We start from the raw sequence: 43,424 nt of genomic DNA, 5'->3' as shown, positions 1-43,424 counted from the left end.
CCATGATTTTTGATTTCTGCATTTTGATTCTAACCCATTATACATGATGGCCCAAGACCATGTCAGCTTAACCCCCAATCCCGCGGATTTCAAGCATTTACGCCGAACCACATCTTCGTTCTACTTCGTGATGGAAAGCCGCAAAGGCTTTTCATCACCGAGAAGGTTGGATGAAGCTTGGATCGAGTAGCTGAGCGCAGCTGCCTGGGGGTAATAAGTTCGTCCTGGGGAGCGTACAAGTAATACTAACGTTCATTCTACGCAAAGGAGGGGCGACGCGTGAAAATCGCCTTCTGGCTGTACTTCTTTATGTTTCTGGCTTTCTTCGATCTGCACGCCCAGTACCCGATCCTAACTCCGTTTGCCTTGTCGCTGGGAGCCGCGCCGACGTTTATCGGCTGGATGATGGGGATTTATGCGCTGACGCATCTGCCGGGCAACCTGCTCGCCGGCCAGGGCGTCGACCGTCACGGCAGCAAGCCGTACATGATCTTCAGCCTGGTGACTGCCGGCGGGGTTCTGCTGCTTCAAGCCCATGTAACGGAGCCTTGGCAGCTGCTCGTGCTGCGCTCCATCAGCGGTTTTGTGCTCGCCTTCCTGTCCCCGGCCTGTCTGGCAATGCTCGCCTCGCTGTCCAAAAATCCGGTACAGCAAGGTAAGCTGATGGCCGGTCACGGGGTGATGCATACCGTTGCTTCCGTCGTGTCACCGGCCGCCGGTGCTTTCCTTGTCGCCCAATCCGGCTTTTCCATCGCCTTTCAAATGCTGGGCTGGCTGTTGATCTCGACGGGCATCATTGCCATTTTTACGATCAAGGAGCCTCCCCGTTTGGTTGCGGAAGGTCTGGCCAAATCGGGCTCTGTGAAGTCACGGGTACCGGTGAAGATCAATGTGATCCCTTTGCGCTATTATGTGCTGCCGCTCGCCGTCGCCTGCTCCCAGGGCATTTTGTTTTTTGAACTGCCGCTGCAAGCCGGCGGAGCCGAGGGGATCATGAATACAGGCTTCTATTTTTCCATTATCAGCTTAGGGGCGCTGGTCACGCTGTCGATGTTATTTTTGAGCCGTTATTCCCCTTATTTAAGAGCCAGCATCGGCGTTCTGGGGATCGCCTTATCTTTCTTTGCCCTGGCCGCATTTGAGTTCATTCCGCTTCCCGTCGTGCTTGTGGTCTTAGGGATGGCTAAAGGGGTCGTGTACCCGGCCATAGCTTCGTTGTTTATCGATTTAAGCGGCGGAAAACGGCTGGGTACCGTGTTTTCACTGCAATCGATCGCCATGTCGCTGGGTTCCTTTATCGGCCCGATTGTCGCGGGAGCGATGCACGGCAGCTATTCCCCTTACTTCTTAGCCTTTTTCGTGCTGATGCTTGCCATCATCATCGTCCCGCCCAGAAAGTTCACCGCAACCCTGCCGCCCCCAGTTGGCGCGGGCACCGGACACCACTGATCCATGTCCTTTTAAGCCTACGGGACAAGTGCAACGGATTTTTCATCCAAGGTTAGGCTGCCGCACAGGGCACATGATAGGGTCCTACATAAGATAATCGTGTAGTAACCGATCATGTTTGAAAGCGGGGTGAACATGAATGGGCGGCATTGACAATTGCGGACCGGGCCCGGTGGTTCCTGGCTATGGATTCTGGACAACGACGGGGACGATCCTCGTGTTGTACATCTTACTGGTAATCATCCTCCGTGCTCCTTTTTATTAATTCTTGCAATCGCTACTGACCCCTGCACACCGGTCTGCCCTCGGGCAGGCCGCTTTTGTTTATGGGGTTTCTAAAGTACTAAATTTCCATAATGTTCCGAAAAAGATGAACCCTTCCCTCCTTTGTTAACGTAACTAAAAATAGATAAAATTTTAGGGAGGGCTCTAGTTGAAGAAGAAACGAAACGCGATTTTTGCCATCATTCTTACGCTTACGCTATGGTTGCCTGGAGGTGCTATGGCAGCCGAGACTCCGCCGACCAACACCGCACCTCAGGGATTGGAGGAAATCGCCGCCGCAAAGGCCGCATTGCTCACCGATACTTACGGAACAACCAGCGTTCAGTACGCTCTGGTCGACCATGGCAAGCTCATCGTTTCGGGGCAAGCCGGCAAGAACGATCCTGAAGGAAAGATCCCGCTGACCTCTGAAACGATGTACGGCATCGGCTCCACCAGCAAAATGTTTACGACCGCTGCGGTCATGAAACTGGTCGATCAAGGCAAAATCAACCTCGATTCGCCGTTGGTGAATTATATCGCGGAGTTCAAGATGAAGGACGAGCGGTACAAGCAGATCACGCCGCGCATGCTGCTGAACCACTCCGCAGGACTACAGGGATCCAGTCTTGCCAACGCGTTTTTGTTCGAAGACAACGACCCTTATGCGCATGATACGCTGCTTGACCAACTGGCCAATCGATCTCTGAAGGCCGACCCAGGAGCGTATTCCGTGTACAGCAACGACGGGTTTACACTGGCGGAAATTTTAGTTGAACGCGTCAGCGGGATGGATTTTACTGACTTTATCCACCAGGAATTCACCGGACCGCTGGGCATGAAGCATACGCTGACGCCGCAGGATGGTCTGGACTTTGGCAAGCTTGCCGCAATCTATGCACCTGGAAGTCCAGAGCCATTGCCGAAGGAAACGGTGAATGTGATTGGGACGGGCGGCGTTTACTCCACCGCCGAAGACCTGGTGAAATTTGCCGATTTGTTTACGGGCGAAGCGGACAGCATTTTGTCCAAACAAGCCGCTAAAGTGACGGCACAGCCGGAATATAAAAGAGGAATCTGGCCTCAGGATACCGACAACAGCTTTGATTTTGGTTTAGGCTGGGACAGCGTAAAACTGTTTCCTTTTAATGAATACGGCATCCAAGCATTGGCCAAAGGCGGCGATACACTGATGTATCATGCTGAACTGGTCGTGTTGCCGGACCACCAAATGGCGGCGGCGGTTCTCTCCTCTGGGGGCTCCAGCTCGCTGAACCAATTGCTAGCGAACGAACTGCTGCTCCAAGCGTTGAAGGAGAAGGGCACAATCACGGAGTTTAAGCCGGCCAAGTCCTTTGGTTCGCCGGAACAAGCTGACATGCCTGAAGAGCTCAGGCAGTTTAGCGGGTTCTACGGGGCAACCAACCAGCTGTTCCGCATCGATGTTGCAGATGGTGAAATCCAAATCACATCCCCGTTTGCACCTGGCGAATCGTTAGGACTTCCCAAGCTTGTTTATACGAAAGACGGCACCTTTGTCAGCGAAGACGGCTCACTGAAGGTCAGCTTCGTGAAGGAGAAGAACGGGCGCACCTATCTATGGCAAAGACAATACGCCACCGTTCCTGAATTAGGTCAGCTCGCGCTTAATCTGTATTCCGCGGAGAAATTGGAGGAAAACGCCATTTCACCGGAAGTTGAGGTAGCCTGGAAGCAACGCGATGGGAAAAGTTATTACCTCGTATCGGAAAAATACAGCTCGATGGCTTACTTCATGATGTTGCCGGTCGTTCAAGTGAACCGTACGGACAGCTTGCCCGGTTACGTGATGGACAAACAAATTACGGGCCCTGATACGCTGATGGGCAAACATCAGGTTCCAACGACAGGCAGCCGGGATTCCGCAGAATACCGCTTCTTTACCCAAGGCGGAAGCGAATATTTGGAGGCCGCCGGCTCCTTGTACCTCAGCGGCGATCAAATCCAAGAGTTGTACCCCGGCAAGAAGTCCACGGTGACCTTGCAGCCGTCTGAGCAAGCCCGTTGGTTCACCATTCCGGCGAAAGCCGCTGGAAAGACGATCACCGTAGATCTGCCAGCCAAGGCATCCTTTGCGGTTTATGACGCCGCCGGGGCTTGCGTGAACTTCTCGGTGGCCAGCGGCAGTAACCAAGTGAAACTGCCCGAGAACGGAACCATCGTGTTTATTGGCGATCCAGGCATGCGTTTTGGCATTGAATTGAACTAATCGATAATACTTGTCCTTATTTTCTTATCTAATTTCTAGCAGTTTTGCATGAAGTCCCCTCCCGGGTATAAACTAGAAGCGTAACGCCCCCAGCTTGGAGGTTTACGCTTTAGCCCGGAGGGGATTTATTTTGCCAATTAGCATTATCGTGGAAGGGAAGAACGACCGCAGCAAGCTGCGGCGCTTATTAGACGAAGAAGTCCGCATTTATTGTACGTTTGGTACGTTAAACACTGAGAAGCTGGAGAGCTTGCGCAAGAAGGTCAAGGATGACGAGTTGTTTCTGTTCCTCGACAACGATCCTTCCGGCAAACGGATTCGCGGCGTACTTCGGGATGCTTTTCCCGATGCGGAGCAAATTTATACAAGACGGGGATATGCCGGAGTCGAAGGAACGCCCGATGAATACCTGATCGCCCAATTAGAAAAAGCCGGGCTGGAGGAATACATTGTCTATCCCCCAACACCGGCTTCCTATGACAAGTTTTGATCGCGAAGTGAGTTACTCCTTGGCGAGGCTGATCACACCCGCAGCGATTTCATCCGGCGTCGCCTCCGGCCGGTAAATTTCCCGCAGTTGGCCCTTACGGTCTACGAGACCGATGAGATCCATATGCACGAAATTCCCATCCGCATCCTTGTCGATCAGAATTTTAAAGGAGTCCATCGCCAGGTCGATCGTCTTCTGCTGATCCCCGCGCAGGAAATACCAGCCGGAATAATCCGCTTTGAATTTATCCCCAAACGCCTTGATGTTCTCCAGCGTATCACGTTCCGGATCAAACGTGATCGAGACGATCGAAGCATCTTTGCCGAACAAGCCTTTCTCTTTCAAAATATCCTGTACTTGGCTCAGCCGAAAGGTTGTGATCGGGCAAACGTCAGGGCAGTTGGCAAAGAAGAAATAAAACAGCCGGACTTTGCCATTCGTATCCTGCAGCGTCACCGTCTTGCCGTCTACGTTCTCCATGCTAAAATCCGCAACAGGACGGATCACCGGAAGCTTAGGCTTCGCATACGTATCCCAGAGCAGATAACCGGCTAGAATCACGCAGATGGCCAGCAGAATCCATGTCCATTTATATTTCTTCAAAACCGCCATTCCCCATCCCCCTAATTACAACCTTACCGTATCCAAGATCATCACGATTAAAGCAATCGTTAAATAGTTCACTGAGAAAATAAATACCCGTTTCGCCCAAGCGTCGTTATCCTTAGCCCGGAATCCCTGAAGTGCCATGAGCAGCCAAGCTACCGACAGCAGGCAGCCGATGATGAGGAACCAAACGCCCGTATAGCCGTAGGCATACATCAAAATCGGAATCGGAATCAGCAATGCAAGATAAGGGATCATCTGCAACTTCGTGCGCGGAATGCCCTTCACGACCGGCAACAGCGGGAAGCCAGCGGCCCGGTATTCCTCGGTACGGCGAATCCCCAGCGCCCAGAAATGGGGCGGTTGCCAGAGGAACAACAGGGCGAACAGCATCCAAGTTCCCAAATCGATCCGTCCCGATGCCGCAACATAGCCAATGACAGGCGGCATGGCGCCGGAGATGGCACCAACCGACGTACTCCAGGTCGAGCTCCGCTTAAGCCACAGCGTATACACCACCACGTAGACAAACATCCCTACCGCACCAAACAACCCGGCCAGCAGACCGGAGAAAATAAACAACACTGAAAGGCCCAGCACTCCCAAGATGACGGCATACCATAACACCGTCTTCGGAGCCAGCTTCCCCGTGGGGAGGACGCGATTCTTCGTCCGGGCCATCTTCGTATCCATCTCCCGGTCGAAGTAATTGTTAAAGACACAGGACGATGCCATCACCAGCGTCGTCCCCAGCAACATGACAATTAATTGAATATAATCAAGCTCCCAGCGGGAAGCCACCCAAAACCCGGCAAACGCCGCAATCAGATTCGAACGCAAAATGCCCGGTTTCGTTAAGGCGATAAAATCTCTCCAAGTCGCCGTCTCTCCCGGAGGAGTAGGTCTCACGGACAACGCAGCGGATTCCGAAGAAGCCTGAACACTTAATGGTTTGTCCACGCGCGATTCATTCCTCCTATATTTGAAATAAAGTTCAGTTTAGGTTTAGGTTTACCTCTATTGATCATTCATAAAACGTTCAACGTTTTTACCCTTACGCTATAAACTTTATCATATCAAAACCCTGAAATGTTTGACAATCGATGGAATATCGCGCATTAACTATGACAATTTAGTGACACAATTAGCCGCCGGGCGCAGCCGGCGGCTTTCTTTCAAAATATCGTTTATTTTCCGACAAACCCCATCAGGCGCTGAACATCCTGCAGCGTTTTCTCAGCCATTTCGGAAGCGCGCTCCGCCCCTTGGCGCAAGATGCTGCGCAGCTCGCCCGACTCGCGAATTTCACGGTACCGCTGTTGGAGCGGCTCCAGCACACTGACGACCACTTCGGCCAAGTCTTTTTTGAACGGACCATACATTTGCCCTTCATACCGCTGCTCCACTTCTGCGATAGTCAGTCCCGAGCATTGGCTATAGATTGTAATCAGGTTGCTGATCTCCGGTTTCGTCGCCGGATCGAATCTCACTTCGCGTCCGGAATCGGTCGTTGCCCGGCTGATCTTCTTACGGATTTCGTCCGGCGTGTCCAGCAAAGCGATATAGCTGCCTGGGTTCGGATTGCTTTTGCTCATTTTCTTGGAGGCATCATCCAGCGACATGATGCGTGCCCCAACCTCAGGAATGTACGGCTCCGGCAGCGTAAAGTATTCGCCAAACCGATGGTTAAACCGTCCTGCTAAATCACGGGTTAATTCCAAATGCTGCTTCTGGTCATCCCCAACCGGTACCAGGTCAGCGTTATAAATCAAGATGTCCGCCGCCATCAAAGCAGGATAGACGAACAGCCCAACCCCAACGGATTCCTTCCCGGCCGATTTGTCTTTAAATTGGGTCATTCGTTCAAGTTCGCCCATCGAGGTGAGCGTCGTCAGCAGCCATCCGAGCTGGGCATGCTGCATCACATGGGATTGCAGATAAACATTTGCTTTATTCGGATCGATACCGGCCGCGAGATAAAGCGCCGCAACCGCTTCGGATTGCTCCGTCAATGCTGCCGGTTCCTGCGGAACGGTGATCGCGTGCAAATCCACGATCATAAAGTTGCAGGCATGATCATGCTGCAGCTCCACGAAGTTCTTAATAGCCCCGATGTAATTGCCTAGTGTCAGTTTGCCGCTGGGCTGGATGCCAGATAATACTCTCTTCATGACGAAAATTCCTCCCTTTGATTCAAATGCTGCATGAGTAAGACCCCGGTTTTGGTAAAATGCAAAAAGGCCCCACGCCCGCAAGGGACGTGAGACCGTGGTGCCACCCTTATTTGCTGATGGTTGGAGCATTGGGGTTCGCGGTCAGCTTAGACGCGATGCCTCAACAAGATCAGCCTTTCCAATCCGTAACGTGGATGACCCGGCCGGCCTACTGACAACAGGCTCGCCGCCTCTTGCGTTCAACCTGGCGCTCCGAGGCCCATTCGGCACAAGCTCCTTCACCGGTTCGCATCAACCACCGGCTTTCTGCAGAACGGAAACTTCGCTTACTTCCCCTCATCAACGCTTTCTCGTTATGCCTATCATCATAAATAACACCAGCGGTGGTGTCAAATCTATTTTTCGTCTTACGCAAAAAGTGTTATGATTAGTCTAGCTTAAGGAACTGATTATGTGGGAAAAGGAGCAACGATATGAAAAAGGTGACCAAAGGGCAATGGAACGGTTACGATACGTACATCTTACATAGCCGCGAGCTTGAAGTCACGCTGCTACCTCGCCTAGGAAATAACGTCATTCGTATATGGGACAATGTCCAGCAGCGCGATGTGCTGCGTCATCCAGAAGAGAACGAACTTGATTTCTACCTGCAGAAGCCATATCATTTCGGCATCCCGCTCTTAACTCCCCCCGGACGCATTCGCAGAGGGAAATTCACGTATGCCGGGCAAGAATATCAATTTGATCGCAATACGGCAAATGACAACCACATCCACGGTCTGCACCGTACGCAAAGCTGGTGCGTGAGCGATATCGAAGAAGACGACGAAGGCTGCACCATCACAACGGAATTCAAAACCTCTGACGATCCAAATTGGATCCGTCAATATCCTGAGCCCTTGAAGCTGGAAATGACGCTCAGACTGCAAGGGGCAAGATTAACGCAAACCTTCAAAATTACGCACCTGGGTCAAAACCCGGCCCCCTTCGGTTTGGGGCTGCATACCTGGTTTCGAATTGACGGCGAGCCTGGGCGCTGGAAAGTGAAGTTGCCGGTGACGGAGCTTTACGAATTGGACGAGGAGAACATTCCTACCGGAAAGACCGCTCCGCTAGGGATATGGGATGCGTTAAACTCGGGCATGAATCTGCAAGGCGTGAATTGCGATACGATGCTGCGAATCGGAGATAAGCCGGTCGAAGCGTTGATGCTGCGCGACGACGGCTATGGCCTGCGCTACGCAGCGGATCCTGAGTATTTTAAATTTTGGGTGATCTACTCCAAGGGGGAAGCGGATCAATTCTTCTGCATTGAACCATACACTTGGTTGCCGGACGCTCCAAATTTGAACCTTCCCGCCAGTGAGACCGGGCTGATCGAATTGACGCCGCAACAAACGTTGGAATTAAATCTTTCCCTAGAAATGATCTATCCGAATACCGGTGATGATAACGAAGCTTAACCTTTTTCAAAATTTCCGCCTTCCTTTGGAAGGCGTTTTTTTCGTGATAACAAATCTTCTCGGCGAGAAGAAATAATTACCACTGCCATAGCTTTGAAGCTCCCCGCATATTTTGCACCCTACGAACCATACTAACATCACAAACGCCAAAGGAGGTGACAAACATGGCAGGTCAAAGCCGCGGAAGCCGTAATAACCTTATTGTTCCTCAAGCAACTGCTGCGCTGCAACAACTGAAATTTGAAGCAGCTCAGGAATTGGGCGTACAAATTCCGCAAGACGGTTACTATGGGAACTATACTTCCCGTGAAACCGGTTCTCTTGGGGGCTATATCACGAAACGTTTGGTTCAAATGGCGGAGCAGCAATTGTCGGGTCGTTCGAACCTGTAACTTGCATCCTCCCATTACCCTCTATAGAAACAGGCGGTCTGCTTAGCAGATCGCCTGTTTCCCTTAAATGTTGAACCCTTTAGGAAGACAGCTTTCGGTATGTACTAGCGCCTTTCTCCTTCTGCGGATACCGTTGGATCAGCAAATTGGCCATGTTATAATTCGATTCCATGATTGCATCCACGACTACGGCCCCTTGGCGCAGGGCAAATTCGTAGCTGATCTCGCCATGCGTCCAGTACCGCTTGTACTTCAGCGCTTCAATCGCCATTTTTCGAAAAGAGTGGATCTGTTCTGCATTTAGTCCGTAGGGTTCTTCACTAAGCTGCCCGTTTCGACCCGCAATCGGATTGTGGCGGATGCCAAACTTCCCGATGGTATTATTCCGGATCTGCAGAAATACGGTACCCGAAGTTAACCCCGACAGCTCCTCCTCCAGTTCCTTAAAAACCATGTCGATCTGCCTAACCAGCGATAGTTGCTCGGCTTTCAGCATATTCTCCCACCTTTCCCCCAAAGAATGCAACCTATGGTATAGGTCTTATGTCACATTATAGGTTAAATTTCCCTTTATATCAACATTATGCTATATATTTACTAATTATGTCTTGTTAGTCCAATATTTTCTTCTATCTTCCGACAAAATTCTGCAACAAAAAAGGCCCTCTTTCGAGGACCTAAACCTGTGAAGCAGATACAGTTGGTTATTGGGTTAATTCCAAGAAAGCGTCAACGTCGGCCACACATACCGCCATCGCATCGCGCCAAAAATCCGGCTTCGTTAAATCCACGCCCAGATGCTTGGCAGCCAGCTCTTCCACTGTCATCCGGCCGGTGTCTTGCAGCAGCGCATCATATTTCGCCGCAAAGCTTGGGCCTTCACGCAGCGCTTGCGCATAAATTCCGGTGCTGAACATGTACCCAAAGGTGTAAGGGAAATTATAGAAAGGCACATCTGTGATATAGAAATGCAGCTTGGATGCCCAGAAATGCGGGTGATAGCTGCCCAGCGCCCCCTGGAAGGCTTCGCGCTGTGCTTCTTCCATCAATTCACACAACTCGGCGGCATCCAAAAATCCCTGCCGGCGTTTCTCATAGAACCGGGTTTCAAACAAGAAGCGGGCATGAATATTCATGAAGAAGCTGATCGAATTTTGCACCTTATCGGCGAGCAGAACAATTTTCTGCTGATCATCTGCCGCATTTTTGACGAAGGCGTCAGCCAGGATCATTTCCGCGAAGGTCGAAGCGGTCTCCGCGACGTTCATCGCGTAATCCTGACTAAATCTCGGCAGCTCCTCCATCACGTACTGGTGATAGGCGTGCCCCAGCTCATGCGCCAACGTATATACGTTGGATACGTTCCCGCCAAACGTCATGAAGATCCGCGTCTGCTTGCTCAGCGGCAGAGAGGTACAGAATCCCCCCGGCCGTTTACCAGGACGGTCCTCGGCCTCGATCCAGCGCTTGTTAAACGCCATGGCGGCGAACTCCGCTAGCTTCGGGCTAAATTTGCCAAACTGCTGGACGATGTCTTCGGCCGCCTGTTCGTACGTAATTTTGCCGGCGGCTTGGCCCAGCGGGGAATCCACGTCGGTCCAGCTTAATTTCTCCACCCCAAGCAGCTTGGCTTTGCGCTCCAGATAAGCGACGAATTTCGGCTTGTTCTCGACGATCACTTGCCACATCGCATCCAGCGTGGCTTTGGACATCCGGTTAAGGGCCAGCGGTTCCTTCAGGATATCGTCCCATCCGCGTTTCTCGTACAATTTGATCCGGAACCCTGCCAAGCGGTTCAGCGCATCAGCACAATAGTCCTCCGCTTTGGTCCAGGCCTCCTCCCATTTTGGAAACACGCGCTCGCGCACGTTCCGGTCCGGATCATCCAGCTTGTTGGCCGCTTGGCCGACGGATAGCATTTTGACCTCACCATTGTCCTCTTCAAAGGGGACTCCCACTTTGGCAACGATCGTATCATAATGCTGACCCCAGCCGTGGTAACCGTCTACTGCCAGATCGGAAACCAGATTTTCCAGCTCCGGCGCAAGCTTCTCCCGCGCTTGCTCCCGTTTCTCGCGAAGCAAGAAGGAGATCGGCGCGATTTCCTCCCGCTGCATCCAAGCTTCCCACACCTCATCGTTCGTCAATCGGAGCAGGTTCCAGAATAAAGTCATCACGTTATTGAATGCAGCGTTTAACGAAGTGACTTTGGCGTCAAGCTGGAGAGCTTTCTTGTCGTGCTGGTCTTGCGCCGTCAAACAGCCGATAAAGCTGCCGGCTTCGGACAGACGGCTGTCTGCTGCTTGCAGATCCACAATCAGGCTGTCCAACGCCTTGGTCTCTTCTACAGTAGACGGGGCCTGCAGCTCTTGCAGTTTCGCCTGGTATGCGGCAATGTCCCGTTCCAGAGCATCCAGATGATCTCGCAGCGCTTTTGAGGCAGAGCCTCCCGGGAAAATCGTTTCCAGGTCCCAAGTGGGTTGAAGGGTTCCTACGAATCTTGACATAAGTTCGCTTCCTTTCCGTATCGTTTATAATTGATGCCTTATGGGATAACAGTGTATGCTAGTAGAGGATGCTCTATTATAACGCTTGTCTGAATACAGGGGGGATTTCCATGAGACCGTTGCAAATATCGGCGGATACCGCCGTGAAATTAGCCGCAAAACTCAAGGTGCCGGTCGAGCACCTTATGCATATGCCGCAGCACATTTTAATGCAAAAAATCGCAGAACTGGCGAAAGAAGAAGCAGGCCAGCCTTCCGCAGAAGCGGAAGCCGGAGATGCCAGCCAAGCCGGTCACGAACCGGAGCATTCATGATCCCCTTTAACCAAACGTGGCCTTATGATGTTGTCATGGGGGACGTGTATGTCCATGAGTGCCCATTTTGCTCCAGCCGTAACGTGCTGCTGCCTCTGAAGCCCCGCGAGTTGAAATCGATCCACGAGGGGAAGAAGAAGCTGCTCGTCTTCCCCTGCTGCGGGAACAAGCTACATGTCCTTGACTGTGACAACGATTACCTGTTAACCGATAAGGTTGTCCGGTAGAAATAACGTAATGTGACCAGGTCGCCTTTAGCGATCTAAAGGGCCGTTTCCTCTGGATACGGCCCTTCGTCATGTCTACGCTTGGATGTCTGCTTGTCCGTTCCGTCAACCGCGCATTTCCTCAGGCAGCTCATGTCCGCCATTCATCATTTCTTCGCGCAGCAGCGCCCATTGCTCGCGGGATGCCCGAATCATCGCCGCATCCATGATCCGCTTGTCATTAATGACGCGCCCAAACCATTTGACTGCGTCGTTGTACTTGCCAATCCGCCGGTTCAGCTCGCCGATCAAATACATCAGGCGGGCATCGCTGCCGCCGACGCCTTCTTTTTCGTAAACGCGGATGTAGGCTTCCAGCGAATACTCCAGAAAACGCTTCTCCTGTTCGACGTTGTACTTGTATCGATACAACCAAGCAATATGATGCAGCAAGCTGGCAATAATCCGGTCGGTTTCGCCGATGGTTTGTGCGCAAATCAGCGCCAGCTTGTACGTCTCCATCGCAGTCTCCCAATCCCGGCGCCCGCCATAGTCCTTCTGGTTAAACCGGCTGCCGATCGCCTCTTGGAAGAGGGCTCTTTGCCGGTCGGTCAAGCGGGATACCGAATTTTCCGTCGAAGCAAAACCGCAGGACGGGCATACCCGAACGACGTAATAATCCGGATTCTCCTTCTGATAATAGCCGCAAAAATCCGTATCCGTACGTACAGCCCGTTTAAAGCTCGGACGCACACGCGAGGTCGAAAATTCACTCTGGCAATGGATGCAAGTGACCTTGATCTGATAAAGCGGTTCAAGTTCCAAAACGTCCTACTTCCTTTCAATAATCTGCCCTGCCCGGCACATTAGTTCATCGGTCTAAGGTGTGTTCACGAAATGAAAAGCCGGGCCGGACAGACGCTCCAGCACGATCCCTCGCAGCGGCTCCTCGACTCCAATCTCCTCCAGCGCAGCTTTCATGCAGGCCAGCCAAGCCTCGGCGCGTTCCGTCGTCACCGGAAACGGCAAATGCCGGGCACGCATCATCGGATGACCAAAGGCATCAGAGTAGAGGGACGGGCCTCCAAAAAACTGCGACAAGAACATAAATTGCTTCTCCATGACCGGAGTAATGTCTTCCGGGAATAAGGGTCCTAACAACGGATCACGTTGAACCCGCGGATAGAAGGCTTCCACCAACCGCCGAATCGTCTCTTCTCCGCCGAGGTTGTCGTATAAACTCAAGCCTTGATTCATCTGTTCACCGCCTCCGTTTTTCCTTATTATATCAAAAAAAAATAAAAGCTCCTACCAAAGGAGCTTCTACTCGAATGCGGTCTTTCAATCTATCAGTAGCTGCGCCAATCCTCTTCGCCGGGATGGACGAGAGCGGCTCGAATGACATAAACAAAAGCACAGACAAGAATACCTGCGACAATGCTCATGAACATCACTCCATCCTCAAAATTTGGCTGCTGCACCATGTTTGATCAAATGATAGCTGGTACTAAAGTTCTATATTGGTCTTAAGCATCATTTTAGCATAGAAGCTCAAAAATATCAGCCCTTTTTTGAAACCGCTTCCTTTATTTTTTTGTGCTGTTTGTCCCATTCATTTCATACACTTCACTATGATTTGATGTGGAGGCGTACCCATGAAATTCCAACGCTTAACGGCTGTTTTGTTGCTCGTTGCCGCGCTGATGCTGGCCGTTCTGATGGCCTGTTACCCGGAAGCTTCCTGGCAGGCAGGGGTTCGCGGCCTCGCCATCTGGTGGGACGTGCTGTTCCCGTCCCTATTCCCGTTCTTCGTCATATCCGAAGTGCTGCTAGGCTTTGGGATTGTGCATTTTCTCGGCAAGCTGCTGGACCCGCTGATGAAGCCCTTGTTTCGGATCCCGGGCAGCGGCGGGTTCGTGCTGGCGATGGGGTTTGCTTCCGGCTACCCCGTCAGCGCCAAGCTGGCGACCAAGCTGCGCGAGCAACGGCTCGTTTCCCGGGTAGAGGGAGAACGACTTGTCTCGTTCACGACGTCATCCGACCCCATCTTTCTCATCGGGGCGGTCTCTGTCGGCTTCTTTGGCAATCCGAAGCTGGCCGGGGCGCTCGCTTTGACCCATTATGGAGGGGCCCTGCTGATCGGCCTGGTCATGCGCTTCTACCGTCCGGACCGAAACTTGCCGGCAGATCCCGGTGAAGGCGATGAATCCGGGCGCTTCAGCCTGAAGCTGGCGCTTAAGGCCATGCATGAAGCCCGGGTTCAGGACGGACGCAGCCTCGGAGAGCTGCTGCGGCAGGCAGTTGCCTCCTCCCTGCAGCTGATGACCGTAGTAGGCGGCCTGGTCGTATTTTTTTCCGTGATCCTGGAGGTGCTCACCGCTTCGGGCTTCATGGGCTTCCTATATACCGGGTTCCAACAGCTGCTGCCGCTGCTGGGTCTGCCCAGCCAGTTAACCGAGCCCCTCATGGGCGGCTTGTTTGAAGTCACCTTGGGCGCTAAAGCATCCGCGGCGCCGGAGGGAATCCCTTTGCAGTTCAAAGCCGCAGCAGCAGCTTTCATTCTCTCTTGGGGGGGCTTATCGGTTCATGCCCAAGTGGCCAGCATCTTAAATGGAGCTGACCTGCGTTATTTTCCTTTTCTAATCGCTAGGCTCCTTCATGCCGTGATTTCCGCCGGGCTGTTGCTGCTTCTCTGGAACCCCCTGATGGGGGCCGCGCCGGCGTGGGCGATTCATCCTCCTGAGTTTGGAGGCCAAGAAGTGCTTTACGGTTGGGGGGCTGTTCCGGGAGCGTCCCGTTTCTTCCTGGTGACCCTGGCCATCCTACTTATTTTGTCATTCCTGGCCGAAATCATTCGCCGCCAGCGGCACCGAAAATGAAACGTTGTGTTCTGCGGACGAATTGATTATGATCTTTACAAAAGGATATTCAAGCGCATGTTCAAAATAATGTTCGTTTTTGAACAGCCTTTTTCAAAGGAGCTTGTCAACTTGAGATACTTTGTACTTGACCGCGGCGATCAGCTGTCTGTGGAATTAAGCCAAACCTTTCATAAGCTTGCTGCGCAGCATGGGCTTGAGCTGGATGCGAAATCCCCGGACATCGTTGTCTCCATCGGCGGAGACGGCACAATGCTTCATGCCTTCCATACGTTTATCGATCAGATTCCTTCCATCGCATTTGTAGGAATTCACACGGGCCATCTGGGCTTTTACGCCGACTGGAAAGCCGACGAAATTCCTGAGCTGGTGGAAATGATGAGCGGTCATGCAGATCCCGGCTTGCTCAGGCCGCGCATCGTCCGTTACCCCTTAATCGATCTGGAGATTCAGAAGAGGTCGGGCAGCTCTTCCCACATTTGCTTAAACGAATTTACGCTGAAGGGCGTCGATGGCACTGTGGTTGCCCAAGTGGACATCAATGACCAAATGTTCGAAATGTTCCGCGGCGACGGCATTTGCGTATCCACCCCCTCTGGCAGTACTGCCTATAACAAGAGCTTGGGGGGAGCGATGATCCATCCGACGATTGAAGCGCTGCAGATCACAGAGATCGCTTCGATCAACAATCGGGTGTTCCGGACGCTAGGCTCTCCGTTGGTGCTGCCCAAGCATCATCATTGCGACATTTATTCGCGCAAGGAACAGCGCTTATTGCTGACCATTGACCACGTCAACCTGCCGATGGACGATCTAGTGTCCGTACGCTGCCAGGTGTCGGATCAGAAGATCAGCTTTGTCCGTTATCGGCCGTTTCCGTTTTGGAACCGGGTCCGCAATGCGTTCCTGGACTAATCGGCAGGTCTGACAAGCTCTTTGGATATCGAAAATATTGTAAAGGAAGAACTGAATATGATCTTAAGCTCATTCCGCAAGTATGCATTCATCCCGATGTTGTCCCTCGCCTTGCTGGGCTTGCCCCAGACGGTTGGAGCGGCCGGGACGGCAGGCGCTGCCGGTACCACCGCAGCTGGAACGATCATTCAGCTGGGAACGTCAGAAACCTCCACAGACCTTCAGACACTTCAGGAAGTGCTGAACTACCTGGAAGCCTACAACATTGAAGGCGTTGAGCGTCAGGAGTTTCTCGATAATGCGATACGCGGCATGGTTTATACGCTGGACGATCCCTATAGCGATTACTATTCCAAGGATGAACTGGAGAGCTTCGAGAATAGCGTAAATCAGGAGTTCGTTGGCATCGGAGTTACGCTTCGCTTCTATAACAACAAGCTGTACATCACCGACGTGTTGCCCAATTCTCCAGCCTCCAAAGCCGGCCTTCTGGCAGGCGATATCATCACCAAGGTGGATGCGAAGCCGGTAACCAGCAGCGAGGATGTCGCACGGATTCAAGGGGAGGAAAATACCCAAGTCACCATTACGATCAACCGGAACGGACAGGCTCTAGTATTTCCGATCACAAGAGCGCATTTCTCATTGCCTTCCGTCACCGGCAAGGTCATTCCTTCCAGCAAGGTCGGCTACATCGCCGTGACCTCCTTCTCCGATACAGCGGATGAGGAATTTGCGCAAAAATTAGCCGCCCTGCGCAAGGAAGGGATTGGCGCTCTCGTACTGGACCTGCGTGACAATCTTGGCGGTTACGTCGAATCGGCGGCCAACATCGCCAAGCAGTTCATGAAGGAGGGGATCCTGATGTACACCTCCGGCCAAAGCGGAGAGCTGCAGCCCGTTGAAATCACGGGTGGCCAAGACATCGGGATGCCGGTCGTGGTGCTGACCAACGGTCTGACCGCCAGCGCATCGGAAATCTTGACGGGGGCGCTGCGCGACAACGGAATCGCCAAGGTTGTGGGGGATCAAACTTACGGGAAGGCGCGCATTCAGAACGTATTCCCGCTGTCCAACGGCAGCTCATTGAAGCTGACAGTCCAAGCCTACTTGACGCCAAATAAGCTGGATTTCAACCATGTGGGGCTGAAGCCGGACGTTGAGGTGAAGAACAATGCAGCAGCGCAGTTGATTACCGGGATGTATGCAGCCGGGGTACGGCATATCAGCGTATCCGGCGGACCTGCCTCGCTGAACATTAACGGAGCGGCTTTCCCGGGATATATCGATGTGATTCAGGACGGCAAACTCATTTACGCCCCTTCCCGCTTATTATCGTCGCTGATTCAAGGAACGCCGGTGTGGAATTCGAAGAACGGGAAGTTAACCATCACCGATTCGCTTGGGAAGCAAACCGGATTTACCTTGGCTGCCAAAACGATCAAAGTTGTAGATGGTGAAGCTTATCTCGAGCTGCACGAGTTCCAGAAGAAATACCCGAAGCTGACATGGAGCTATAAACAAGGTATACTGAACTTATCTATGAAGTAATAACATAAAACAACAGAAACGGCCTCCCGATTATTCGGGGGCCGTTTCTGTTTCCTGTACTTGAACGTCTTTACCGTTTCCGGCATCTTTGTCCTTCGCTGCGTCCTTGTCCTTATGGTTGTCCCGCACCTTCTGAAGAACGAAATAGGCACAGCCGAAATTGCAGTATTCGTTAATATAATCCGTGATGCCGGAATACGCGGTATCCCGATTGGCCTTGGGATGGTTGTCCCGCAGAAAACCCTTGAGGCGGAGCTTCTCGTAACCCCAATCCCCAATAATGTAATCATAGCGGTCAAGCACTTCGCTGTAACGCTGCTTAAACGCTTCAGGATCCCACGCATCCCGATAATTCCGAATCAATTCGTAGGTTCTGCCGCCAATTTGAATCAAAGCTCCATCCTCCTTTCGGTTTACGGCAAAACGGGTACGCCGGCTTGTTTCTTGGCCGATTGGACCTGTTCATGCGCGTGATACGAGCTGCGCACGAGCGGGCCGGATTCCACGTGGCTGAAGCCGCGCTTCATGCCTTCTTCCTTCAACTCTGCAAACTGTTCAGGCTTATAATACTTCTCTACGCGCAGGTGCTGCGGAGTAGGCTGCAAATATTGCCCGATCGTCAAAATATCGCAGTCCACGGCCCGCAGATCGTCCATCGCCTGCAAAATCTCGTCCCACTCTTCCCCGACACCCAGCATAATGCTGGACTTCGTTGGAATCTCCGGCCGCATCTCCTTCGCCCGCCGGAGCAGCTCCAAGGAGCGGCGGTATTTCGCCTTCGCGCGAACGCGGTCAGATAACCGTTCCACCGTTTCGATGTTGTGGTTCAGAATATCCGGCTTCGCATCCATCACGATCCGCAGCGCTTCCTCATCCCCCTGAAAATCTGGAATAAGCACTTCTACGCTGCAGAACGGCAAGCGTTCCCGGATCGCCTTAATCGTCCCGGCAAAAATGCTTGCCCCGCCGTCCTTCAAATCGTCCCGGGCTACGCTGGTCACAACGCAGTGTCGCAAATTCATCTGCTCCGCTGCTTCAGCCACGCGCTGCGGCTCCTGCAAATCGAGCTCAGTTGGCATCCCGGTATTTACCGCACAGAAGCGGCATGCCCGCGTACAGATATCGCCTAAAATCATAAACGTTGCCGTCCGGTTGGCCCAGCACTCATATATATTCGGACAACGCGCTTCTTCGCAAACGGTATGCAAAGTTTTGGAGCGCATCATCTGCTTGATGTCTTGATAGTTGTCACCTGTCGTCAATTTGATACGAATCCAATCCGGTTTCGGTTCCTGGATTTGTTTAGCCAAAGCGCAAGACCTTCCTTCTTGTGATATAAGCTGTAGCGCCATTTATTATATCATGAAACCGCTGGAAAAACCTACTTCGCATATGGAATAAAAAAACAGCGTTTGCCTCAATCTAAGAGGGTCACGAATCGCGTGCAAAATAAAGGCGAAGGAGGAATACTTGCCTTGAAGTCTCAACGGTTTGCCCGCGGCAAAGCGCTCTGGTGCATCGCCTGCGTGATGCTGATTACCTCATTTTGGCCGATATCCGGCATAGGCGCTGCAGAGGCGAACGCTCCAGGAACAGCAGAGAAGGCGGTAGTCAGCGTATATCAGCAACGACGCACCTTGTACGAAGAAATGGAGTTGTTGACGAATGTTCCCTGGTATTGGCTTTCGGCTGTGGATCAATATGAACGCACCATCACGCCGCGTAAGGAACAACAGCAAGAGCAGCGCGTAACCGGATTTCGCTTCAAGGAAGCGTTCTGGACTGGGCCGCTGAATCCCGATCCCGAGGACCGGAATCCAGCCACCATCGAACTGTTTGGCGGCGTCGGGAAAGACGCCACCGCAGATGGCGCGGCCGATCCGAAGAACGATCGAGACGCCTTGTACACCTTGGCTTCTTACTTAACCAGCTTTGGCTATCAAGATGAGGATTTCCGCATCGCCTTATGGCGTTATTATCAAAATGATGCTGCCGTCGAACGGATTCGCCAATTCGCGAAAATGTACAAGCACTGGGGCAAGCTGGACTTAACGGACAGCGCCTTTCCGCTTCCGCTGCGCAGTTCCTATACCTATCGCGATACCTGGGGAGATCGGCGCGGCTGGGGCGGCCTCCGAATCCATGAGGGAACGGATATTTTTGCCCCGATGGGCGTCACGGTACGCAGCGTCTGCTACGGGATTGTGGAAACAAAAGGTTGGAACCCCTACGGGGGCTGGCGCATCGGTATCCGGGATATCCAGAACCGATACCACTATTATGCGCATCTGCAAGGTTATGAGAAAGGAATCGAGGTCGGTCATTTCGTCGAACCCGGGCAAACGATCGGCTGGGTCGGTAGCAGCGGATATGGCCCGCCAGGAACGTCGGGAAAATTCCCGCCGCATCTGCATTACGGAATCTATCGGGATACGGGAAGCACGGAATGGGCGTTTGATCCTTACCCTCTGCTGAAGAAATGGGAGCAAGCCGAACGTTCCAAAAAAAATAAAAGGGCGACCAAATAATCGGCGCCCTTTTATTCATGTCCCCCCGCATCGGATGTCTCTGAGCTTTCCGACTCCTCCGAGCTTGATCCCTTGTTCCCGGCCTCTGTATTCCCAGCGGAATTGGAATCCCCTGTTCCTCCAGTTCCATCCGGCAAAACCGCTTTATCCTTTGTTAGCGGCTCGGTCGTATCCTTGTCACCGGGCAGCACCGGAAGCGCAATGTTGGGTGCATTTGCCTGGCCTTCACCAACCGGGTTGCCCTTACTGTCATAGTAGTACATCGGCACATCTCCGACCACAAGCAGGTAGGACACCGGGATTTCCGTTTCGACCGTCTGCGACTCCATGTCAAACGGGACGACTACGGCCAGCTCCGTTTTTACCCGTAGGTACACTTCGACAAGAATCATATTAATCCCGGCATCCTGTTGCCGGGTATTCAGGTCAACCTTCACATCCCCTTTGGGCTCGATTTTGATCGGGATGCTGGGACCAAAGGAAGCCAGGATCGGACTGCCGAGAGCCTGCCCCAGCGGGATGGATTCCGATAATCGAGCGACTTCCACCAGCGTATGCCGCACCGTTTGAATCGTTTCAGACGTCACCTTCATATGGGCCGAGTAGTTGAGCATAAACCCGGTAATTTTCCCGTTATCGCCCATCTTCCAATCGATCAATTCTTCGACCTGTTGTTGATTCGCCACCTGCGCGGTGATGGCGTCGTTAATGGATTCCGTAGCGATTTGTTTCACTCGAATTTGCGCCAGATGAATAATCGGCCCTGTCATCCGGCGTTCGACATACTGCACAAATTGCACCAAGCCGATCACCGTGATGATCACAAGAACGATCCAAATCGTCCGTCTATGCTTCGGCCGCCTTGTTCGGCTTCGCCATCCGCGTCGTCGTCGTATCCGCATGTTTCATCCCCCCTGCAGCGGGAAACCTTCTAGAGGTAAGCTTGAGCTTGACATCAATACTTCTCTACAAAGTTATGCGGGACAGGAGCAAAAAAGAAGGACGCGCATTGGAAATACACAGATGTGCTGTTTTGTCTCTTGATTTTTTGCGATCAATTTCGTATAGTTCTCTAGTATTAAATTTTTGTCATAAATTTACTTCAAAAGCTCCCATGAAGCGTGCTATAATATTCATAATAGTGTATAAATATACAAGGGGACCTGCATCATGAACAGCTCAAAAACGCTGTACCAAGTCACCATCGAATTAAGGAAAGATCAACTGGCGTCGAAAGTCTTGCCTTGGAAGTTGCTTGTGGAAACGAATCGCTATTACGAAATCAAACCCATTACAGGATCGGGATCGGTCAAACGACTGTATAAAGAGAAGCTGAATATCGCCGTTCACGAAACAAAGCACTACTCGGCCGGGACCTTGGCAGTTTCCGCTTTTTGTAAAGAGGAGCATATCGAGGAGATCCGCAAGTATCTGATCGAACAGCTCGACTCCAAAATTAATAACTACATGAAGGACCTGGAACTAAACAAAAAAGCCCTTTACTCCAAGCTGGCCATCAAAAGCTACACCTAAATAAACCCTGAACCAGACGATCTGGTTTCGGGGTTTTGATGTTTTTCTTTAATGCATGGCTCGTTAGTTTACGGCTTTTAAATGAACCGAGCTTGACCGCTGGCGTTAGCGGTAATACCGTTGCCGCATCGCCTCATACAGCAGCACGGAGGCGGCCATTGCCACGTTCAGCGATTCGGCCTGGCCGCGCATCGGGATCAGCAGCCCGTCGTCCATGAGCTCGCGGACCGCCGGGCTAAGGCCGCCGCCTTCGCTGCCAAACAGCAGCCACACGGGCTGCGTGAAATCGTAGGCGAAGCAGTTCGCCGCCGCCTGCAGGCTGGTGCCGGCCAGCCGGATGCCCCGCTGCTTCGCCTGCGGCAGCACCTCTGCCAGGTCGGCATGCACGACCGGCAGGTGGAACAGCGAGCCCATGGTGGCGCGCAGCACCTTGGGCCCGTAGATGTCGGCGCAGCCAGCGCCGACGATGACCCCGTCCGCCGCGACCGCATCGGCGCTGCGGATGATCGTGCCGACGTTGCCGGGGTCCTGCACACCGTCGAGCACGACCACCAAGCTCCGCTCCTTCGCAAGGAGCGGAGCGACCGTCCCGCGGTCCTTGCGCACGACCGCGAACACCGGCTGCGGCGACTTCGTATCGCTGCACTTGGCGATCACGGCGGCGGACACGCCGATCCAGTCGACGTCCAGCCCGGCGGACGCCGCAGCCTGCAGCTCGACCGGAATGCCGTGCTCGAGGTCATAGCAGACGCATTCCACGTCCGCCCGCGACTGCAACGCCTCCTGCACGAGGTGAATGCCCTCAATCAGATATTTCCCTTGCTTGTCCCGATTTTTCTTCTCAAGCAGCCCCGCCCATTCCTTGACGCGGGGGTTCTGTGCAGACAAAATTTCCATATCTTTTCCATCCTTAACATGGTTTAAAAAATGATCCGTCGCTCACGAAGCGAGGCTCGTCTTACTCCTCCGCGTAAGCCAACTCGAGCTTCGTCAAGTCGCCCTTCTCGCCGACGATGACGAGTACGTCCTCCTCCGTCAGCGAGACCGTGGCCGCCGGGGAGATGTTCATTTTGCTGCCCCGTTTGATCGCCATCACGTTACAGCCAAACCGGGCGCGAATATCCAGTTCCTTCAGATTCTTGCCGATCATCTGTGAGCTGACGCGCATCTCCACGATGCTGTACTCGTCGGACAATTCGATGTAATCCAAGACGTTCGGTGAAGTCAGATGATGTGCCACCCGAAGCCCCATATCCCGTTCCGGGAAAATGACCTTATCGGCCCCTATTTTCTGCAATACTTTGCCATGCAATTCGTTTTGCGCCTTCACCACAATGAGCGGCCCGCCCATGTCTTTGAGGATCAGCGTGGTTAAAATGCTGGCCTGGATGTCTTCACCGATCGCCACGACAACGACGTCAAAATTCCGAATCCCCAGTGCGCGCAGCGCATCTTCATCGGTGGAATCTGCGGTTACCGCGTGCGTGACCAGATTCGCCACGGCTTGCGTATGATGTTCATCCGCATCGATCGCCAGTACGTCAAAGCCCATGCTGCTGAGTGCCGTTGCCACGCTTAAACCGAATCGGCCCATACCGATCACGGCAAACTGTTTTTTGGCTGCATTTGCCATGCTCTCACCACCCATCCATTTTCCATCCGATTTAGTATACCACAATCCCCCGAAGAGATTTGGTTAAACCCTGCAAAACGGGTCGTTTTTCAACACCCCTGCGCATTATCCCAGTTCCAATCGGGCAAATTAACACCGGGCAAGTCACATATTTCAAGGAGGGAAACTACGTGCCATCCATTACACTCGACCTGCGTCAAGCGATTATGCACAAAATTCACGGCAAAGACGAGCAAGGGCTGCGGGAGATGATCGAAGGTTCGATCGACGCTCAGGAAGCCGCACTGCCGGGTCTTGGCGTCGTCTTCGAAACGATCTGGAAGCATATCGATACGTCCAAACAAAATGAACTGGTATCCGTGCTCAAGCAGCAAGTGGATCAGGCTAGCCTCAAACCATTGAAATAGAACTGCCCGCTACAACAAGACCGCCCTGTCCAAGGGCGGTCTTTCCTTTGTCCGGGAGGCTGCGGACTTTCACTTCTTAAGGTGCGGTCTCCAGGAACTTGGCGTCTGGATTTTTCTCCATCGCCGTCCGCATCGCGTATTCATTTTCGAACAACGCGACATAATTGCCTTTCTTATCCTTCACCAGCGTGGAATTGATCCGGAACTTGGACGGGTCGATTTTGTCGCCTACGATCCAGCGCGCGAACTGGTACGGCATCCGTTGAAGCTGGACATCCACGCCATATTCGCTCTTCATCCGGTATTCAAACACCTCGAACTGCAGTTGCCCGACCACGCCCAGCAGCGTATCTTCAAATCCGACCGTCGTGAACACCTGAATCGTGCCTTCCTCGGTCAGTTGGTCGATCCCCTTCTGGTATTGCTTATGCTTCAGCGCGTTCTTCACCGTCACCTTGGCGAAAATCTCCGGCGAGAACGTCGGCAGCTCGTCAAATACGATTTCACTGCCTTGGCTTAGCGAGTCGCCGATCCGGAAAATCCCCGGGTCAAATAACCCGACGATGTCCCCAGGATACGCTTCGCTGACGATATCCCGATCCTGGGCCAGGAATTGCTGCGGCTGGGACAGCTTGATCTCCTTGCCCGCCCGCACATGCTTCACCGTCATGCCGCGTTCGAACTTGCCCGAGACAATGCGCAGGAAGGCGATCCGGTCGCGGTGGGCCGGGTTCATGTTCGCCTGGATTTTGAACACGTACCCCGAGAACTTCTCGTTCGTAGGTTCAATCAAGCCTTGGGTACTGCGGCGCGGCGTCGGCTTTGGAGCCAACTGCAGGAAGTTCTCCAGGAACGTCTGCACGCCAAAATTGTTCACCGCGCTGCCGAAAAACACCGGCGTTAATTCGCCGCGGCGAACCTTCTCAAAATCAAACGGGTCCCCCGCCACATCCAACAGTTCCAGATCCTGACACAGCTGATCATGGAGATATTCGCCAGCCATTTCGCGAATCACCGGATCGGTATACCCATCCACCTTCTTCACCTGGATCGTGGAGTGGTCGTCTCCCTGGAACAGCTCAACCTGGTTTTTCATCCGGTCATACACACCCGACAGCTCGCGGCCCATCCCAATCGGCCAGTTCATCGGCACGGAGCGGATGCCCAGCACCTGCTCGATTTCCTCCATCAGTTCAAACGGGTTCCGGCCTTCCCGGTCCAGCTTGTTTATGAAGGTGAAAATCGGAATGCCCCGCTTCGCGCAGACCTGGAACAGCTTGATCGTCTGGGCCTCAACGCCCTTCGCCACGTCGATCAACATGACGGCGCTGTCTGCTGCGGTCAGCGTCCGGTACGTATCCTCCGAGAAGTCTTGGTGGCCCGGCGTATCCAAGATGTTCACCCGATGGCCGTTATAATCAAACTGCATGACGGAAGAAGTAACGGAAATCCCCCGCTGCTTCTCGATTTCCATCCAGTCACTTGTCGCGTGTTTGCTCGCTTTGCGCGCCTTGACCGATCCGGCGAGGCGAATCGCGCCGCCGAACAGCAGCAGTTTTTCGGTCAGCGTCGTTTTCCCGGCGTCCGGGTGGGAAATGATTGCAAACGTACGCCGTTTGTCCACTTCCTGCTGCAGCACTTGGTCCAATGCTTTGCTCATGCTCACTTTCCTCTCGTTCCACAAATTCACGTTCTCTATTGTAACATATTTTGTCCTTCCGTTAAGCAAAAACACCTTACGCCCAGACGGGACATGAAGGTGTTTCCAGCTAAACCTATTCTATTCGCCCATAGGCCGGATCGTTCACGGTCAACGCAGCATTAATTCGGGTTAATCCAAACGACGTTGTCTTCCTCCTGGCCGTTCACCGGCCACCAGTGGAAGCCGTCCTTCGCCAGCAGCTCGTCCGCTTCCTTCGGCCCCCAAGAACCGGCAGGATACGTACTGATGTCGGACGGATTTTGCGCCCAAGCCGCGGCGATTCGATCAACGAAGGCCCAAGCCGCCGCCACTTCGTCCCAACGGGTGAAATACGTCGAATCCCCTTGAGCCGCATCGTAGATCAAGCGTTCATAAGCCTCCGGCGAGTTGATCCCCACCAGGCAGCTTTGGCAAAAGTCCATCGCCAGCGGCTGGATTTGCGATTCCGAACCCGGCTTCTTGGCATTAATCTTGATGTAAATGCCCTCCATCGGATTCACGCGGATCACGAGGAGGTTCGGCTCCAGCGTGTGCTTCTGACCGAGATAGACATTCGTTGGCATCGCCTTGAATTCCACAACGACCTCCGTCGTTTTAACGGGGAGCCGCTTCCCGGTGCGAATATAGAACGGCACGCCGGCCCAGCGGAAATTGTCAACGAACACTTTGGCCGCAAAATACGTTTCGGTATTGGAGTTCGGGTCAACCTTGTCCTCCTCACGATAACCCGGAAGCTTCTTGCCTTTCGCTTCCCCTGCGATATATTGCCCGCGAACCACATTCTCCTTCACTTCTTGCACCGATTCATACGGACGCAGTGAGCGCAGCACCTTCACCTTCTCGTCGCGGATGTCCTCCGCGTACAAGCGGCTTGGCGGCTCCATGGCGATCATCGTGAGCATTTGCAGCATATGGTTCTGCCCCATGTCACGCAACGCACCGGCATGATCGTAATATCCGCCGCGTTCTTCCACGCCAACCGTCTCGCTGAGCGTAATTTGCACATTGGCGATATGCTTGTTGTTCCAGAGCGGCTCGAAGAAAGCATTCGCAAAGCGAATCACTTCAATGTTCTGCACCATCTCCTTGCCGAGATAGTGGTCGATCCGGTAAATTTCCTCTTCTTTAAATACCTGACTCAGCTCTTCGTTCAGCTTCTGAGCAGACTGCAGATCATACCCAAACGGCTTCTCAATCACCAACCGGTGCCAGCCGCTCGTATTCAACATGCCGCCCTTCTGCAGGTTAAAGGATACGCTGCCGAACAGCTCCGGCGCCAAAGCCAAGTAGAACAGACGGTTTCCGGGAATCCCAAACCGCGCTTCCATGGACTCGGTCAGTTCTCTGAGTTCGTGATAACCGTCAACGTTATTGATGTCCAGCGATTTGTAGGAAAAATGCTCCGCAAAGCGCCCCCATTGCCCCTGGTCGTCGATCTTATATCGGCAAAATTCCTCAATCGAACGATACAGGTCATCCTTGAATTCCTCGTCCGAACGCGGACGCCGGGCTACACCGATGACGGCGAAATCCTCGGCCAATTTCCCTTCGCGATACAAGGAATAGATGGCCGGGAAGAGCTTGCGGCGCGCTAAGTCTCCGGTAGCCCCGAAAATAAAAAATACCGCCCCTGGGGGCTGAACTGTTGGTTGTGAGAAATTGTCAGCCATGGCTCCTCATTCTTTCTATGTAAGATTGGTGAATTTAAAACTTCATTCCCGATCAATGACATCTCTTTACAAGGCATCACGGGATGTGATGCCATTTTAGCACATTCGCCTGACGGATTCCATCATCTATCTATAGATATGGGGTCATAAATGATATACCCCGCTGGAGGCTCGACCTCAACAAACCCGGCCATGCCGTGGGCTTGATACTGAATCGGTTTGCGGCTGCCCGCGATCAGCATATTCCGCGGTTCATGAGGCTGACCTGCCGGCAGCGAAAACACCCGGACATACTCCATCACTTCCCGCAACGTGGCAGTGAGCGCGGCAATCCATGCGTCTTCTGCCCCTCGGCCAAATAGATTCAGAAGCAGGATCCCTTCCCGATCCAGTCTTTCTGCCGCCAACTAAAAAAAAACAAGCGACGTTAAATGGCCCGGCGTACCCTGTTCGGAGAACGCATCCACGATAATTCCGTCGAAGGAATTCGGCTTCTCTTCTTCAAGCAAAGAACGCCCGTCACCGATGCGCACCGAATCACCCGTATAGCCGAAAAAGTTGCGGCTAATTTCCGCCACCACCGGATCAATCTCCGCCACAATAACGTCGCTCCTGCTCAAATGGCTGGCGATCGTTCCCGTTCCATGGCCGATGATGAACACCCGTCCGGGATCGGGAACATGGCGCTGAAGCAAATACAACATCGCCCGTGGATATTCCAGTATGATCCGTTCGGGCCGGTTCATATCCATTGCGCCTTGCACCGCCTTGCTGGCGAATTGCAGGACGCGAAACGCCCCGCGCTCGCCGTATAATTCGTCCGTTTCATAGACGAAGATTTCCGAGCAGCTTTGCTGATGCAGCAGCAGATGTTGCACGAGTCCCCGTTGCCTCCTTCACGATCTCTAATATTCTACGGTTAGCAGCGGCGTACCGATCGTAATCTCATCCATCCCGGTGCCGCTGTTGCGATGGACAGCCATCTGCAATGCCACGTGATGATCGCCGCTGAGGACGGTGATCGGCAAGGGATCCACCCGATACGTGCGGCTGGCCGTCCCTTCGTCCCCAAACGCTTCGACTTGCTTCAACTTCAGTTTGGCGGATCGCTCAATTTGCGATTCCAAGCGGTCAAGCGTCGCGACGAGCACGGGTTCACCGGAGTCCGTCCCCTCATCTGTAACGGATGCGGGCCAGGCCATCCCCTGTATTGCTGCATTCCATCGCGTATCGACGCCTTCATCTGCCAGCGATTCCCCAGCCATCCGTTGGGCTTCCTGAAGTTGCTCCCATATCGCCGGATCCCCGCCGGCGGCCTCCAAGCGAAGCATCGCATAATTCTTGCCCTCTTCCAGTGTGATCAGCTCCAGCTCGGCGCGAATCCCCTCGATCTGACCTTGGGACTCATAAACCGTCCGCCCTTGAACAGTCCCCGCCTCCGGATTCGACAGCCCCAACCGGCTGGCTAACACCCCGGCCGCTTCCTCTGCGGAAAGCAGCGAGTTCCATTCACCTTGCCATTTCAGTGTCATCCGAAACGGATCCGACGTTACGGCCCTGCCTATCGCAACCAGCGCGTCCAACTGCTGCTCCGCGTCTTTCAGTGAATCTGGAACGGCCGCTTCTTGCTCAGTCGCTTGGATCCGTTGCAGGCCGACCAGCAGCATCGCGCAAACGAGGATCAACAACCCAATACTCCATAACTTGCGGTTTTGCATGTCACGCGCCTCCTCTGCGAATAATAACTCAATGTATAGAGCCAAAACCTATCAGGATGGGGAAGCTTATAATCCGCTCGCCGAAAGCTACGAATTTTCAGGCTATCATGACGTTGATGTTGGCCCTCGGACTCATAAACCATGTCTTCATCATCCCGGCCTTGCTGCAAATCGCCAAACGGGATGCCTGGTTTTCCGTGCTACTGTCCGCCGTGCCATTTGCACTTGTGGTCTGCCTCATTCGTTACACTTCGTCCCGGATTGGAACCCAACCTCTTCCCGAATGGATTCGCCATCGGCTGGGCCGAATTCCTGCTTTTGGGTTTCAATGGGCGATGACAGCGTTCTTCTTCGCTACGGCGTGGTTCAGTTTATATGATACCGTAATGTGGATGAAGGTGACGTTTCCTGATCCAATATTTCCAGACTTCCTCCGACGTCAAGCTTCGCCCGTTTGCTGCCGGGATGGAGCCGGGGCGTTCGATCACCTTAATCTATTGTGAGCCGATGACGGATTTGAAACAGTTGAGCGAGGTGGTCTATCCGCGGCTTGCTGAACTGTGTCGGGAACAGGCCAATATCGGAATCGAGGCGTTCGGAGCCAATCCCTATTTGCCGTTAAACCGGATCGAAGGGCCGGACTTGCTGCATCGTCTTACTCTTCAAGTCTACTCCGGCAAGCTGGTCCTTTATTTTGAATACAACCAGACTTTCTTCAGTTGCGATATTTCGAACCCGCCAGGCCGTTCCCCCGAAGAAGCCAGTACGGAATCGGCCGTCAAGGGAGCCCGTGACGGCTTTACTGAAAACCTGACGACCAACATCGGGTTGATTCGAAAACGGCTGCGGACCGCTTCCCTGGGGGTGGAAGAGATCATCAAAGGGACGCGGGGGGAAACGCGCATTGCGCTTTTTTATATTCAAGATGTTATTAACCCGGACATTCTCGCAGAGGCTCGAAAGCGATTGTACGAGATTGACACCGATGCAATTATCGGCACCTCGTATATCGAATCCGTCGTGAAGGGAGCGCATAAACGAGCCTTATTCCCGCTGACCGATTACTCGGGGAGACCGGACTACGTTGTCGATGCCCTGCTGGCGGGCCGATTTGCCGTGTTGGCCGATGAGAATCCGATCGCCATCGTTGCTCCTGTGACCTTGATGAATCTGCTGATTTCTCCAGAGGATGCCAACACCCCTTATTACATCGTGTCCGTGCAAAAAGTGCTCAGACTCATCGGACTGACCGTCGGGCTGTTTCTCCCGGGCTTCTATGTCGCGTTAACCAGTTTTAATCTGGAGCAAATCCCCGTCCCGCTGCTGGCAACCATCAGCAAATCGAGGCATGGCTTGCCGTTTCCGGTCCCGTTTGAAACCTTCGTCATGCTGTTTCTGTTCGAGATCTTTAACGAGGCAGGCAAAAGATTACCCCATGCCATGGGACAAACGATAACGGTCGTAGGCGGCCTGATTATCGGAGATGCCGCCATCCGCGCCGGGATCACCTCGCCGACCATCATCGTCGCCGTGGCGATCGCCATCGTCGCCAGTTCGACCTTAGAGAATCAGACGTTAAGCGGTACGACAGCCCAACTTCGCATCGTGATTTTGCTGTTGTCCTCCATCTTTGGGATGTTCGGGTTCCTGATCGGTTTTATCGGTCTAATCCTTTACCTTGCCTCATTAGAGTCCTATGGCGTGCCTTATCTATCGCCATTTTCCCCGTTCGTCAAAAGCGACTTTGCCGAAGCGGTCCTGAAGAAGCCGTCGAAATCCGTGAAGAGGCGGCCCCGCATTCTGCATCCGCTGGATCAAACGGCAAGGAGGGACAAGCCTTGAGAGCGATCCGGGCTTTCCTTGCGCTGATCCTGCTGCTGACGGGCTGTTGGGATATGAAAGAGGCGCAAAATATCAATTTTATCACCGCATTGGGTGTCGATTATGCGGATGGCCGTTTCATCATTTATGCCCAGTTGCTGGATTTTGCAGAGATTGCTAAACAAGAGGGGGCGGTTGAAACCGGAAACGGGAAGGTTTGGATCGGAAAAGGCGAGGGGAAGACGATCGACGAGGCTTTGATTTCGCTCTACCCCGCCTCGCAGCAACGGACGTCCTGGACGCATGTCCGAACGATCATCTTCTCCAAAGCGCTGCTGGACAAGCATTTGCCGGAAGCCGTCAACGGCTTGATCCAAACCCGTGATCTTCGGTACACGCCTTGGGTGTTTGGCACCGACAAGCAAATTCCCGATGTGTTTGCGAGCATCTCCCTTCTGAATGAGTCGGTGCTGAATTCGGGGCTGCTTGAACCCGAAGAATTATTTAAACTCTATTCTTTCGTCGAGCCCATTCGGCTCATCAAGCTGATGGACGGGGTGAAGGAGCCTGCGGTGACGAGGCTGTTACCTCTGATCAGCTGGACTGACGAGGTTTGGAAGGGGGAGGGCAAACCTATTCCTCAAATCAAGCTCGTCGGCGCATATGCCATCGCACAAGGCCGCAACCGTGGACAAGTTGACCCGGCAATGCTTCAGGGGGCGAGATACGTGGCATTCCACAGAATGATCAGCTTTCCGTTGCCTTTATCCTTAGAGGATGGATCCCCGGTGACGATCAATATCGCGCATCGCGATCCGGACGTACAAATCGGCGCGGGTAGTGACCCCATTCGGATCAATTTGAACGTGCGCGCCAAAGCCTATATCACGGAGGTAGGGGCGGGAGGCGGGATTGCCGCCGCCCGGCTCCGTGCCTTGGCCGAAGAGACCATCGAACGCGAAATCAGGCGTTCCTTCGACATTGCGAAGGCTCGCCATATCGACCTATACAATCTGGAAGAGAAGCTCTACCGCTATGACCAGGCGCGGTGGAAGCAGCTCCGTTCCCAAGGAAAGTCCCTGATTTCCATCATGGAATTGGATCAGGTCCAGGCCGAGGTGACCCTCGTTCACTCCTCAGCCTATAACTTGTTGAACTAATAAGAAAAACGTCTATCGACGTACATTCAAAGTAGACAGACCGCGTTTAGCGGAAGTTTTTTCTTGCGATATCAGGATGCCAATGCCCCGAAGTTTATACTTTCTGATATCTTAAGAAAACGGTTTGGCAGAAATTCACTCCGCCAACCCGTTTTTGTATGCGTAAATAGCCGCCTGCGTGCGGTCCTCTACGCCAAGCTTCGCTAAAATATTGGTGACATGGAATTTCACCGTTTTGATCCCGATGATCAGCTCGTCGGCGATATCCTGATTCGATTTCCCTTGAGCCAGCAAACGCAGAACGTCCATTTCGCGCTCGGTCAGCTCTTCGTGAGCCGGAGCCTCCACCTTTGGTTGGCGGAACCGGTTCATCATCTTGGAAGCGACCTGCGACTCCAATACCGATTGGCCGCGGGCTGCTGCGCGAATCGCCTCAGCGATCTCGAAAGCGCGCGACGTTTTCAGCAAATAGCTGAACGCCCCGGCTTCAATCACGGGATACATCTTCTCATCATCAAGATAGCTGGTGAGCACGATGACTTTACAGTCCGGATGCAACGCAAGCAGCTGACGAGTCGCTTCGATGCCGTCCATGCCTTCCATCACCAAGTCCATCAGCACAACATCGGGCCGGTACTCCTGCGCCAGGCGAATTCCTTCCTCGCCGCTGCTGGCCTCGCCAACGACCTCGATTCCTTCTTCCGTGCCCAGCACCGCCGCCAGACCAATTCTGACCATCTCATGATCATCCACAAGCAGTACTTTAATCTCCTTGTCTTCCATCTCCATGACTGCCTTCATCCCCACTTTCTTCATGAATTAGTGGAACGGATATCTCAATGCGCGTCCCTTTGCCGGGCGCAGTGATAAACTGAATCGATCCGCCGATCTCGTGAATGCGTTCCTGCATCGTTGACAAGCCATAGGATGCTTGCTTCTTGTCATCCAACTCGAAGCCGATCCCGTTGTCGCGCAGCGTCACCTTGACCGCCTCGCCTCGGTGGTGAATTCGTATCTCCATCTTGTCCGCCTTGGCGTGGCGCAGCGTATTGGACATCGCTTCCTGAATGATACGGAACAGATGGTTTTCAATTCCTTTGCCTAAATTCAAATCCTCGTCGATTTCCAAGGTTAAATCCATCGGCACCTTCGTCTTCAGCTCTTTAACCAAATCGCTTAAGCCCTGCGACAATTCCTTGCCTTCAAGATAGACCGGACGCAAATGCAACAGCAGCGCGCGCATTTCGGACTGTGCCACCGAAGCCATCTCCTCAATGAGCTCGACCTGGCGCTGCGCTTTGTCGAAATCCTTCTCCAGCGTACGTCCCACAGCCGTAGCCGTCATCGAGATGGCAAACAGCTGCTGGGATACGGCGTCATGCAATTCGCGGGCCAGCCTCTGCCGCTCCTCCACGATCGCCGATACCCGGGCTTGCTCGGCCAACTGGGCGTTGTGCGTGGATAACCGCTGCAGCGAGGACACCTGCTCCTCCCAGCGTTTGCCGATCCGCTCCAGCTGCTCTGCCAGTCGGCCCAGTTCGTCTTCGCCGAGCTTGGGAACGCTCCCGGTTTGATTGCCTTTCTCCCATTGCAGCAAGGCTTCACGTAAACCGTCGATCTGTCGTTTGGGACGATACCCCAGAAAGAAGCCGAAAGCTGCGCCGATGATGAGAAGCAGCGACAGCAGCGTCATGCCGGCTTGGATGACCGTCCTCCAGGACGGTTGGGGTTGAAAATACCCGTATGTATACATCACATAAATGGTGGCTGCCATCGTAATAACAGACAGGAGAATCCCTCCGCGCATGCTGCGGGAGACCATGTTGCTCGGCTTTTTCGATTTCATGCGGGACGTTCCTCCTGTCTAAAGTAATCGTATATCGACATCTCCTACAAGATAGGAAATGATGATTTTCACTTTTTGGTCACGGACCTCGTAGTTCGGCGACTTCCAATATAACCGATTGAGCATGCCCGTCTCTTTGTCGTGGCTGAAATCGATTTGTCCGAACAGGACAAACGCTTCGATCTCCACGCCGTAATCCTCCGGAATCACTAAATCCACGTCCCCGACAATCCCTTGAAACATGAGGACGTTATGCCCACCTTCCATCATCGCCAGCGATAAATCGATGTCAAGCTCGCCAAGCACATGCCACATGCTTGTGTTCCGCAAGTTCCACGGATCGCGGTCCCAGCGGATGCTGGAGGTGATGTTTTGCTTCTGCACGTAATTGCCTTGCGGTTGGGTTTTGCGAACTTTCGCGTAGTAGTACCCCAGCGAGATCATCAGAATCGCCAGGATCAGCATAAAATGGTCCAGCAGGATGAGTCCGCTGCCGACCGCCATCAAGATATAGCCGGTCTTGACCTGTTCCCCTTGCCGGATTTTATATATGCCGAACCCAAGCAAAAAGAGGGCGACAATGGTAAAGAAACTCAGCCACTTCCCGAAAATCAACAGTAAGCCAAATGCGATTAAGCCGATGGCTAAGAACCTTTTCCGTGTATCCATGTGCCGCACCTCCCTGCAGGTTCATAGAGTCGTAAAAAGCCATAACGGCATGGCCTCCCATACCGTATGGCTTCACCAGTATTTAGAATATCACAATGTCCAGCGGACGTGTAGTTATTCCTTGTCTTCTTCGCGAGCTGCGGACGGGTTCAATTTTGCTTTCAGCGCTTCAAGCTGCGCATCCACTTTCAGCTGCTTCTCGGCATCTGCCGGGCTGATGTAAGTGGAAGGCGATGTTCCGCGATAAACCATGCCGGCGACTTCGGCTTCCGCTTCCAGTTGCATGATCTTCTCTTCCATCCGGTGGAATCCGAGCGAAGCGTTGCCGCTTTCGATCGTATGCAGCGTGCTGATTTGCGACATTTGCTTTCTAGCTTTCGCCATTTGCGCGCGGCTCACCAGCTCGTTCCGTTTGTTGCGCAGTTTATAGAACTCGTCTTTCATATCGTGCAGCTGCTGTTTGAGTTCGGCAGCATGAGCTTCAGCTTGCGCGTGCAGCTCGGCGAATTCCGTTTGCTTTTGGTCGTAATGGATTTTCTCCTCCAGCATTTTGCGGGCAACTTCCTCCTGCCCATTGCGGAGTGCAAGCTCAGCTTGAGCCTCCCGCTGTGCAGAGATGCGGATCGCTTCGTCCAGACGTTGCTTCATCCGGCGCTCGTTGGCCATTTGCTTCGCCACCGTTACTTCGGCGTCGCGAATTTCAGCCTCCATATCGCGCAGGTATTGGTTCAGCATGACAATCGGGTCTTCCACCTTATCCAACAAATCGTTTACAGACGCTTTCGTAATATCTTTAATTCTCTTGAATACTCCCATCGTCTACACTTCTCCCTTCTCGTATTCGGAGAGCTTCTTGCGCAGCTCTTCCAATTCTTTTTTCAAGGCTTTCTTCTCAATATCTTCCATCATGGAATCCAGACTGGATGCACCCGGGGCGGACTGAAAGCCGGCTCCCGAAGCACCTGGGCCGTATTGCGGCGGCTGGGTTCCGTAAGTATTGCCGGTTGGATTACCGTACGGTGGACGGGGACCAAAGCGTTGATCCTCGTAGAAGTCCCGGCGTTTACCGCCGTAACCCGGATGCGGGCCGCTGCCCGGCCATCCGCCATGATAGTACGGATCGTGGGGCTGATATGGCTCCTTGGAGATCACCAAGGTAGCGATGAAGTAGATAAAGATCGTTGTCCCGCCGGTAAAAAATATGCTAAGAAAAGCGACCAACCGGAGCACGCCGACGTGAATTCCGAAATATTCTCCGAGCCCTCCGATCAAACCGCTGATCCAGCGATCCCGTCTGGATCGGTACAAGGGTCTTCCCATCGATTCTTACTCCTCTCGCTGGTTATTTAGCTTCTGCTTCAAGCGGGAGAGCTCCTGTTCCAGAGTTGATTGAACGGCGGAGCCGGCTTGGTTCAAGAAATCCGAACCCGCTCTCCGCAATTCGCGCAGGCTGCGGGCTTCCCATTCCATATCGGATACCCGGTCCTCCAAGCGATGGAACATCTTCGGCACATCCTGCATCCCGTAACCGTTCATCCGCTGGTTCATCCGCTGCTGTAAACGAAGCGTCTCCATTCTTGCGTAGTAGTACTGCCGTTTGTTATATACGACTTGATATTCGGTCTTCAATTCGTTGAGTTGAGCTTCAAGCTCCTGCAGCGATTCCATGCTTTGCGTGTACAGCTCGGTGTATTGCTCAACCTTTTCCTCGTACAGCATCTTCTCCTGCAGGGCCAGCTTCGCCAAGTGCTCCTCGCCTGCTTTCAAAGCAAGCAGCGCTTGTTCCTCACGTTTGTCGCGCATGACCTTGGCTTGATCGACCTGCTGCTTCAATTGCTTCGCATGTCCGCTGTATTGATAATGAAGCTTCTCGGCTTCCGCAATTTCCTGCCGCGTTTCTATCAGAAATTGGTCGATCAAGCGAACCGGATCCTGCGATTGTTCCAACTTCTCATTTAGAGTAGCTACCGTAATATCTCGTACTCGACGAAATACACTCATGACATCCTTCCCTCCTAACCTTTCGGTTCACATTCAAGTTCATCTGCATGTATTTAATCAATCAGTAACTCCGTTTGCCTCTTAAGGAAGAGATACCGTAAACGATTAATCCAATACCTAAGAGCGGAACGATCAGCCAGGCCAGCTTGGAGATCAAGGAAATGACCCCGAAAATCAACACCAGCCATCCGAAGAAGGCGTTCCCCCGTCGAATCCCGTAATAGCCGAGACCGATCATGACAATCGCAATCACCAGTCCGAACAGGCTGCCTAGGAAAGGAGTTAACTTGCCCAGCAGAATCAGTGCGCCAAGGGCAATCAGTACAATAGCAAATACATTCGGTCGATTGGTTCTCATTGAATATTTCACCGCCTCTCATTTGATCAACCTTATGTCTCTATTCTAGGATGATTACGGGTTATCCAAAACGGACTGGGGACGGTTTTTCACCCTAGACCTAAGTCGAGGATACGCTCAGCCTGGAGGAGGCGCAACTCGCAGCCTCCATATCGTAAACAATTGAACCAATTAAAAACTGGCACCGGTAAGTACCGATGCCAGTTCCTTTCACTTTGGGGCTGAGCTTTGGCGGTCGAACTCCTTCTTCAGGTCGTCCCGAACGCTTTGCTCCCATAAGGGGACTCCGCTGCGATAAGCAGCCCTGCCGTTCAAATGCCCGGCAACAGGAGCAGTAACAAACACAAACACAATGCCAAGAAGCAGCTTGGCGCTTGCATCGGCATAATCCAAATAAATCAAGAAGTAAAAGAAGGCGGCACCCAGAATAAACAATATACCCAGCGTCGTGCTTTTCGTGGCCGCATGCGAGCGTAAGTAAGTGTCAGGAAGACGCAGAAGTCCAAAGGTGCTAAGTGCACTAAGAAGCGCACCGAGTAGCACGATAATCCCAATCAAAACTTCACCTGTTTTCGTGATCTCCATCTTCGAACACGATCCCCCTTTCGATAAATCTAGCCAATGAGGCCGTACCGATAAATGTAAGAATGCCAATTAGCAAAATGATATCGATATAAGCTTTCGTTTGCTGGAACATGGAAAAAACAGCGATCATCGCCAGCATATTAATTCCGATGGAATCCAGACTCATAATCCGATCAGGCAGCGACGGCCCCTTAAGCAACCGAAACAAGCAACCGAAAATGGACAAGGACAGGATACCCAAAGCCAGATACAGAAAAGTCGACATCACTTGCGCGTCACCTCCATAATCGCCCGTTCAAACGAGCCGCGGATCTGATTAACCAGGAGCTCCGCATCTGCTACATCCATGGCATGAATATATAATGTGTTCGTGTTCCCATCCGACAAGACCTCAAGCGTGAGCGTCCCCGGAGTCAGCGTAATCAGGCAGGACAACAACGTAAGCTCCCAGTCACTTCTTAACTCGGTTGAGTAAGCGAAGATACCCGGTTGTATGTTCAACCTCGGACGTACGATTTGCCGAATCACCGTAATGCTGGAAACAACCAATTCCTTGTTAAACAACATCAATAGCTTCAGAATTGCCCAAACCTTTTTCAAATAAAAGTCGTTAGGCCAAATCCTTCTAAACAGGCCGATGAGTACCAGTCCGATCACAAAACCGATCAAAAATCCTGAAGCGGACCAGCTGCTATTCAAGAACATCCAGATGACGGCAATTAGAAGGTTCAGCAATATTTGCATAAACATACCATCTACTCCTCGTTCAAAATATCGGTCGGGGTGATAAGGCTCACCTCTTTAATACGGCTTCTACATATAATTCAGGAGTTACGAGGATACGACCTGCTTGCGATACGAAGGCATAGATCTCTTCGGCACCCAGTCCCATCCCGACGAGCAGCACAAGCAAGCCGAAGGTAATAGCCAATAAACCTTTAAAACTCTCCTCGCCGATTTCGCTGCGCTTTTCTTCCCCCAAAAAAGCCCCGATAAACACTCGAATTAAGGAATATAAAACCAACAGGCTTGAAAGGACCGCTACTGCGGTCAACAGAACATTTCCGGATTCCAGGCCTCCGCGGAGCATCAGCATTTTTCCCGGAAAACCGCTGAGTGGCGGTACTCCGACGAGTGCCAGCGTCACAATGAAGAACAACCATCCGAGCAATGGATAACGCTTGATCAGACCGCCCATTTCCCTTAAATCCTCCGTCCCGGCCGCTTTGATCAGCATACCGCCAAGCAGGAACAATAGCGCTTTGGCCAACATATCGTGCAGCAGGTAAAAGATCACCCCATCCATCGAGGCATGATTTCCGACGGCGATCCCAAAGCCGATAAAACCGATACCCAGGATCACGTTATAGTTAATGATCTTGTGAATATTGGTGTAAGCAACCGCGCCGATTCCGCCGAGAACCATCGTCGCCATCGCCATCAAGCCGATCCCGTCACGTATAAGGTCCGGTTGATAGGGGAAGAGGAGCGTTACCGTCCTTACGATGGCATATAACCCTACTTTGGTAAGCAAAGCGGCGAAAACCGCTCTAACCGCGGCAGGAGGCGCACTATACGAACCGGGAAGCCAAAAGAACAGCAGCAGACCTGCCTTCAGCGCGAACACAGTCAATAACATAACGGCAATCACCGTCAAGATCCCAGCTTGCTCAAGCTCCGCAATTCGTACGGACAGGTGAGCCATATTCAGCGTCCCCGTTACGGAGTACAAGTAAGCTACGGCAGCGACGAACAGCGCTGAAGAGACGATGTTAATCAAAATATACTTTAGGGTTTCCCGCAGTTGGCGTTTGGTCCCACCGAGTACAATCAGAGCATAGGAGGCGATAAGCATCACTTCAAAACAAACAAACAGATTGAACAAATCCCCAGTCAGAAACGACCCGCAAACGCCCACGATCAAGAACTGAAAGAAGGGATAGAAATAGTAGCGCTCCCGATCCTGGCCGATCGTCCGAAAGGCATATAACAAACAGGCCAAGCTGACAACAGAAGTGGACAGCACCAGCAGAGCAGCGAACATGTCCGCTACAAATATAATCCCGTAGGGTGGAAGCCACCCCCCCATATACAGGGTTTGAATCCCATCATGATGTACTTGGCGCACGATCAAACAGGATACCACGAGATGGATCAGCGAACCGACCAAACTTATCCAACGCTGAAGCATGATCCGGTTATGGCCAAAAATCAACGCCACCGCGGTGAGCAAAGGAATGATCAGCGGAAACACAAGCAGATTATTCATCCTCTTCCCCCCTTAGCTCCTCCATATCATCTGTCCCCAGCTTCTGATAGACCTTATAAGCCAAAACGAGAAAAAACGAAGTAACTCCAAAGCTAATGACGATCGATGTTAAAATGAGTGCCTGAGGAACAGGATCAACATAAGATGAAGCGTTCTCCCCGAGAAGTGGAGCCGCTCCGTTTTTCAACCGAGCCATCGTAAGCAGAAGCAGATGAACGCCATGCGTTAGCAAAGACGTCCCCAGGATGATTCGAAGCAGGTTTTTGGATAGGATGAGATACACCCCGACCATAAACAAAATGCCTACGGCCAAAGACATGATTAATTCCATGACTTTTTGTCCCCTCCTATCGATAATATGATCGTCATGGTTACGCCCACTACCGTCAAATAGACACCAAGGTCGAACAAGACAGCCGTTGCCAATTCAACATCGCCCAGAATCGGCAAATGGAAGTGATTAAAGGCGTGAGTCAAGAATGGCACATTAAACAAAAGTGAACCCAGGCCTGTAAGATAGGCGATTAGCAGCCCTACAGCGATCATTTTGCGAAAATCAACCGTAACAATATTGCCCATTGTCCCCTTCCCAAAAGCGAGTGCCAGCAATACCAGTGACGACGCCGTCATCAGTCCGCCTATAAACCCGCCGCCGGGATTGTTGTGTCCGGCCAGAAACAAAAATAGGGAGTAGATCAAGATAAGAAAAACAGTTACTCTGGAAGTTGTTTTAAAAATCACGTCATTTCTTTTGCGGACTGGCCTTGGTTCAAGCTTCCCATACGAAAGCTTAACTCCCAGGTGGTCAGATGCAAGACTAAGACGGATCATTGAAAAGATAGACAGTGCTGCAATTCCTAATACAGTAATCTCCAGCATTGTATCAAACCCGCGGAAATCCACGAGAATCACGTTAACCACATTATTACCGCCGCCCAATTCATAACTATTATCCAGGAAATAATCTGCGATCGATGCAAATGGCTTGACGCCCCCCGCACTAAGAGCGATCAGCGTCATCATGACACCAACCCCCAGTGAAATCATAAGCCGAGTCAGTTGAAATCTCTGGCTGTTTTTCTCCTTCTTCAGTTTGGGCAAGTGATAGAAACAGAGCAAAAACAACGTTACGGATACGGTCTCGACGATCATTTGAGTTAACGCCAAATCGGGGGCCCGGAAAATGACAAATAGCAACGTCACCATATAACCAACGGCGCCCGTCATGATGATTGCGGGAATTCGCGCAGAAGCAAACGGCACGGACAAGGCGGAAATCGCCAGTACGGCCACGATAACCATCTCATACAGGGTTACCGAAGAGTAATTCTCCATATTCAGCGAAAAGCTCTGCGTTGCAATCATCGTCCCCCCAAGAGAGGCAATGAGGAATACAAAGATATACATCAGATAACGCCGGACCGAACCGTTCATGTAACGGTCTGTCAATCGGCGCGACGATCGTTCCATTCCGCTTAATCCCAGGTCATAAACCCGATTTAACGTAAACGAACGCTCCCAAGTCTCTCTGATTGAACGGAACTTTCCATATCCGACATAAAGCAGTACGCCAGCTACGATGACACCGAGGGTCATAAACACTTCCGGGGTCCAACCGTGCCACATGCTGATGTGAACCTCAAAATGCTCACCGGCTGCAAGCAGTCCTGGATGCACCGCAGCGACTGCAGGAGCGATTAAGGTGTGCGAAAGAAAGTTAGGGTATAAACCAATCGTGACCGCCAATGCAACCAGGATCACGGGAGAAATCAGCATGCCTAGCGGGGCTTCATGCGGTTTTTTCTCAAGCTGGTCCGGTTTGAATTTTCCCGTAAACGTCTTGAACACGAGCACCATGCTGTACCCGAACGTAAATACGCTTCCGATCCAAGCAATGATCGGGAACAGGATGCGGAAAGTTTGAACATTCCAGATATCCAAACTCCAAACGTTCAACATTCCGGTGAAGAACATTTCCTTGCTCAAAAATCCATTAAACGGCGGAATACCTGCCATGGAAAATGCGCCGATTACTGCGATCGTAAACGTAATCGGCATCAGCGACATCAAGCCTCCGAGCCTGCGTATATCGCGGGTACCCGTCTCGTGATCCACAATCCCAACAACCATAAACAATGAGCCCTTAAAGATCGCGTGGTTAATGATGTGAAAAATAGCGGCGGTCGTAGCGGCGGTATATAGCATGCTGTTGCCGGCTACCGCACCGCCCGCTGAGCCAACGCCCAGCAAAGACATGATGAGCCCCAATTGACTTATGGTAGAAAAAGCAAGCATCCCTTTTAGATCATGCTGTTTAATCGCTCGAAACGAGGCGAAAATCATCGTGAACAAGCCCACAGCAGACAACAGCCAAAACCATGTGCCGTTCGCCCCAAAAACAGGCGTTAACCGAGCAACCAAATAAATCCCTGCCTTGACCATCGTGGCTGAATGCAAGTAGGCACTGACCGGGGTCGGTGCTTCCATAGCATCCGGTAGCCAGATGTGGAAGGGGAATTGCGCCGACTTTGTGAATGCACCGAGCAGTACGAGGACGAGAGCAGGAACAAATAACGGATGGTCAAAAACCACCCCATGCTGCACAATGATTCCTCGAATACTAAAGGTTCCCGTCATCACGTAAAGCATAAGGAAGCCGGTCAACATGGCCAGCCCCCCGAATACGGTGATCAGCATCGATTTTAACGCCCCGTAACGCGCCTCTTCTCTCATATGCCAGAAAGAGATCAACAGAAACGAAGAAATGCTGGTTAACTCCCAAAAGCCGTACAAGACCATCAGATTGTCGGAGATGACTACGCCGAGCATGGCTCCCATGAACAGGAACAAGAAGACGTAAAAGCGATGAACCGCTTCTTTATCTTTGTCCATATAATAAATGGAATACAACACGACCAGCGCACCCATGCCTGTAATCAACAAAGCGAACAGCAGAGCCAGACCGTCCAGATAGAACGAAAAATCGACATCGAGCGACGGCATCCAAAGCATCGCGGCAGAATAAGATTTCACTTCGTTTACGGCGGGAATGTGCGAAAGAAAGTACAAAAATAACAAAACCGGCAGCCATAGAACAAACCATCCGGGATGGATGCGGCTCATATTTTTCTTGCGCAACAACGGGATGAATGCGGCAATTAAAAATGGCGCCATGATAACAGCATGAAGTAGCGACAAACGAATACCCTCCAGTCCTCACAGATGTTCCAGATTTCTTTAGTGTTTCCATATTTCGCCTTCCAATTACTCCATGATCATACCTCCAGTATCCCTTAAAATAGACAAAAGGAGCCCAATTGGCAGGCTCCTCCGGTTCAATCCATAATTCAATTTTACAAATTTCCTGTATTAAATAATATAACGGCTTTCCATTACATTGTAAAGGTCTGTAATCAAGAGTTCGTATATCTTCAATCCTTATAGGGAATCACTTAATTATCGAAAGGAGTGATTCCGTGTTAAGGAAATTGTTCGTTTGCTGCAGTATATTTCTCATTGTCTTGGCAGCAGGCAGAGAACTGGAGTCCAGAGTTTCTGATTCACATTCGAATTTCATGATTCAGGAAGATCCAAATCGTCCGTTTCACATTCAAGTCCAGCGAGTATCTCCTTTTTCTTCAAGGGAATATATAAGAAAATCAAAACACATACAACCATAGAACAAAAGAAATTGCTAATCCAGCCAAGCAAACTTTGTTTGAGATCTGGTTCCACCTGAAATATAACTCCTCGATGTCAGAACTAATACCTGTTATAATAATTAATGTACATGCTGTAAATGCAGCCTCTACCGAGCCAGGAGGGCGATATGAAATATCAAGTAAGAGTTCATTTACTCAGAAAATCCAGTAGCAGTTCAAGGCCCCCTGTTTCAAATTTGATCCGCGTTACCGGAATTATTACTGGTGCATCACTTGCTTCTGTGAGCCTAGTGTTTTTCCTTATGCCTCATGGCATCGTAGTGGGAGGAATAACAGGTTTATCTGCCTTACTCGCACTACTTACTGAATTCAGACTTGCGCTGTTCCTGTTTTTTCTTAATGTG

Annotated in this window: 47 protein-coding genes and 1 other annotated feature; of the genes, 17 read left to right on the top strand and 30 right to left on the bottom strand. The window is 52.2% G+C overall.

Annotated features, from left to right (window positions below):
- The first annotated feature begins 279 nt into the window (after positions 1 to 279).
- The 3 genes from POTG_RS10250 (at position 280) to POTG_RS10240 (ending at position 4,451) form a co-directional block, all read left to right on the top strand.
- Positions 280 to 1,449, top strand: a complete 1,170-nt coding sequence (locus POTG_RS10250; RefSeq protein ID WP_009224750.1) for an MFS transporter — start codon at positions 280 to 282, stop codon at positions 1,447 to 1,449.
- A gap of 433 nt (positions 1,450 to 1,882) precedes the next feature.
- Complete coding sequence (locus POTG_RS10245; RefSeq protein WP_009224749.1) at positions 1,883 to 3,961, top strand: serine hydrolase domain-containing protein; 2,079 nt, start codon at positions 1,883 to 1,885, stop codon at positions 3,959 to 3,961.
- Positions 3,962 to 4,091: 130 nt separating this feature from the next.
- A complete protein-coding gene (locus POTG_RS10240; RefSeq protein WP_036644969.1) occupies positions 4,092 to 4,451 on the top strand; it encodes a toprim domain-containing protein in 360 nt (119 codons plus the stop codon).
- A 12-nt stretch (positions 4,452 to 4,463) separates the two neighbouring features.
- On the opposite strand, the gene POTG_RS10235 is transcribed toward POTG_RS10240, so the two are convergent.
- The 3 genes from POTG_RS10235 to trpS all read right to left on the bottom strand — a co-directional run bounded on the left by POTG_RS10235 (position 4,464) and on the right by trpS (position 7,228).
- Positions 4,464 to 5,063, bottom strand: coding sequence for an SCO family protein (locus POTG_RS10235; protein ID WP_009224747.1), 600 nt, complete (start codon positions 5,061 to 5,063; stop codon positions 4,464 to 4,466).
- Positions 5,064 to 5,078: 15 nt separating this feature from the next.
- A complete protein-coding gene (gene cyoE / locus POTG_RS10230) occupies positions 5,079 to 6,017 on the bottom strand; it encodes a heme o synthase (RefSeq protein WP_009224746.1) in 939 nt (312 codons plus the stop codon).
- Positions 6,018 to 6,244: 227 nt separating this feature from the next.
- Positions 6,245 to 7,228 carry a tryptophan--tRNA ligase gene (gene trpS / locus POTG_RS10225; RefSeq protein WP_009224745.1) on the bottom strand — a complete coding sequence of 328 codons (984 nt, stop codon included), beginning with the start codon at positions 7,226 to 7,228 and terminating at the stop codon, positions 6,245 to 6,247.
- 80 nt (positions 7,229 to 7,308) lie between these two features.
- Positions 7,309 to 7,583 (bottom strand) — a binding site (T-box leader).
- 121 nt (positions 7,584 to 7,704) lie between these two features.
- On the opposite strand from trpS, the gene POTG_RS10220 reads away from it, so the two are divergent.
- Together POTG_RS10220 and POTG_RS10215 are read left to right on the top strand one after the other, a co-directional pair.
- Positions 7,705 to 8,694, top strand: coding sequence for an aldose 1-epimerase (locus POTG_RS10220; protein ID WP_009224744.1), 990 nt, complete (start codon positions 7,705 to 7,707; stop codon positions 8,692 to 8,694).
- Between the two features lie 164 nt (positions 8,695 to 8,858).
- A complete protein-coding gene (locus POTG_RS10215; RefSeq protein WP_009224743.1) occupies positions 8,859 to 9,086 on the top strand; it encodes an alpha/beta-type small acid-soluble spore protein in 228 nt (75 codons plus the stop codon).
- Between the two features lie 79 nt (positions 9,087 to 9,165).
- On the opposite strand, the gene POTG_RS10210 is transcribed toward POTG_RS10215, so the two are convergent.
- Positions 9,166 to 9,582 carry a hypothetical protein gene (locus POTG_RS10210; RefSeq protein WP_009224742.1) on the bottom strand — a complete coding sequence of 139 codons (417 nt, stop codon included), beginning with the start codon at positions 9,580 to 9,582 and terminating at the stop codon, positions 9,166 to 9,168.
- Between the two features lie 208 nt (positions 9,583 to 9,790).
- Positions 9,791 to 11,593, bottom strand: a complete 1,803-nt coding sequence (locus POTG_RS10205; RefSeq protein ID WP_009224741.1) for a M3 family oligoendopeptidase — start codon at positions 11,591 to 11,593, stop codon at positions 9,791 to 9,793.
- Between the two features lie 110 nt (positions 11,594 to 11,703).
- Between POTG_RS10205 and POTG_RS10200 the strand changes: the two genes are divergently transcribed.
- Complete coding sequence (locus tag POTG_RS10200; protein ID WP_036644968.1) at positions 11,704 to 11,907, top strand: YycC family protein; 204 nt, start codon at positions 11,704 to 11,706, stop codon at positions 11,905 to 11,907.
- Positions 11,904 to 12,134, top strand: coding sequence for a hypothetical protein (locus tag POTG_RS10195; RefSeq protein WP_009224739.1), 231 nt, complete (start codon positions 11,904 to 11,906; stop codon positions 12,132 to 12,134). The genes POTG_RS10200 and POTG_RS10195 overlap by 4 nt, the downstream gene beginning before the upstream one ends.
- A 105-nt stretch (positions 12,135 to 12,239) precedes the next feature.
- Here POTG_RS10195 and POTG_RS10190 read toward each other — a convergent pair whose 3' ends face one another.
- Both POTG_RS10190 and POTG_RS10185 read right to left on the bottom strand, forming a co-directional pair.
- Complete coding sequence (locus POTG_RS10190) at positions 12,240 to 12,938, bottom strand: DUF2225 domain-containing protein (protein WP_009224738.1); 699 nt, start codon at positions 12,936 to 12,938, stop codon at positions 12,240 to 12,242.
- A gap of 54 nt (positions 12,939 to 12,992) precedes the next feature.
- On the bottom strand, positions 12,993 to 13,370 hold the full coding sequence (locus tag POTG_RS10185) for a globin domain-containing protein (RefSeq protein ID WP_009224737.1): 378 nt from the start codon (positions 13,368 to 13,370) through the stop codon (positions 12,993 to 12,995).
- A 398-nt stretch (positions 13,371 to 13,768) separates the two neighbouring features.
- On the opposite strand from POTG_RS10185, the gene ylbJ reads away from it, so the two are divergent.
- From ylbJ to POTG_RS10170, 3 genes are all read left to right on the top strand, one after another.
- On the top strand, positions 13,769 to 14,992 hold the full coding sequence (ylbJ, locus tag POTG_RS10180; RefSeq protein ID WP_009224736.1) for a sporulation integral membrane protein YlbJ: 1,224 nt from the start codon (positions 13,769 to 13,771) through the stop codon (positions 14,990 to 14,992).
- 111 nt (positions 14,993 to 15,103) lie between these two features.
- Positions 15,104 to 15,907 (top strand): NAD kinase, encoded by an 804-nt coding sequence (locus tag POTG_RS10175; RefSeq protein WP_036645006.1) that lies wholly within the window; start codon positions 15,104 to 15,106, stop codon positions 15,905 to 15,907.
- A gap of 57 nt (positions 15,908 to 15,964) precedes the next feature.
- On the top strand, positions 15,965 to 17,458 hold the full coding sequence (locus tag POTG_RS10170) for a S41 family peptidase (RefSeq protein ID WP_050769737.1): 1,494 nt from the start codon (positions 15,965 to 15,967) through the stop codon (positions 17,456 to 17,458).
- 30 nt (positions 17,459 to 17,488) lie between these two features.
- Here the strand turns inward: POTG_RS10170 and POTG_RS10165 are convergent, their stop codons facing one another.
- The gene (locus tag POTG_RS10165; protein ID WP_009224733.1) at positions 17,489 to 17,851 is read right to left on the bottom strand and encodes a YutD family protein; all 363 of its coding nucleotides are present in this window, start codon (positions 17,849 to 17,851) and stop codon (positions 17,489 to 17,491) included.
- Between the two features lie 20 nt (positions 17,852 to 17,871).
- The gene (gene lipA, locus POTG_RS10160; RefSeq protein ID WP_442852587.1) at positions 17,872 to 18,810 is read right to left on the bottom strand and encodes a lipoyl synthase; all 939 of its coding nucleotides are present in this window, start codon (positions 18,808 to 18,810) and stop codon (positions 17,872 to 17,874) included.
- A gap of 123 nt (positions 18,811 to 18,933) precedes the next feature.
- Here lipA and POTG_RS10155 point away from each other — a divergent pair, with 123 nt between their 5' ends.
- Positions 18,934 to 19,986, top strand: coding sequence for a M23 family metallopeptidase (locus POTG_RS10155; protein WP_009224731.1), 1,053 nt, complete (start codon positions 18,934 to 18,936; stop codon positions 19,984 to 19,986).
- A gap of 11 nt (positions 19,987 to 19,997) precedes the next feature.
- On the opposite strand, the gene yunB is transcribed toward POTG_RS10155, so the two are convergent.
- Entirely contained in the window at positions 19,998 to 20,888 is an 891-nt protein-coding gene (yunB, locus tag POTG_RS10150) for a sporulation protein YunB (protein ID WP_009224730.1), read from the bottom strand.
- Positions 20,889 to 21,156: 268 nt separating this feature from the next.
- Between yunB and POTG_RS10145 the strand changes: the two genes are divergently transcribed.
- Positions 21,157 to 21,519 (top strand): hypothetical protein, encoded by a 363-nt coding sequence (locus POTG_RS10145; protein WP_009224729.1) that lies wholly within the window; start codon positions 21,157 to 21,159, stop codon positions 21,517 to 21,519.
- Positions 21,520 to 21,624: 105 nt separating this feature from the next.
- On the opposite strand, the gene POTG_RS10140 is transcribed toward POTG_RS10145, so the two are convergent.
- Both POTG_RS10140 and POTG_RS10135 read right to left on the bottom strand, forming a co-directional pair.
- Entirely contained in the window at positions 21,625 to 22,416 is a 792-nt protein-coding gene (locus POTG_RS10140) for a TrmH family RNA methyltransferase (protein WP_009224728.1), read from the bottom strand.
- 61 nt (positions 22,417 to 22,477) lie between these two features.
- The gene (locus POTG_RS10135) at positions 22,478 to 23,152 is read right to left on the bottom strand and encodes a potassium channel family protein (RefSeq protein ID WP_009224727.1); all 675 of its coding nucleotides are present in this window, start codon (positions 23,150 to 23,152) and stop codon (positions 22,478 to 22,480) included.
- 170 nt (positions 23,153 to 23,322) lie between these two features.
- On the opposite strand from POTG_RS10135, the gene sspI reads away from it, so the two are divergent.
- Positions 23,323 to 23,559 (top strand): small acid-soluble spore protein SspI, encoded by a 237-nt coding sequence (gene sspI, locus POTG_RS10130; protein WP_009224726.1) that lies wholly within the window; start codon positions 23,323 to 23,325, stop codon positions 23,557 to 23,559.
- Between the two features lie 76 nt (positions 23,560 to 23,635).
- Here sspI and POTG_RS10125 read toward each other — a convergent pair whose 3' ends face one another.
- The 5 genes from POTG_RS10125 to POTG_RS10110 form a co-directional block, all read right to left on the bottom strand.
- Positions 23,636 to 25,219 (bottom strand): peptide chain release factor 3, encoded by a 1,584-nt coding sequence (locus tag POTG_RS10125; protein ID WP_009224725.1) that lies wholly within the window; start codon positions 25,217 to 25,219, stop codon positions 23,636 to 23,638.
- Positions 25,220 to 25,380: 161 nt separating this feature from the next.
- Positions 25,381 to 26,931: a glucose-6-phosphate dehydrogenase gene (gene zwf / locus POTG_RS10120; RefSeq protein ID WP_009224724.1), complete on the bottom strand. Its 1,551-nt coding sequence runs from the start codon at positions 26,929 to 26,931 to the stop codon at positions 25,381 to 25,383.
- Between the two features lie 122 nt (positions 26,932 to 27,053).
- Positions 27,054 to 27,338, bottom strand: coding sequence for a hypothetical protein (locus POTG_RS24780; protein ID WP_232282273.1), 285 nt, complete (start codon positions 27,336 to 27,338; stop codon positions 27,054 to 27,056).
- Positions 27,339 to 27,809, bottom strand: coding sequence for a spermidine synthase (locus POTG_RS24775; protein WP_009224723.1), 471 nt, complete (start codon positions 27,807 to 27,809; stop codon positions 27,339 to 27,341).
- Positions 27,810 to 27,836: 27 nt separating this feature from the next.
- A complete protein-coding gene (locus POTG_RS10110) occupies positions 27,837 to 28,649 on the bottom strand; it encodes a hypothetical protein (protein ID WP_009224722.1) in 813 nt (270 codons plus the stop codon).
- A 107-nt stretch (positions 28,650 to 28,756) separates the two neighbouring features.
- Between POTG_RS10110 and POTG_RS10105 the strand changes: the two genes are divergently transcribed.
- The 3 genes from POTG_RS10105 to POTG_RS10095 are packed head-to-tail and all read left to right on the top strand — an operon-like array spanning position 28,757 to position 31,630.
- Positions 28,757 to 29,152: a hypothetical protein gene (locus tag POTG_RS10105; protein WP_198136185.1), complete on the top strand. Its 396-nt coding sequence runs from the start codon at positions 28,757 to 28,759 to the stop codon at positions 29,150 to 29,152.
- Positions 29,115 to 30,491, top strand: a complete 1,377-nt coding sequence (locus POTG_RS10100) for a spore germination protein (RefSeq protein ID WP_232282272.1) — start codon at positions 29,115 to 29,117, stop codon at positions 30,489 to 30,491. The genes POTG_RS10105 and POTG_RS10100 overlap by 38 nt, the downstream gene beginning before the upstream one ends.
- Positions 30,488 to 31,630, top strand: coding sequence for a Ger(x)C family spore germination protein (locus POTG_RS10095; protein ID WP_009224720.1), 1,143 nt, complete (start codon positions 30,488 to 30,490; stop codon positions 31,628 to 31,630). Before POTG_RS10100 ends, POTG_RS10095 begins: the two co-directional genes overlap by 4 nt.
- A 135-nt stretch (positions 31,631 to 31,765) precedes the next feature.
- Here POTG_RS10095 and POTG_RS10090 read toward each other — a convergent pair whose 3' ends face one another.
- The 13 genes from POTG_RS10090 to POTG_RS10030 form a co-directional block, all read right to left on the bottom strand.
- Complete coding sequence (locus POTG_RS10090; RefSeq protein ID WP_036644965.1) at positions 31,766 to 32,419, bottom strand: response regulator transcription factor; 654 nt, start codon at positions 32,417 to 32,419, stop codon at positions 31,766 to 31,768.
- On the bottom strand, positions 32,394 to 33,476 hold the full coding sequence (locus tag POTG_RS10085; protein WP_009224718.1) for a sensor histidine kinase: 1,083 nt from the start codon (positions 33,474 to 33,476) through the stop codon (positions 32,394 to 32,396). Before POTG_RS10085 ends, POTG_RS10090 begins: the two co-directional genes overlap by 26 nt.
- Before the next feature lie 18 nt (positions 33,477 to 33,494).
- A complete protein-coding gene (gene liaF, locus POTG_RS10080; RefSeq protein ID WP_009224717.1) occupies positions 33,495 to 34,145 on the bottom strand; it encodes a cell wall-active antibiotics response protein LiaF in 651 nt (216 codons plus the stop codon).
- 114 nt (positions 34,146 to 34,259) lie between these two features.
- Positions 34,260 to 34,961 carry a PspA/IM30 family protein gene (locus POTG_RS10075; RefSeq protein WP_009224716.1) on the bottom strand — a complete coding sequence of 234 codons (702 nt, stop codon included), beginning with the start codon at positions 34,959 to 34,961 and terminating at the stop codon, positions 34,260 to 34,262.
- Positions 34,962 to 34,964: 3 nt separating this feature from the next.
- Entirely contained in the window at positions 34,965 to 35,465 is a 501-nt protein-coding gene (locus POTG_RS10070; protein WP_009224715.1) for a PspC domain-containing protein, read from the bottom strand.
- A 6-nt stretch (positions 35,466 to 35,471) separates the two neighbouring features.
- Positions 35,472 to 36,146 carry a PspA/IM30 family protein gene (locus POTG_RS10065; protein WP_009224714.1) on the bottom strand — a complete coding sequence of 225 codons (675 nt, stop codon included), beginning with the start codon at positions 36,144 to 36,146 and terminating at the stop codon, positions 35,472 to 35,474.
- Positions 36,147 to 36,207: 61 nt separating this feature from the next.
- The gene (locus POTG_RS10060) at positions 36,208 to 36,504 is read right to left on the bottom strand and encodes a hypothetical protein (RefSeq protein ID WP_036644963.1); all 297 of its coding nucleotides are present in this window, start codon (positions 36,502 to 36,504) and stop codon (positions 36,208 to 36,210) included.
- A 210-nt stretch (positions 36,505 to 36,714) separates the two neighbouring features.
- Entirely contained in the window at positions 36,715 to 37,089 is a 375-nt protein-coding gene (gene mnhG / locus POTG_RS10055) for a monovalent cation/H(+) antiporter subunit G (RefSeq protein ID WP_009224712.1), read from the bottom strand.
- Positions 37,067 to 37,357 (bottom strand): Na(+)/H(+) antiporter subunit F1, encoded by a 291-nt coding sequence (locus POTG_RS10050; protein WP_009224711.1) that lies wholly within the window; start codon positions 37,355 to 37,357, stop codon positions 37,067 to 37,069. Before POTG_RS10050 ends, mnhG begins: the two co-directional genes overlap by 23 nt.
- Positions 37,354 to 37,839: a Na+/H+ antiporter subunit E gene (locus POTG_RS10045; protein WP_009224710.1), complete on the bottom strand. Its 486-nt coding sequence runs from the start codon at positions 37,837 to 37,839 to the stop codon at positions 37,354 to 37,356. Before POTG_RS10045 ends, POTG_RS10050 begins: the two co-directional genes overlap by 4 nt.
- A gap of 43 nt (positions 37,840 to 37,882) precedes the next feature.
- Positions 37,883 to 39,358, bottom strand: coding sequence for a Na+/H+ antiporter subunit D (locus tag POTG_RS10040; RefSeq protein ID WP_009224709.1), 1,476 nt, complete (start codon positions 39,356 to 39,358; stop codon positions 37,883 to 37,885).
- Positions 39,351 to 39,689 (bottom strand): Na(+)/H(+) antiporter subunit C, encoded by a 339-nt coding sequence (locus POTG_RS10035; protein ID WP_009224708.1) that lies wholly within the window; start codon positions 39,687 to 39,689, stop codon positions 39,351 to 39,353. The genes POTG_RS10040 and POTG_RS10035 overlap by 8 nt, the downstream gene beginning before the upstream one ends.
- On the bottom strand, positions 39,680 to 42,556 hold the full coding sequence (locus tag POTG_RS10030; protein ID WP_009224707.1) for a Na+/H+ antiporter subunit A: 2,877 nt from the start codon (positions 42,554 to 42,556) through the stop codon (positions 39,680 to 39,682). The genes POTG_RS10035 and POTG_RS10030 overlap by 10 nt, the downstream gene beginning before the upstream one ends.
- A gap of 631 nt (positions 42,557 to 43,187) precedes the next feature.
- On the opposite strand from POTG_RS10030, the gene POTG_RS10025 reads away from it, so the two are divergent.
- A partial coding sequence (locus POTG_RS10025) for a YitT family protein (protein ID WP_036644961.1) occupies positions 43,188 to 43,424 on the top strand: 237 nt, incomplete at its 3' end.

Source organism: Paenibacillus sp. oral taxon 786 str. D14 (genome assembly GCF_000159955.1).
Taxonomy (GTDB): Bacteria; Bacillota; Bacilli; order Paenibacillales; family Paenibacillaceae; genus Fontibacillus; species Fontibacillus phoenicis.
The sequence above is the reverse complement of the archived record's forward strand: the minus strand, read 5'-3'. Positions and strand labels throughout refer to the sequence as shown.

What these genes read in the sequence shown, in the direction of transcription:
- POTG_RS10035 (WP_009224708.1), bottom strand. Translation starts at nt 39,689, where the DNA reads ATGGAATTAATCATGTCTTTGGCCGTAGGCATTTTGTTTATGGTCGGG.
- yunB (WP_009224730.1), bottom strand. Translation starts at nt 20,888, where the DNA reads ATGCGGATACGACGACGACGCGGATGGCGAAGCCGAACAAGGCGGCCG.
- POTG_RS10140 (WP_009224728.1), bottom strand. Translation starts at nt 22,416, where the DNA reads ATGGAAATTTTGTCTGCACAGAACCCCCGCGTCAAGGAATGGGCGGGG.
- POTG_RS10135 (WP_009224727.1), bottom strand. Translation starts at nt 23,152, where the DNA reads ATGGCAAATGCAGCCAAAAAACAGTTTGCCGTGATCGGTATGGGCCGA.
- POTG_RS10125 (WP_009224725.1), bottom strand. Translation starts at nt 25,219, where the DNA reads ATGAGCAAAGCATTGGACCAAGTGCTGCAGCAGGAAGTGGACAAACGG.
- ylbJ (WP_009224736.1), top strand. Translation starts at nt 13,769, where the DNA reads ATGAAATTCCAACGCTTAACGGCTGTTTTGTTGCTCGTTGCCGCGCTG.
- POTG_RS10045 (WP_009224710.1), bottom strand. Translation starts at nt 37,839, where the DNA reads ATGTTTATGCAAATATTGCTGAACCTTCTAATTGCCGTCATCTGGATG.
- lipA (WP_442852587.1), bottom strand. Translation starts at nt 18,810, where the DNA reads ATGGCGCTACAGCTTATATCACAAGAAGGAAGGTCTTGCGCTTTGGCT.
- POTG_RS10110 (WP_009224722.1), bottom strand. Translation starts at nt 28,649, where the DNA reads ATGCAAAACCGCAAGTTATGGAGTATTGGGTTGTTGATCCTCGTTTGC.
- POTG_RS10170 (WP_050769737.1), top strand. Translation starts at nt 15,965, where the DNA reads ATGATCTTAAGCTCATTCCGCAAGTATGCATTCATCCCGATGTTGTCC.
- liaF (WP_009224717.1), bottom strand. Translation starts at nt 34,145, where the DNA reads ATGGATACACGGAAAAGGTTCTTAGCCATCGGCTTAATCGCATTTGGC.
- POTG_RS10210 (WP_009224742.1), bottom strand. Translation starts at nt 9,582, where the DNA reads ATGCTGAAAGCCGAGCAACTATCGCTGGTTAGGCAGATCGACATGGTT.
- POTG_RS10145 (WP_009224729.1), top strand. Translation starts at nt 21,157, where the DNA reads ATGAACAGCTCAAAAACGCTGTACCAAGTCACCATCGAATTAAGGAAA.
- POTG_RS10070 (WP_009224715.1), bottom strand. Translation starts at nt 35,465, where the DNA reads ATGGGAAGACCCTTGTACCGATCCAGACGGGATCGCTGGATCAGCGGT.
- POTG_RS10235 (WP_009224747.1), bottom strand. Translation starts at nt 5,063, where the DNA reads ATGGCGGTTTTGAAGAAATATAAATGGACATGGATTCTGCTGGCCATC.
- POTG_RS10090 (WP_036644965.1), bottom strand. Translation starts at nt 32,419, where the DNA reads ATGGAGATGGAAGACAAGGAGATTAAAGTACTGCTTGTGGATGATCAT.
- POTG_RS10200 (WP_036644968.1), top strand. Translation starts at nt 11,704, where the DNA reads ATGAGACCGTTGCAAATATCGGCGGATACCGCCGTGAAATTAGCCGCA.
- POTG_RS10205 (WP_009224741.1), bottom strand. Translation starts at nt 11,593, where the DNA reads ATGTCAAGATTCGTAGGAACCCTTCAACCCACTTGGGACCTGGAAACG.
- POTG_RS10215 (WP_009224743.1), top strand. Translation starts at nt 8,859, where the DNA reads ATGGCAGGTCAAAGCCGCGGAAGCCGTAATAACCTTATTGTTCCTCAA.
- POTG_RS10075 (WP_009224716.1), bottom strand. Translation starts at nt 34,961, where the DNA reads ATGGGAGTATTCAAGAGAATTAAAGATATTACGAAAGCGTCTGTAAAC.
- POTG_RS10040 (WP_009224709.1), bottom strand. Translation starts at nt 39,358, where the DNA reads ATGAATAATCTGCTTGTGTTTCCGCTGATCATTCCTTTGCTCACCGCG.
- POTG_RS10085 (WP_009224718.1), bottom strand. Translation starts at nt 33,476, where the DNA reads ATGAAATCGAAAAAGCCGAGCAACATGGTCTCCCGCAGCATGCGCGGA.
- trpS (WP_009224745.1), bottom strand. Translation starts at nt 7,228, where the DNA reads ATGAAGAGAGTATTATCTGGCATCCAGCCCAGCGGCAAACTGACACTA.
- POTG_RS10105 (WP_198136185.1), top strand. Translation starts at nt 28,757, where the DNA reads ATGACGTTGATGTTGGCCCTCGGACTCATAAACCATGTCTTCATCATC.
- mnhG (WP_009224712.1), bottom strand. Translation starts at nt 37,089, where the DNA reads ATGGAGATCACGAAAACAGGTGAAGTTTTGATTGGGATTATCGTGCTA.
- POTG_RS10065 (WP_009224714.1), bottom strand. Translation starts at nt 36,146, where the DNA reads ATGAGTGTATTTCGTCGAGTACGAGATATTACGGTAGCTACTCTAAAT.
- POTG_RS10220 (WP_009224744.1), top strand. Translation starts at nt 7,705, where the DNA reads ATGAAAAAGGTGACCAAAGGGCAATGGAACGGTTACGATACGTACATC.
- zwf (WP_009224724.1), bottom strand. Translation starts at nt 26,931, where the DNA reads ATGGCTGACAATTTCTCACAACCAACAGTTCAGCCCCCAGGGGCGGTA.
- POTG_RS10195 (WP_009224739.1), top strand. Translation starts at nt 11,904, where the DNA reads ATGATCCCCTTTAACCAAACGTGGCCTTATGATGTTGTCATGGGGGAC.
- POTG_RS10100 (WP_232282272.1), top strand. Translation starts at nt 29,115, where the DNA reads ATGGAGCCGGGGCGTTCGATCACCTTAATCTATTGTGAGCCGATGACG.
- POTG_RS10060 (WP_036644963.1), bottom strand. Translation starts at nt 36,504, where the DNA reads ATGAGAACCAATCGACCGAATGTATTTGCTATTGTACTGATTGCCCTT.
- POTG_RS10185 (WP_009224737.1), bottom strand. Translation starts at nt 13,370, where the DNA reads ATGAATCAAGGCTTGAGTTTATACGACAACCTCGGCGGAGAAGAGACG.